Source organism: Streptomyces sp. H51 (genome assembly GCF_035656535.1).
Lineage (GTDB): Bacteria > Actinomycetota > Actinomycetes > Streptomycetales > Streptomycetaceae > Streptomyces.
Genome location: NZ_JAYMHD010000061.1, coordinates 1 through 57187, shown reverse-complemented (window position 1 = coordinate 57187; position 57187 = coordinate 1). Strand labels below are relative to the sequence as shown.

The window sequence follows — 57187 nt, the reverse complement described above, 5'->3', positions numbered from 1 at the left end:
TGCTGTTCGGCGTGAGCGCGCTGTACCACCGGGGCAACTGGAGCCCCCGCATGGACGGCGTCCTGCGCCGGCTGGATCACGCCAACATCTTCCTGATCATCGCCGGCACCTACACCCCGCTGACCCTGCTGCTCCTGCCCGGCGCGAAGGGGCAGTGGCTGCTGTGGGGCATCTGGGGCGCGGCGGCCGCCGGCATCATCTTCCGGGTCTTCTGGGTCGGCGCCCCGCGCTGGCTGTACACGCCGTGCTACATCGCGATGGGCTGGGCGGCCGTCTTCTTCCTGCCCGACTTCATGCGCACCGGCGGCATCGCCGTGCTGGTCCTGGTGGTCGTCGGCGGCCTCCTCTACAGCGCGGGCGGCGTGATCTACGGCATCAAGCGGCCGAACCCCTCACCGCGCTGGTTCGGCTTCCACGAGGTGTTCCACACCCTGACGCTGGCCGCGTTCATCGTGCACTACGTCGGCATCTCGCTGGTGGCGTACACCCACATCTGACCGCCCCTCCCCCACCGCACGGCCACGGCCTCCCAGCCGTGGCCGCTTCTCGTGCGCCCTCCGGGCCGGTCCGCTGGTGGGCGCGCCGGCCGGGGACGTGCGCTGGATGATCGCGGTCCGGGCGTTCATGGGCGTCGGCGGCGCGCTGGTCCCCCCGCCGAGCCGCAGGTCCCGGACGTGGCCGTGCCGCCCGCGGATGCCCGACAATGAGGGCCATGACGGCCGCACCCTCCCCCCTCTCCCCCTCCGACCGCCCCCGGCTGGGCCTGCGCGAGCGCAAGAAGATCAAGACCCGCGAGGCGATCCGCACCGCGACCTTCGAACTGATCGGGGAGCAGGGCTACGACTCCACGACGATCGACCAGATCGCCGAGCGGGCCGAGGTGTCGCCGTCGACCGTCTTCCGGTACTTCCCGGCCAAGGAGGACATCGTCCTCACCGACGAGCACGCCCCGGTGATGCTGGAGGAGCTGCGCGCGCGGCCCGTCGACGAGCCGTGGATCGAGTCGGTGCGGCACATCATGGGCAAGGTGCTGGACCTGCTCGTGCAGGAGAGTCCCGAGGTGGTCCGGATGCGGGCGCACCTCGGGGCGCAGGTCCCCGCCGTCCGCTCCCGGATCTTCGAGAGCATGTCGCAGACCGCGCGCCTGATGCGCGGGGCCATGGCCGAGCGCTTCGGCCTGGACCCGGACAGCCTCGAGGTGCGCGTCTACGCGATGTCCCTCATCGGCGGCCTCATGGAGGTCAACATGTACTGGGCGGAGCACGACTTCACGGGCGACCTCGGGGACCTCGTGCAGCGCGCCCTGGACGTCCTGGAGCACGGCCTGCCCACCGAAAAGCCCTGAGACCGGGCCCCTCTCCCATGACATCCTGACCGGGTGAACGGTCCCGAGATCCACGTCGAGTTCGCCCCCGGCCTGGCCCTGTTCGTCCCGCACGGGCGCCGCGGCGCCGCCACCGCCCTGACCACCGACGGCGTCTCCTCCCTCGGTCACGTCGTGGAGTCGGCCGGCGTCCCGCTGACCGAGGTCGGGTCGCTGTGGGTGAACGGCCGCGAGGTGCCGTCCTCGTACGTACCCGCGGCCGGCGACCAGGTCTCGGTCCGGCCCGTCGAGCGCCCCCAGCAGGTCCCCGGCGCGCCCCTGCGCTTCCTGCTCGACGTCCACCTCGGCACCCTCGCCCGCCGTCTGCGCCTGCTCGGCGTGGACACCGCCTACGAGTCGACGGACATCGGCGACCCCGCCCTCGCCGCCCGCTCGGCCGCCGAACAGCGGGTCATGCTCAGCCGCGACCGGGGCCTGCTGCGCCGCCGCGAACTGTGGGCCGGCGCGTACGTCTACAGCACCCGGCCCGAGGACCAGCTCCGGGACGTCCTGGACCGGTTCCGGCCCGAACTGCGGCCCTGGACCCGGTGCACCGCCTGCAACGGGCTGCTGCGGGAGGCTGGCAAGGAGGAGGTGGCGCATCAGCTTCAGGGCGGCACGCAGCGGTCGTACGACGTCTTCGCGCGGTGCCTGGACTGCGGGCGCGTGTACTGGAAGGGCGCGCACCACGACCAGCTGGTGGCCATCGTGGAGCGCGCCCTCGCCGAATTCGCGGGCTGACCCGGGACCGGCCCGGGCGAGTAGGGTCGGCCCGGGACCGGTCCGGGGGTCAGCGCAGGACCGGTCCAGGGTCAGCCCGGGGCCGGTCCGGGGTCAGCCCGGGGCCGGTCCAGGGTCAGCGCGGGGCCGGTCCAGGGTCAGCGCGGGGCCGGTCCGGGATCAGTGCGGGGCCGGTCCGGGTCAGCCCGGGGCCGGTCCGGGTCACCTCTTCTTCACGTCGCCCTTTCCGCAGGCCGTCCCGTCCTTGTTCCGGTCCAGGCCGAGCGGGTCGTCGCGGCCGTTGAGCTTCAGCCGGCCGTAGTCGTTCCTCTTCAGCCAGTCGCACCGCGCGGCCGCCGACTTCTTCACCCCGGGCGGGAAGGCGGTCGGCACGCACACGTTGACCGAGCCGTAGTGCCGGTCGCAGCCCGCGACGAAGGCGCCGACCTTCTGCGAGGCGCGCCTCGTGCCGGGCCCGGCGACCTTGCCCGACAGGGAGTCGGCGAAGGAGTGGACGTGCGCGGAGGCGTCGGTCGCGCTGAGCGCCCGCGGGCCTTGCAGGTGCACCCACTTGGCCACCGACGGCACCCCGCCCGCGTCGACCGCGAAGAGCATGTACCAGCCGGGCGGGGCCAGGTCGGGGTTGCTCGTGACATTCAGGTCGACGGTGTTTCCGTCGTTTCCGCCCACCGACAGCGGCAGGTCCACGAACCGCTGGTTGGGGTCGGCGGAGTGGGTCACGGCGGCCGGGCGGATCAACTCGGCCTTGGCGATGGGCCGGTCGACGGTGATCCGCTGGGTGTCGCCGTAGTTCCACTCGGTGTCGATCACCGAGGTGATCGTCGGCCGGGTGCCCTTGAGCAGGTAGGGCGGCGTGTAGATCGACACGTTGTGGTTCCAGGTGCCGTTGCCCGGGTTGTCGCCGGTGGTCATCACGCGGCCGTCGGGCAGCAGGAACGCGGACGAGTGGTAGCCGCGGGCCTCCGGGTCGGCGGTCACCGGGTCGAAGGTGCCGGTCGCGGGATCGTAGATCGAGGACTCGTAGACCGGGTCGGCGCGGTTGTGCAGCGCGCCGCCGGTCTCCAGCACCTTGCCGTCGGGCAGCAGCACGGCGGAGACGTACATCTTGCCCTGGCCGCCGGTCTCGGCGACCTTGCCGGCGCCCAGGTCGACCGTGCCCTGCGGGATCGGTGGGCCGGCGACGTAGGACGGGTCGGCCTGCTTGAGATCGATGACGTCGGTGAGCCGGTTCGCGTCCGGGTTGGAGTCGATGTTGCCGCCGCCCAGGGTGAGGACCCGCTGGTCCTGCGCGGGCGGCAGCAGCACGCTCGCCGACTGGTCGCGTTGGTCCTTGTTCTGCAGGCCGGGGACCTGCGTGACGGTGTTGGCGGCGTAGTCGTAGATCGCGCTGCCGGTGCCCGGGATGTTGTTGCCGAAGACGTGGCTGCCCGAGTAGAACAGGCGGCCGTCCTGCATGAGGATCATCGACGGGTACAGACCCCAGTACGACCAGGTCTGGTTGACCTGCCACAGCGGCAGCCACTTCTGCTGCCCGTCGGACCAGTACTCGGCGGTCACCGAACCGGTCGAGTCCTCGCGCAGGCCGCCGAAGGAGATGACGTCACCGTTGCCCAGTTCGGTCGCCGACGGGTACCAGTGGCCGTCGTTGAGGTCGTTCGTCCTGCTGTACGTCTCGGTGGCCGGGTCGAAGACGTAGGAGTCCTTGAAGCCCTCGTAGCCGTGCGAGCCGTCCGCCGCCGGGAACGCCTTGTTGCCGCTCATCACCAGCACCCGGCCGTCCTGCAACTGGACGTGCCCGGCGCAGAACATGTCCTTCGGCGTGGGGATGATCTTGTAGCTGCCGTCGGCCGGGTTGTAGACCGCCGAGGTGAAGCTGCCCGCGTCGAAGTTCTCCTCGCTGTTGCCGGAGCCCGCGATCAGCAGCACCTTGCCGTTGCTGAGCACGACGGAGTGCATGGAGCGCACCGGGTTCCGCGTCGGCAGCACGTCCCAGCGGCCGTCGGCGCACTCGTCGGCGGTGGCGGTGCAGGTGGCCGGCGGGAGCGTGTCGGGGACCTGCTCCATGGTGTAGTCGTCGGTGGTCGCCGAGCCGGTGCCGTAGACCGACACGCCCCAGGTGATGCGGTCGGTGCCGGCCGGGACCTCGGGCGTGCGGACGGTGGCCTGCGTCCAGGCCGACTGCATCTCCAGGGTCTTGAGGTCGGTCCAGTACTGCCAGCCCGCGGTGGTGTCGTGCCGGAAGAGGGTGACGTTGGCGTCGGGCGTGGTCGTCCGGTACCAGAGCCCGAGGTCGTACTGCTTGCCCGCGGTCACCACCGGCGCGCACTCCGCCGACTCGGTGATCAGCGCCTTGCGGTCGCCGTCGGCCCGGCGGGTCAGCGACACCTTCATCGCCGCCGAGCCGCTGTGCGCGTCCGTCGTCGTCTCGAACGTGAAGTCGTTGTCGCCCCAGCCGGACTTCTCCCAGCAGTACGGCATCCCGTCGGTGCCGGCCGTCTCGAAGCCGGGGTTCTTCACCAGGTTGGCGGCCTGGGCGGACTGGGGCGAGGTGAGGAGCAGACCGGCGGTCAGGGCCCCCACCCCGACCAGTGCGGTCCTTCTTCGGCGCTTGTTCACACGGCTCTCCTTGCTGCGGTGCGGCTGCTGTCCTTCCCGGACCGCGGTGTCCGGCGCGGGAGGTAGACCAGCGCTTCGGTGCCCATGAAGCGCAGGACGAACGTCGTCACCAGCGCGAGCGCGGTGGCGGGCAGCGCGCCGAGACCGAACCGGTGGACGAGCACCGCGATCAGCGGGATGCGCAAGCCCAGGTCGGCGTTGGCGAGCAGCGCGAACCGGCCGACGCGGTCCCACCCGCCGCGGTGCCGGCGGCGGTCGCGGAACAGCAGGTGCTCGATGAGCAGGAAGTTCCAGACGACACCGAACTGGTTGGCGAGGATCTCCGCCGGCACGTAGTGCATCCCGGCCCGGTTCAGGGCCCACAGGCCGAGCAGGTTCGGCACGAAGCCGCTCGCGCCGATCAGGCCGAACACCAGCATCCGGGCGAGAGGCGAGGCGGTGCGCAGGCCGACCAGGTGGCGCAGGAAGCGCAGGCCCTCGCGCGCCGTCGACTTCGACTCCCCGGCGAACCGGTCCTGGAAGACGAACGGCACCTCGGTGACCTCGCGCGGACGGGTGCGGACCGCCAGCTCGAGGAGGATCTTGTAGCCGAGGGGCTCGAGGGCGCCCGCGGCGATGTCGCCGCGACGGATGGCGAAGAAGCCGCTCATCGGGTCGCTGATGCCGCGCAGCCTGCGCGGGAAGAGGGCCTTGGTCAGCCAGGTGGCGCCGCGCGAGACGGCCACCCGGTAGCTGCCGGCCAGCCCGGCCCGGCTGCCGCCCTTCAGGTAGCGGGAGGCGACCACCAGGCCGGCGTTCGCCCGCTCACCGGTGGCCACCAGCTCCGGCACCAGGGACGGCGGGTGCTGGCAGTCGCCGTCCATGACGACGATCCAGTCCGACCCGGCGGCCTTCATGCCCTCGACGACCGCGCCGCCGAGCCCGCCGACCGGTTCCTCCCGGTGCAGGACGGTCACCGGGAACGGGCAGTCCTCGGCCGCCTCGCGGATGACCCGCGGGGTGTCGTCGGTGGAGTCGTCGACGAAGACGACCTCGCAGGGCAGCCGGGACGGCACCGACTCGGTGATCAGGTGCAGCAGCCGGCGGACGTTCGCCGACTCGTTGAACGTCGGTACGACGATGGTGACGGCGCCGGGTTCGGGGACCTCGACGGCCCGCGCGGCGGGGTCGTGGAGTTCTCCGGCGGCGGTGTGCTCGTGGGTCATCGGACGCCTCCGGGGGTCGTCTCGATCCGCCGGATCTCGATGCGGTCGGGCCCGGTGCCGAAGGTGGCGACCGGTGTCGAGTGCTCGATGGCGGCCCTGACGTTGGGCAGGTCGACCGCGTCGCGCCGCACGGTCGGGGAGGCGACGACGTAGTCGAGGTCCCGCCAGCCGCGCGGCATCGTCTTCGCCACGGCCGGGTCGAGGTCGGCCTTGTAGAACCAGATGACGCCGAGCCCGGGCCGGTAGCCCTGGTGCACGAGGTCCAGCCAGAGGGCGTCGTCGACGAGGACGCGGGTGCTCCGCGGGTCCTCGACCTCGGTGGCCAGCCAGTGCGAGGCGGCCCGGTAGGGGGCGTTGGCGTCGGTGGTGACGGCGGTGCGGTCGCCGTCGTACCAGCGCGGCACGACGTAGGCGCCGGCGGCGACGGCGAGGACGGCGGCGAGCGCGTACCGGCCGCCGGTGACGTACCGGCTCTCGCCCGCCGAACGGCGCCTGCGCAGCACGGCGTGGGCGACGGAGGCGGCGCCCCCGGCGAGCACCAGGGCGAGGAAGGGCAGGGCCTGGATGACGTACATCGCGGGCAGGTAGCCGGTCGGGCGCATGGCGACCAGGGCCAGGACCGCCACCGCGAGCGACGGTCCGGCCAGCGCGCGGGCGGTGACCGACCACCGCCAGGTGACCAGGAGCAGCAGGGCTCCCGCGAGGCCGCCGACGATCAGCACGTGGTCGTAGTACAGCCATGACCGCAGCACCCCGTGCGAACCGGAGCCCGCATCCAGGATGAAGCCCGAACCGGGCCTGGTCATCTGGTACTTGAGCCCTTCGAGAAGCGAGACGTGCCCGTCGCCGGGGATCAGCTCGCCCTTCAGCAGGGCGAAGAGGGGGTAGGAGAAGCCGATCAGCACGCAGGCCGTGACGGCGCCGGTGAGGGCGAACTTGCGGGTGTCGCGGTGGCTGTGCCGCCACATGGTCAGCAGCAGGGCCGGCAGGACGACGAGCATCGTCTCCTTGGTGAGGACGGCCGTGGCGGCCGCCAGTCCCGCGCCGAAGTGGTGCCACAGGTGGCGGCTCGGGGAGGCGGCGAGGGCGAACGCCAGCAGCGTCCACACCACCGCGATGTTGTCGAGGAAGATCTCCCGCTGAAGGACCACCGACAGCGGCGAGAGCCCGAACAGCACCATGGCGAGCCCGGCGGCCCAGCGCGGCAGCGACAGGCGGCGGGCGACGACGTAGACGAGGACGGCGCCGGCCGCGCTGATCACCAGCATCGCGCCGCGCATGCCGGCGACGGTCATCGCGCCGGGGCTGACCAGCGACGGGATCCAGGTCAGCAGCGCGATCTGGATCCAGCCCAGCGGCGGGTGGTCGTACCAGTAGGTGTAGTGGCCGAGGCCGCGGCCCTGCTGGACCGCCCAGGCCTGGGCGAGGTAGGTGCCCTCGTCGTCGCTGAGGGCCGGGTACGCGGCGATGTTCCAGCCCTGCACGACGAGGATCGCGGTGAGCAGCACGCCGCACAGCAGGAGGTCGGGCCGGGAGGAACGCAGCCGCGGCGGGCTCGTCCGGCCGGCCGGACCGGTTTCCGGCGCAGGCCGGCGCTGCGCGGTGACCTGGACGGCGGTCACCGCGGGAAGGGCCGAGGTCACGCGGGGACGTCCTCTCTCAGGTCGCGGTTCGCCGCGGCTTCGGCGAGGTGCGCGCCGACATGGGTGGTCAGCTCCCAGTCGTTGCGGCCGCGCTGCTCACGCCAGACGGCGCGGATCGCGGCCCCGGCGAGGAGGACCTGGTAGAACGGGCCGCCCACGATGAGCTTGAGGTAGTGGACGAAGCGGATGCGCAGCCCGTACTGCCTGCCGAAGTCGTGCAGTCCGACGACCTCGAAGACGAACGTGACCGCGGCGGTGACCAGGGGCAGGAAGGTCAGGAACGCGATCCCGACGGGCACGTCGAGGAACAGCGCGACGGCCGCGTTGAGCGGGATGACGACGCCGGAGAACGCCTGCAGGAACGGCGTCATGAGCGTGTACCGGGCGAGCAGCCGCTGCCCGAAGCCGGGCAGCTGCTTCCAGTCCCCCTTCCGGTACACCTGGAGGAAGCCCTGGTTCCAGCGGGTGCGCTGCTTCAGCAGCGACATCAGGGTGCCCGGGGTCTCCTCCCGGGTGACCATGTCGGAGTCGTAGGCGACGACGACCTTCTTGCCGACGCTGGACAGCCGCACGCCCAGGTCGCAGTCCTCGGCGAGGCAGTCGGGGTCCCAGCCGTCGGCCTCCCGGAGCACGCCGGTCCGCACGAAGACGGTGTTGCCGCCGAGCGGGATGAACCCCTTCTGGGCGTGCAGGTGGAGGCGGGAGCGGAACCAGAAGAAGTACTCCAGGCAGTTGCGCAGGCTGTACCAGCTGGAGTGGAAGTTGATCAGCTGGACGCCGCCCTGGACGACGTCCGCTCCGGTGGTGCGGAAGGCGTGGTCGACGTGCGCGAGCAGCTCCGGATGGACCTGGTCCTCGGCGTCGAAGACCCCGACGACGTCGCCGCGGCAGTGCGGCAGCGCCGTGTTCATGGCCTTCGGCTTGTTCTTCTTCTCGTGGGTGTCCACGACGACCCGCACCCGCGGATCGCGCTCGGCCGCCCGCTCGGCGACGGCCGTGGTCTCCGGATCGTCGTGCCCGACGATCACGATGATCTCGAAGTCGGTGTGCGTGGACTCCAGCAGCCGCTGGACGGTGTGGTCCAGCACGGCCTGCTCGTGCCGCGCCGGAAGCAGGAGCGAGAAGGAGACGTGCTCGTCCCCGTCGGGTCTGCTGAACCGGGTGGAGGCGAGCACCTCGGGCGTGCGCCACGCGTGCATCTGCCACCACAGGGTGAACGCCGCCATCCAGAACAGGGCGAGCGAAACGGCAGCGATGAGTAACGACGTCAGCAAAAGATCCCCCCAGATCCCCGAAGCCCCCCGGCGTGAAAGGGAGTTGTCCCTCTCGCGCCACTGTGCAGAGATTAGGGGGGAACCGTGAAGCGCGCAGGGCCTTTCAGTGAAGAGCGCGTTTCGCCACAACGGGTCCCCAGAGTGAACAATTCGAACATCGGCCGCGCCGCGGCACCGCGTTCTGGCTCTTTCAGCTGCTCAGCGCGGTGCGCAGCCGCTCCGGGTCGGTCGTCGGGGCGTCGCAGGTGAAGTTACGGCAGACGTAGGCGGCGGCCCCTCCGTCGATCAGCGGACGCCCTTCGAGCAGCGGGAACTCGTCACCGTCCACCGCCCCGACCGCGACGACCGCTCCCGGGGCGGTGCCCAGCAGCGCCGTACGGTGCAGGGTCCGCGTCGCCTCGTCGTCCAGGGACGGACCGACGACCGCGACCTCGCGCGGCCCGTCGAGCCACGCCTCGGCGACGGCCAGCCCCCAGCCGATGAACCGGGGCACCCGCGGCCCGAGCGCCTTCACCACCCCGAGCGCCCGCTCCGCGGCCGTCCGGTGGGGCTCGGAACCGGTGTGGGCGGCATAGCTCAGCAGGGCACCCGCGGCCGCGCTCCAGCCGGACGGCGTGGCGTTGTCGGTCGGGTCCTGCGGACGGCGGATCAGCTGCTCCGCGTCGTCCGCGGTGTCGTACAGCGCGCCCGAACCGGCGTCCACGAAGCGGGCGAGGACGTGGTCGAGCAGCAGCCCGGCGAATTCCAGCCACACGCCCTCGCCGGTGACGGACGCCAGCGCGAGGAAGCCCTCGGCGACGTCGGCGTAGTCCTCCAGCACCCCCGCGTTGGCGCCTGCCCGCCCGTCCTTGCTGGTACGGGTGAGCCGGGCGTGCTCGTCCAGGTGCAGCCGTACGAGGAGATCGGCGGCGCCGGCCGCGGCCTCGACCAGGTCCGGACGGTCGAAGCAGGCACCGGTCTCGGCGAGCGCGGCGACGGCGAGACCGTTCCAGGCGGCGACGACCTTGTCGTCCCGGCCCGGGGCGGGCCGCCCGGCGCGCGCGGCGAACAGCCGCCCGCGGACCGACTCCAGCCGCTCCGCGTCGAACACGCCCTCCTGCTGCGGCAGTCGCAGCACCGAACGGCCGTGCTCGAAGGTGCCCTCCTCGGTCACGCCGAAGTACCGGGCGGCGAGTTCGGCGTCGTCGTCGCCGAGCACCTCCCGCAACTGCGCCGGATCCCACACGTAGTACGCGCCCTCGACGTGCCGGCCGCTGCCGTCGTCGCTGTCGGCGTCCAGCGCGGAGGCGAACCCGCCCTCGGCCGTGCGCAGTTCGCGCACCATGAAGTCGGCCGTCTCCAGGGCGACCCGGCGGGCCGTCTCCGAGCCGGTGACGCGCCACAGGTGGGTGTAGACCCGGCACAGCAGCGCGTTGTCGTACAGCATCTTCTCGAAGTGCGGGACCACCCAGCCGCGGTCCACGGCATAGCGCGCGAAGCCGCCCCCGAGCTGGTCGTAGATCCCGCCGCGCGCCATCCGCTCGCAGGTGTCCTGGGCCATCTGCAGGGCGCCCTCGGCACCGGTGCGGGCGTGGTGGCGCAGCAGGAACTCCAGCACCATGGACGGCGGGAACTTCGGCGCGCCGCCGAACCCGCCGCGCTGCGCGTCGTACTCCCGGGTCAGGCCGAGCAGCGCCTGGGCGATCTCCGCCTCGCCGGGCGCCTGGGTGGAGCCGAAGCCGATCTCCCGGCCGGCCAGGTCGCGCACGATCTTCCCGGCGACCTCCGCCACCTCCCCCGGCCGGTCCGCCCAGGCGGCCCGCACCCCCTCCAGCACCTGCCGGAACGACGGCGTGCCGTGGCGGGGCTCGGGCGGGAAGTAGGTGCCGAAGTAGAAGGGCTCGGCGTCCGGCGTGAGGAACACCGTCATGGGCCAGCCCCCCTGCCCGGTGGCGGCCTGCACGGCCTCCATGTAGACGGCGTCCACGTCGGGCCGCTCCTCACGGTCCACCTTGACGCTGACGAAGTGCTCGTTGAGGAACTCGGCGGTGGCCCGGTCCTCGAACGACTCGTGAGCCATGACGTGGCACCAGTGGCACGCAGAGTATCCGACTGACAGCAGAACGGGCACATCGCGCCGTTTCGCCTCCTCGAACGCCTCAGGTCCCCACGGCCACCAGTCGACTGGATTGTCAGCGTGCTGAAGCAGATAAGGCGAGGTCGTACGAGCCAACCGGTTCATACGACCCAGCCTCTCACAGCGGCTGGCACGGCCGGCGAAACCCTCACGGACCCGCCTCGCGCTGGGCAACTCCTGGCCTTGACAGTCGGCGCCGGACTTCCTCCGAGCCGGGCGTCCCGACACCTCGGAACAGTAAGCTGGGCGCAGCAGTGCCAGCCCTGCCGAGGCTCCTCGAAGGAGGTACACATGACCGCCGAGATGGTGGCGCCCGCGTGGATGCATTCACAGATCAGCGCGGAGCAGTACGACTCCTGGTCCGAGGAGCAGTGCGCCGGCATCGAGATCGTAGACGGGATGGTCGTCGTGAGCCCGAGCGCCTCCAAGCGGCACAACCGACTGGCTCGGATCCTGGCCAATGCCCTGGACGCCGCCGCGGGCCCGGACTGGAGCGCAGACACGGACTTCGACGTCCGCCTGCAGGACGTTCCACTCACCAACCGCCGCCCGGACGTCACCGTCTACCGGGCGGAAACCATCGACCTCACACCCACCCGCCCCGAGCACGTACTCCTGGTTGTCGAGGTCGTGTCGCCCGGCTCGGAAACAACTGACCGGATCGTGAAGGTGGACCAGTACGCCAAAGCTGGCATCCCCTTCTACTGGCGTGTCGAGCAGGCCGCCACGGGTGTCCCGATCGTCTACACCTACGTCCTCGACCCCGCCACCAAGGCTTACAGGGACGGCGAGATGTTCACCGGCACGGTGAAAGCCACCGCACCTTTCTCCATCACGGTCGATCTTGGGCTCTTGTAAGGTACTGAGAAGGCCACCCCGCCATCGACGCTTGACCGTCAGCGCCCGCATCACGGTGCTTCGCGGACCGATTAGGGCATTCTCCGACTACGAACCAGATGCACCACGTGCGGATGCCACTCCAGCCCGTACACGATCGTTCAGCCGTGCCCGGTCAAGAACTACTCAAGGGCCCGTTGGCTGACGGTCGCACCGACAGGGCAGCCGTCCAAAAGGGCGACCCAAGTCCTGGTATCCAGTTGCGGTTCATCGACGCTGACGGGCTACGACTGTCCCGCTTTGCCATCGCCGCCGAGTGACGCTCCACTCTCAAACTCGAACCATGGCGCTGCAGGCAACATGTTCGGCCACTAGCTGACCATCCATGCGGACGTCACTGTCGGCGGCGATACAGGAGGACACGGGAAGGTAGGCCGATCCTCACGAGTCGAGCGTAGAAGCTCGTGTGATGATCCTGGCCGTGCTGGACAGTGCAGAGGCATCCCTCACGGCCAGGTCGGTTCAGACAGGGCTCAAGTAGGTGATGATCGCCATGCCGACTGCGGCTCCAGGGCAGGAAAGCCGCGTTGCGCTTTCAAGGCTTCACAAGCCTGAAATCGCTCCCCCTCACTCGGTGTCGATGTCGGCCTCGCCGACCTCCTTGTCGGCCGACTTGATGCCCAGGCTCTCGATGAACTGCCGCTCCCGCGCCGCCAGTTCGTGCTGCCGGGCGAGGATGAACTCAGTGAACTCGTCGGCCTTGAGGTGCTCGATGGACGCGAGGCTGACTCCGTGCGAGTCCAGGATGTCGGTCCGCCCGTCCTCCGCGAGCCTGATGAGCGCCTGCCGGATCGACACACCCGGCGGCGTCGTCATGACGATCCGGTTGGCGGGACTGGAAGCCCCGGGGACCCCGCTCTGCGTGATGACGTGTCGATAGGTCTCGCTGTGCGCCGTCGCCAGCTGTTCCAGCACGTTGGCGGTGCCGCCGTCGAGGTTCTTCCGATCCGGGAACGTCTGCAGGTCCCAGAGGAGGTAGGCGCGCACGCGCGCGCTGCGCAGGTCGAAGCGTTCGGGGAAGGAACGGGCCCGCTCAGCGGCATAGCTGAGGCCGCCCTTGCCCCGGGCGAAGGCCTTCATCTCCGTGATGAAGTTCCGGACCTGGGTGGTGGTGGACCCGGCGAAGGTGCCCGCCAGGGATGTGGTCCAGAACCAGTGCCGGAGCTTGACCCGCTGCTCCGCTTCGACCTTGTCGGAGAAGTGGAAGAAGACGGCGAGCAGCATGATCTGGATGTTGTAGGGAACCAGGCGAGCCAGCGGGACCCGGACCTCCTCCCGCAGGAACTCGACCACCTTCTGGAGGATCAGGTCGGTGTCCTTCACCGCGGTCATGAGCTGGCCCTGGACCTTGCGGGCCATCGTCTCCCAGGAGGTGTCCCGCTGCACGTCCTCCTCGCCGGACAGCGCGAGGACGGTCTGGAAGATCGTCATGATCGGGATCTCCCCGAAGCCCGAAGCGGCGATCCGTCCCTTGATCTCCTCCATCTTGTCGCTGAGCGTCTCCGAGCCGATGGTCCCGTAGGTCAGTGCGGAGACCATCTGGTCGGGACGCATCTTCTGGCCGCTGCTGTTGATTCTGGAGAAGACCTCGATGGCCTGCTGGAGAGTGCCGCCCTCCATGCGCACCACGGAGACCTTGTAGTTCTTCACCCGCTTCGCGATGCGCTCACTCTCCTTGGTGAGGCGGTCGGCTTCCTCACGGGAGTGGGCGACGTCGGACAGCGTCCGTGCGTATTCGAGGAAGTCCAGGGTCCCCAGTACGGACCGCATGGGCAGGAAGTGGCTGGGCACCGGCTCGCCGCTCTTCCAGTGGCGATAGCGCACGCCGTCGTGCTCCGACCGGACGAGAGGCCGGTAGACCCACCACATCCAGTCCTCCTGACGGGCGGACCGCGGGGCGTCGGCCGAGCGGTGGAGGACGCCGAAGAGCGTTGAGAGCCGCTGGTGACCGTCCAAGACGTAGGCGACCTTCGCCCCTTCCGGTGCTGGCGGAATCCTGCGCCCACCGATGGTGTCGAGGCTTTCGAGCGGCATGGTGGTCTCCCAGATGAGCAGGCTGCCCATCGGGTAGCCGCGCTCCATGCTGTCGAAGAGCTGGAGCATCTGCTCGGGGCGCCACAGGAACGGGCGCTGGAACTTCGGCACCCGCAGCTCGCCCTGCGCGATCCGCTCCAGGACCTGCTCCAGGAAGTGGACCTCCGGCACTACGGAGATATCCTTGACCACCTCGATGTCTCCCATGCTCAGATCACGCCCCGAATCGTTTCGAACATCGATCGCAATTCCTGTTTCGCTCCGGGGCCCAGGCCGTCCAGGTCCCGCTCCGATATGCCGCCGCGCTTCACCTCTTGCAGGAACAGATCCGGTAAGTCCGTTCCGAATCCCTCCTGGAGGGTGATGAGATCCTGCTCCGCCACTTCGTCGTACAGATCACCGTGGCGCGACGGGATGACGTAGGTGGTCCCCGCCTTCCCGGAGTGGCGCCCCTTCTGGTCGGCACCCTTCTGCGGCTTCCCCTTGAACCCGTGCTTCATGTCGAAGTGGGCACGCTGCTCGGGCGAGAAGGTCTTGAGGGACTCCAGGCGCTTGGCCATGGAGGACATTCCCACCGTCTTCTTCGGCTGCCGGGCCAGGACCCGGTTGGGAATGTAGTTCTCCATCTCCCGGAAGCTGAGGACGTGCGCCCTCACACCTTCGCGGGCCGCGGCTTCGGCCTTCTCGTGATTGACGGTCCGGTCCGTGGGGTGGAAGCTGTCGCTGTCGATGACGAGGACCACACGCTTGGTACGGGAGAACTGCGCGGCATGGTCGACGGCGTGGCGGGTCGCCCCGTCCTTGCCGCCTCCGTTGTACACGCCGAGGCGGCTGTCCTCCTTGGCGTCGATGACGTCCTCGCAGCCGAGCAGGCGTGCCAGCGCCTCGATCATCTGCCAGTCGTAGATCGCGTTCTCCACGACCAGCACGGCTGGCCGCTCCAGGTCGCGGATGTCCGCCGCGAGCGTCTCGCCGGCAACCCTGACCACGCCCGTGGTCCCCCCTTGCGGCGCCCAGGCCTGCGCCATGCTCGCCTTCTGCGCGAGCAGCAGGTAGCTCTCCGCCAGGACCGGGAGGTGACGCTCCAGGAAGGTATGGACGGCGTCCACATCACGCGGGGAGATCGCCCACTCGTGCCGCGCCTCCCTGAAGAACGCGATCAGCTTCAATATGAGTTCTGCGTTCTCATCGCCCTGACGGTCCTTCAACAGGTCGACGGGAATCTCAACGCGCATCATCGATCCGATTCGCCTGCGCGTCCGCGAGGGCGCGTACCTCCTCGAAGTCCTCCGCGAAGACCCCCCGCGGCCAGTAGTCGAGGTTGCCGAGGGCGTCCACCTCGATCTTCCGCAGGGTGGCGGCCCCCTCGGCCTGCTCGACGAAGTAGATCCTCACGTCCTCCGGCGCCAGCTTCCGCTCCGCGACCCGTCGGCGCAGCCTGAGGAGGAAGTTCTCGCTGTGCGTCTCCACCAGGAAGCGCACCTGCGACTCCTGCACGGCGTCGACGTAGAGATCGGCAACCGCGGCGTGCGCCGAAGGATGGAGATGGAGTTCGGGCTCCTCCACGATCTCGATCACCGGCCCGGCGGGCGGTTCCACGCGGTCCGCGGCCCGCTGGACCACTATCGGCAGGAACTGGACCACACCGGTACCGACGTCGTCGATGTGGACGACGAGATCGGGGTCGCGCAGGGAACGCAGCTTGGGGATGTACATCCCGGAGCCGACGTCGGTGACTTCGAGGCGCCACCCGGGCAGGATGCTTTCCAGCAGGGTGTTCACCTCACGGCCAATCAGACCGCGCCCGTACACCTCGTCCGCGGCGAGCATGCCGAGCGCCCTCTCGCCCCGATAACCGACGCTGCCCAGGCTTCTGGCCGGAGACCGGAAGAAGCGCTCCGGGCTCTTCCTAAACGGACCCAGATAACGGATCTCGTCGAGGCCCTCCCGAATGAGCCCAGTGACGCCGCTGACACCGCCGACGGAGTCCGGCCAGTCGGCCGGATCGGGCAACAGCCCGCGAAATCCGACTTTGGCCTCCTGGCCGTCGACAAGATACGCGCGCTTCTCCGGGGAGTAGGCGTCGATGCCAGGGATCCAGGAGAGGTTCGCGACCTCCGTCCCGCAGGAGATCTGCACCGAGGAGACCAGCTGCATTCCCTGGTTGGCGATGTTCTGAACCTCGGCGGTGGCACTGACGGTCTCGCCGTCCTCGCGCCCGATCGACACTCCCAGGCGAATGTGCCCATGGGGCGACGAGCCGTGGATCAGATCGGCGAACGAAGGAGTGAAGCCCTGGATCAGGTCCAGGTCCAGAGGGTACGGGGAGTCGCCGCGGATACCGAGGGAAAGGAGCGGGAGCGCTCGCACGACCGCACTCTTGCCGGAATTGTTCCGGCCCAGCACCACGGTGATCCTTCCAAGCTCCACCTCCTGTCTCTCCCTGAAGCAGCGATAGTTCTCCAGTGAGAACCGTTCCAACGACACCTGGGCTCCCGTTCGGTCAAACCATGTCTGGCGAGGCCGTGCCGACCTCAGCGAACGCCGCTCCAGCGGCGCGCCGCTTAGCCGCGGCAATACTCTCAGACGGTGGAAGCCGGCACCCGAGCTTCGCTCTTCCAGCTCCGGAGATGCCCGACATCTGCCTCGGAGTTCCAGCTATCTGGCGAGACAGCCTCCACACAACAATCCTCCCCTGGGCGGCAGAGGTGCTCCGCGCGGCTGTGGGCCTGAGCGCCAGGAAGTGCAGCCAGCCGATCAGCTTTCCCCGGGCCGCGGCCTGGCTCGCCCCTTGGACCTCCTGGAAAGGGCACGGTCGACATCACCTGCGGCCAGCAACAGCTCCGCCCCCCTTGATGCCTCTGGTGTCGGATGCCTTGCACATCCGTCAACTTGCGGTCCGCTTGGGCTCAGTATTTCCACCTCCAGGTAGCCACCGCCTCCTGAGTGTGCCGCACCGCGCCCCAGACAGACGCGAGGGCCGCGGACTACTGGGTCTGTGAACTCACTGGCACCAGTGGCAGCTCGAATACCCGACGCTGAGCAGCACCGGTCTGCCGGTCCTGCGGGCTTCCTCGAAGGCCTCCTGCGACCAGGGCCACCAGTCGACGGGGTTGTCGGCGTGCTGAAGCAGGTACGGGGACGTCTCATGGGCCAGTCGGTTCACCGTTCCACTCTCCCACGGGCCCGGGCGCCGCGTGGCAGCGCGCGGGGCGCGCCGCTCGCCGGTGAGCTCCCTCCGGTGAGTGATCGCCGCCCTCTCGCGCTGCCGCGCGGCCCGAAGGACACTCGTACGCAAAGGAGTTGCCGCCGGAGGGGGACGTGGCATGCGGGAGAGTCATCGGGCGGAGGCCGAGCGGCTGCTGGCCCGGGCCGTCGAGGAGGAGGTGCGGCGGTCGGGCGGACGCGTCGACGCAGGTGTGCTGCTGTCGCGGGCGCGCGGGGCGCTGGACGGGATGGCGCGGACGGCCGCCGAGGAGTACGAGATGTACACCCGCGCGCTGGACGAGGCCGAGGCCGGCCGGCTCACCTTCGCGCAGAGGTACGCCAGAGAGGCTTCGGGGACCCCGCTGCTGGTGGCCGCCGTCGCCGCGCTGGCCGCCTGTGCGGCCGACCTGGCCCTCGGCACCGGCGCCGGGACGGCCCTCGGCGCGGGCGCCACCGTGGGCGTGGCGGGCGCGGCGGCGACCGTCGTGAAGGTGGCCGGTTCCCATCTGCCCGCCGCGCACCACCGGGCCGGCGCCGTGGGTCAGCCGGGCGGGCCGGAGCAGCTGCGGCTGCAGTGGCTGACCGCTCTGGAGGTGCGTGGCATCCGTCCCTTCCTCGACCAGCAGCGCGTGCTCGCCGCCTCCACGGGCCCGAAGAAGGCGGGTCCGCAGCTGCGGGGCGCGGACAAGAGCGCGGCGGCCCGCGGCCGCAGCGTGCTCGCCCAGTCCTTCGGCCAGCTCCCGGAGGCGGCCGGCCCGTTCGCCGGACGCCGGCCGGAGACGGCGCGGATCCGGCAGTGGGTGCAGGCCTCGCGTGCCAGTACCGAGACCCGGCCGACGGTCGTGGTGCTGCACGGCGAGCCCGGCAGCGGCCGTACGGCGCTCGCGGTGCGTGCCGCGCACGACCTGAAGGACTACTTCCGCGGCGCGTGCGTGGTGGACCTGCGCGGCGGCAGCCCCGAGGAGCCGCCGCTGCCGACCCGCGACGCTCTGCTGCACCTGCTCAACCGGCTCGGCGCGCCCCGCGAGCAGTTGCTGTTCCGTGAGCGTTCATCGCCCGACCAGCAGGTCAAGCGGCTGAGCGAGCTGTACCAGCAGCATCTGACGGGCGTGCCGGTCACGGTCGTCCTGGACGACGCCGCCGACCCCGGGCAGGTCGGCCTGCTCGTCCCCGAGCGTTCCGACAGCCTCGTCCTGGTCACCGCCCGGCACCCGCTGGACCTGCCCGCCGGTCTGCACGCCCGGGTGCACCAGCTGCCGGTGCGGGCGCTGGACGCGGCCGGCGCCGAGGAACTGCTGGGCGCGGCGGCGCAGGACAGCTCCGGGCCGTACGACGCCGAGTCCGCCGACCGGATCCGGGAGTTGTGCGGCGGGCTGCCGCTGGCACTGCGCGTCGCCGGCTCGACACTGGGCCCGCGCTCACCGCGCCGGCTCGCTGCGGACCTGGGGGCGTACGGTCCGGTCGCGCCGGTCGAGCGGGTGCTGTGGCTGAGTTACACCGACCAGTCCGAGCCGGCGCGCCGACTGCTGCGCCGGCTCGCCCTGGCGGGCCGCGCCTCACTGGGCGCGGCCGCGGCGGCCGCCCTGCTCGCGACGGACGAGGCGGAGGCGACCCGCCGGCTGACCGCGCTGTCCCGCGCGGGCCTGATCGACCACGTGCGCGGCAACCGCTACCGCCTGCACGACCTGGTGCGCGCCTTCGCCCAGGCCCGCCTCATGGACGAGGAGGACCCGGCCGAGCGCACGGCGGCCCAGGAGCGCCTGATCGTGAACTACGCCGAGCTCGCGGACTCGGTGCTGCGCCTGGTCGACGGCAACATGTCCACCCGCTCCGACCGTTTCAGCCCGCACGGCTTCACGTCCCTGGACGAGGCGCTGCGCTGGCTGGACGACGAGTCGAGCTTCATCACGGCCACTCTGCGGCACACGGAGGGCGTGAACCAGGGGGCGGTGCTGAACCTGCTCGGGGCGCTGTGCGACTACTGCCTGCTGCGCGGAGACCTGTACCGCCTGGGCGAGATCAGCGAACTGGCGCAGGAGGTGGACCAGGGTCTGCTGGTCCGCTCGGTGCAGTGGCGCACCGGCATCGCGGCCCGCCAGCTGGGCGAGCTGGACAAGGCGCGCGCGACGCTGGCGTCGGTCGTCGACCTGTACCGGGACGCCCATCACGACGCGGGTGCCGCCCGCGCCCTGTGCTCGCTCGGCATCACGTTCCACCACCAGGGCAACCTCACCGAGGCCGCGGCGAAGCTGCGTGAGGCGCTGGAGCTGCAGGCGCCGCCGGAGCTGGCGACGGACCGCGCGTGGACGATGCACGCGCTCGCGGCGGTGGAGCGCGACCGCGGCCGGCTGGCGGAGGCGCTGGAGCTGCTCACCGAGTCCCTGGTCCTGCACGGCGCGGGCGAGTCCGTGCACGGCCAGGCGTGGGCGCACTTCCAGCTCGGCCAGCTCTCCCTGCGCCGGGGCGACGTGCCGCGCGCGGAGTCGGAGCTGCGAGCGGCCCTCGACCGGTACGGCCGCACCCGCGACGCCCGCGGCGAGGCCTGGGCGATGACCCAGCTGGCCCGCGCCCGGCTGGTGGCCGGCGACCCGTCCCCCGCGGTGGACGGGCTGCGCGGGGCGGCGGCCCGCCACCGGGAGAACGAGGACGCGCGCGGCGAGGCCTGGACGGTGTACTACCTGGGCCAGGCGCTGGAGGAGACGGGGAACCTGGACCTGGCCGTGCGCGAGCTGGAGCGGTCACGCACGATGTTCTCGCGGATGCGGGACGTGTACGGGCTGGCCTGTGCCCGGCACCACTCGGCGCGGGTGACCCGTGACCTGCGCGCGGCGCAGACCGGGTCGTTGCGCAACTCGGGGTTCGCCCGCCAGCTCCTGGTGGACGCGCGGGCCGACTTCCAGCGCATCGGGGTGGCGCACGGCGAGGCGTGGACGTGTCTGGAGCTGGCGGTGGTGGACGCGGGCAACGCGCGGACGCAGCAGGCGCTGGCCCTGTGCGACGAGGCGGCCGGGCTGTTCGCCTCGTACGGTGACCGGCGCGGGGAGGACTGGGCCCGCTTCCTGCGCTGCACGCTGCTTCCGTACGCGGCCCCGGGCGGGGTGGAGGTCGGTACGGCGGTCGCGCAGGAGGAACTCGCCGAGCTGTCCCGCACGGGCCACCGGCTGCGCGACGAGAAGCTCGACGAGTACGTCGACGCCTATCAGCTCCTGCTGGAGCGGGGCGTGAACCTGGACGCGGGCTGGCAGGCGTGGCGGCTGGGCATGGTGCCGAGCCGCCATGCCCGGGAGGTGATGGGGGTGGCGGTACCCCCACCCCCGCACTGACCAGCGTCGCGGCCCCCGGGCCGGTCAGCCCTCGGGCCCGTCGTCCCCGGGCCGATCAGTTCCCGGGCCGATCAGTTCCCGGGCAGGTCAGCCCTCGGGCCCGTCAGTCCCCGGGCCGATCAGTTCCCGGGCCGATCAGTTCCCGGGCAGGTCAGCCCTCGGGCCCGTCAGTCCCCAGGCCCGATCAGTCGCCGGGCCCGGCGGGCCTGGGCCGGTCCGACGCCGGCCCCTCGGGACAGGGCGGGGCGAGGCGGGCGGGCCCTCCCCGCCTGCGGGGCAGGCAGGCCCGGCCCGGTCCGACGCGGCCGGCGGGCCTGGCCCATCCGACGCGGCCGGCGGGCCGCCGGGCACTCCGCCCTCCCGGGGCGGGTGGCCCGGCCGCGGCCCGCGCCCGGCCGTCAGCTCCGGTGCGCCTTCCGGTCGGCGGCGTCGGTGCCCGCCTCGGCGTCCGGGTCGGCCGGCTCCTTGAACTTCACCTTGCCCATGTGGCGGTTCATGGACTTCATCAGGCCCCACACCGCCAGCGCCATCGCCGCGAAGACGATGAAGCCGAGGACGCCGGGGGTGACCTTGTTCTCGTCCACCTCCTTGGCGAGGGGGACGAGGTGCGTCATTGCCAGGCTCACGCTTGCGCTCATATCAGGCATTGTCGCGGATGCCCGCGAACAGGTCGGCCTCGGGGAGGGAGGTGTCGACGAGCGACTTCGCCAGCTCGTACTCCTCCGTCGGCCAGACCTCCTTCTGGAGTTCCATCGGCACCCGGAACCAGCCGCCGTCGGGGTCGATCTGCGTGGCGTGCGCGATCAGTGCCTTGTCGCGGATCTCGAAGAAGTCGGCGCACGGGACGTGCGTGGTCAGCGTGCGCTCCTTGCGCTCGAACTCGTTCCAGCGCTTGAGCCACTCTCCGTAGGGCGACTCCAGGCCGCGTTCGAGCATCGCGTTGTGCAGCGCCTCGGTGCGGGGGCGGTTGAAGCCCTGGTTGTAGTAGAGCTTCAGCGGCTGGTGGGCCTCGCCGTACTCCGCCTCCGGGTACTTCTCACGGTCCGCCGCGCCCTCGAACGCCACCATCGAGATCTTGTGGGTCATGATGTGGTCGGGGTGCGGGTAGCCGCCGTTCTCGTCATAGGTGGTGATGACCTGGGGGCGGAAGGCGCGGATCTGCTTCACCAGCTCGCCGGCCGCCTTGTCGACGTCCTCCAGGGCGAAGCAGCCGTCCGGCAGCGGCGGCAGCGGGTCGCCCTCGGGCAGGCCGGAGTCGACGAAGCCGAGCCATTCCTGCCGCACGCCGAGGATCTCCCGGGCTTCGTCCATCTCCTTCCTGCGCACCTCGTGGATGTTCTCCTCGACGTACTTGTCGCCCTGGAGCTTCGGATTGAGGATGGAGCCGCGTTCCCCGCCCGTGCAGGTCACCACCAGCACGTCCACCCCCTCGGACACGTACTTCGCCATGGTGGCCGCGCCCTTGCTCGACTCGTCGTCGGGGTGGGCGTGGACGGCCATCAGTCGCAGTTGGTCAGTCAAGACTCAATCCTCGGTAAGTCGGCGCCCGGTGAGGCGCGGTCCAACAGTGCCGTCCCCGAGGGACGTCGTAGAGGGGCGGCGGTCGGCTGGCGTGCGAAGGCTTCTATAGTGACCGAATCGGGGGGCGGATAATTCCGGGGTACGGCTTCGGGAGCCCCTTTCGGGACATCAGTCCCGACCCTGCCGAGAGGACGATCATGAGTACGGCGAGCACGCGACTGCCGGAGGGCCGCTACGGCCGTTCCTCGGACGAGCGTGCCGACCGAAAGCTCAAGATCGCCGGTGTGGTGTTCGGCGCCCTGCTGCTCGCGCTGGTCGGCTACTTCGCCTATCACTACGTCGGCCAGAGCAGGATCAGCGCCGAGGTGATCGCCTTCGACACCCGGCAGAACGCGGTGCAGGTGCACCTGGAGGTCCGCAAGGACGCCGGCGCGAGCGGCTACTGCACCCTCAGGTCTCAGTCCGCGGACGGCGCCGAGGTGGGCCGGGCCGACTTCCGCTTCGACGGGCACGCCACGCGGATCGACAAGGTCGTCACGCTGCGTACCACGTCCCGGGGCTCGACGGCCGAGCTGCTCGGCTGTCACACCGACTGAAACCACCGGGCCTCTCACCGAATACCAGCGGGCTGACCTGCACCGACGTGATTCTGGTGGCTTATGTCCTCCCCCTTCGGTCCGTGAATTGTTAGGCTCGTGGTTTCGCCCATCTGTGAAGGAACATTCTTCTGGGTAGGGCGATGCTTTGTCTTCCCAGTACCTACGAGGAGCACCTGTGACCCAGACCAGCGAGAACGTCACCTGGCTGACTCAGGAGGCGTACAACAAGCTCAAGGACGAGCTTGAGTACCTTACTGGTCCCGCGCGCACGGAGATCGCCGCCAAGATCGCAGCCGCGCGCGAAGAGGGCGACCTGCGTGAGAACGGCGGGTACCACGCGGCCAAGGAGGAGCAGGGCAAGCAGGAGCTCCGTGTGCGCCAGCTGACCCAGCTCCTGGAGAACGCCAAGGTCGGCGAGGCCCCGGCCTCGGCGGACGGCGCCGTCGCGCCGGGCATGGTCGTGACGATCGCCTTCGACGGCGACGAGGACGACACGCTGACCTTCCTGCTCGCTTCCCGTGAGTACGCGAGCTCGGACATCGAGACCTACTCGCCGCAGTCCCCGCTGGGCTCCGGCGTGATCGGCCACAAGGTCGGCGAGGACGCGGAGTACGAGCTGCCCAACGGCAAGAAGGCCTCGGTGACGATCCTGAAGGCCGAGCCCTACAACGGCTGACCCGGCTCCACCTGTGCTGTGACGGCCCCCGGCGTCGCGCGGATCGCGCTGACGCCGGGGGCGTCTGTCATGCCGTGGCCGACCGGTACTTGCGCACGGCGAGCGTGCGGAAGACCAGGATGATCACGACCGACCAGATCAGCGAGGCCAGCGCGGGGTGCTGCATGGGCCACGCGTCGGGCGTCTTGAAGCCCGGCGGAAGGTTGCCGAACAGTTCACGGCACGCCTGCACGGTGGCGCTGAACGGGTTCCATTCCGCGATGTGCCGCAGGAAGGTCGGCATCTGGTTGGCGTCCACGAACGCGTTCGAGATGAACGTCAGCGGGAACAGCCAGATGAGACCGCCCGAGGTCGCCGCTTCGGGAGTGCGCACGGACAGGCCGATCAGCGCGCCGATCCACGAGAACGCGTACCCGAGCAGCAGGAGCAGCCCGAATCCGGCGAGCACCTTGCCGAAGTTCTCGTGGGTGCGCCAGCCGACGAGCAGGGCGACGACCGCCAGGACGACGAGGGTCAGCGCCGTCTGTACCGAGTCCGCGATGGTGCGGCCGGTGAGCACGGCACCCCGGGTCATGGGCAGCGAGCGGAAGCGGTCGATGAGGCCCTTGTGCATGTCGTCGGCGATGCCCGCACCGGCGCCCGCCGTGGCGAAGGTCACGGTCTGGGCGAAGATGCCGGCCATCAGGAACTCGCGGTAGGCCTGGGTGGAGGTGGACGAGCCGACCTGGATCGAGCCGCCGAACACATAGGTGAACAGCACCACGAACATGATGGGCTGGACCAGCCCGAAGATGACCATCTCGGGAATCCGGCTCATGCGGATCAGATTCCGGCGCGTGATCACCAGGGAATCGCTCACGGCGCTCACTTGGCGGCCTCCTTCTGGGGTCGGCGGTCCTTGGCCGCGGCGTCGGCCGTCTCGCCGTTCCCCTCGTCCTCGGCCTCGGCCACGTGGCCGGTGAGGGAGAGGAAGACGTCGTCCAGAGTGGGGCGGCGCAGGCCGATGTCGTCTATCTCGATGCCGAGGACGTCCAGCTCGCGGATGACCTCGGCCAGCAGCTTGGCGCCGCCGACGACGGGCACGGTGAGTTTGCGGGTGTGCTCCTCGACGGTGACCTCGCCCTTGCCGAATCCGCCCAGGACCGTACGGGCGGAGGGGATGCGTTCGCGCTCGTGCACCACGACCTCGACGCGCTCACCGCCGGTGCGTGCCTTGAGTTCGTCGGAGGTGCCGCGGGCGATGACGCGGCCGTGGTCGACGACCGCTATGTCGTGCGCGAGCTGATCGGCCTCTTCCAGGTACTGGGTGGTCAGCAGCAGGGTCGTGCCGCCGGAGACGAGCTGCTTGATGACGTCCCACAGCAGCTGGCGGTTGCGCGGGTCCAGACCGGTCGTGGGCTCGTCCATGAACATCACGGGCGGTGAGACCACCAGGGCGGCCGCGAGGTCGAGCCGGCGGCGCATGCCTCCGGAGTAGGTCTTCGCGGGGCGGTCGGCGGCGTCCGCGAGGTCGAACTGGTCGAGCAGTTCGACGGCCCTGGCCTTCGCGGCCCTGGCGTTCATCTGGTAGAGCCGCCCGACCATCTGGAGGTTCTCCCGGCCGGTCAGGTACTCGTCGACGGCGGCGAACTGGCCGGACAGGCCGATCGAGCGCCGCACCTCATTGGGCTGCTTGAGCACGTCGAGGCCCGCGACGACGGCTCTGCCGCTGTCGGGACGCAGCAGCGTGGTCAGACAGCGGACGGTCGTCGTCTTGCCCGCGCCGTTGGGCCCGAGCAGGCCCAGGACGGTGCCCTCGGGGACATCGAGGTCGACGCCGTCCAGTGCTCTTACGTCGCCGAAGGTCTTCTTCAGACCTTCGGCATAGATGGCGCCTGGCATAACAGTCTCCACGTCGTCGGGAATGCTCCGGAAAGCCTGGATTCGTGCTTTTTGCTCCGCCCGGCGGGCGGCGAAGGTGGCGATGGCACGAGACACACAGTAACGCGATGTATCGCGTCGCTCAACGCATTTACTCGAACGAGCGACGAAGAAGCTTCTGAGCTGGGCCTTCAGCCCCGGAACCGGTGTCTCCCGGAGCTGGAGCCGGGCCGCCACCGCATGCCCGGCGGCTCACTCGATGACCGTGTAACCCGCCTCGCGCAGGGCCCTGCCGACCTCGGCGCAGTGCTCCGGCCCCTTCGTCTCCAGGTGCAGCTCGACCTCCGCCTCCGTGAGCCCGAGCCGTGGGTCGGTCCGGATATGGCTCACGTCGAGCACGTTAGCGTCCACCACTGACAACGCCCCGAGAAGCGTCGCGAGCGCGCCCGGCCGGTCCGTCAGGCGCAGCCGGACCGCCAGGTAGCGGCCCTGCGCGGCCATGCCGTGCCGCAGCACGCGCTGCATGAGCAGCGGGTCGACGTTCCCGCCGGACAGCACCGCCACGACCGGCGGCTCGAAGGTCCTCGGAGCGCTCAGCAGCGCCGCGACCGGGCTCGCCCCGGCCGGTTCGACGACCAGCTTGGCCCGCTCCAGGCACAGCAGCAGCGCGGTGGACAGCTCGTCCTCGCTGACCGTGCGGACCTCGTCGACCAGGTCGCGGACGATCCCGAACGGCACGTCGCCGGGCCGCCCGACCCTGATGCCGTCGGCCATGGTGACCGGGTTCCCTATCGACACCGGACGGCCGGACGCGAGTGAGGGCGGGTAGGCCGCCGCGCCCTCCGCCTGCACGCCCACGATCCGCACGTCCGGCCTGAGCGCCTTCACCGCGACCGCTATGCCGGCCACGAGGCCTCCCCCGCCGATGCCGACGACGATCGTGCGCACCTCCGGGCACTGCTCCAGGATCTCCAGGCCCACGGTGCCCTGCCCCGCGATGACGTCGGGGTGGTCGAACGGATGGATGAACACCGCGCCCGTCTCGGCCGCGTACGCCTGCGCGGCCGCCAGCGTCTCGTCGACCACCTGCCCGTGCAGCCGCACCTCGGCGCCGTACTCCCGGGTCGCGCTGATCTTCGGCAGCGGGGCGCCCTTCGGCATGAACACCGTCGCGCGCACCCCGAGCAGCGACGACGCCAGGGCGACCCCCTGCGCGTGGTTGCCCGCGCTCGCGGCGACCACCCCGGCGGCCCGCTCCTCGGGCAGCAGCCCGGCGATGCGGACGTAGGCGCCCCGCAGTTTGAAGGACCCCGTCCGCTGGAGGTTCTCGCACTTGAGGTGGACCGGCCCGCCCACCAGCTGGGACAGGTGCCGGCTGCCTTCCATCGCCGTCACCCGCGCGACGCCCGAGAGCATCTTCTGGGCACCGCGCACGTCGTCGAGGGTCACGGGACGATAGAAGTCAGCCGTGCTGTAGCTCATGACTCAAGCATCGCAGTTCACGGGCGGGCGGCACGGCAATGACCACGCTCCGAGACTGGTTTGCGCAGCGCCGGTACGGCCCGCGCCCCGGCCGCGTACTCTGTCCCCCATTCCAGCCCCCCTTCATGAAGTGAGCCCCCGGCCATGCCCACAACACCCGAAATGTCGATGGACATGACGACCGTCGGTGACACCGGTCTCCTCGAAACGCTGCAGCACGAGGTGGCGGTCTTCGCCCGCCGCGCCGAACAGACCCGGCTCGGCGGGGTCGGGCAGGTGCGCAACTCCATGGACCGCGCCGCCTACCTGCTGCTCAACCGCCTCGACAAGGAAGGCCCGATGGGCGTCAAGGCGCTCGCCGCGAGCATGGGCATCGACTCCTCGACGGTCACCCGGCAGGTGGCGCCGCTCGTGGACACCGGGCTCGTCAAGCGGACCTCGCACCCCGACGACGGGCGGGCCGTGGTCCTCCAGCTGTCCCCGCGCGGACAGTCCCGCCTGGCGGAAGTCCGCTCCTCCCGGCGGCAGTTGATGGCCGAGCTGACGCAGGACTGGACGCCGGAGGAACGCGAGGCGTTCTGCGCGCTCCTCACCCGCTTCAACGGCGCGCTGTCCGCCCGAATGGCGGCGCAGGGGGTGTCCGGCCCGGAGGAGGCCCCGCCGGCCTCGTAGACCGGCCGGAAGTGCCCCCTCCGCCTCCGGCCCGGCCGCCGCGCACGCGTGTCGCGGCCGAACACCGGCGTGGCGGAGTTCGCAGGTGCTCGGGGGCGGACGAGGGCGCGAGGCGCCGCCGAGGCGGGTGGCGCGGCGGAGTCCCGCCGCTCGGCCGGCGTACCCGTGTGCCCCTTACTCTTGACCGAAAGGCCACGCCTGGCCTCATATGAGACCGGGCCCCCGTCGCACGCGGTTCCGCCGGGCCGTGGCGGCCGGGCCCGGGTCCCTCAGGGCGTTCGGGCGGGAGGAGCGGTGCGACGACGGCATGCGTCCCGGGGCGAGCGCCGAGAGCGGGAGTTCGAGGCGTTCGTCGCGGGTGCGGCAGGACGGCTGCTGCACGCCGCCACGCTGCTCACCGCGGAGGCGCCGGAAGACAACCCGCGCGCGCGGCGGCTGCTGACCCACGCCCTCGCGCACACGTACGCGAGCTGGGAACGGCTGCGTGGCGAGGATCCGTACGACCGCGCCCGCCAGTACCTGGCCACCCGCTTCGCCCACACGGCCTGGCACCAGTACGGAGCGCTGGGCCGGGGCCGCCCGGCCCCGGGAAGCACGCTGGCCCTGCTCGCACCGCAGGAGCGCCTGATCATCGTCCTCAGGCTGTACGAGGGGGTCGGCGAGGAACAGACGGCGGCACTGCTCGGCCTGCCGGCGGAACGCGTGCGGACCATCTGCGACCGGGCGACGGCGACCCTGCTGCATCCGCCGCGCCGGCCGGCCGCGCCGGCGGTGCGGGGCGGCGCGAAGGCGGTGCCGTCATGAGGGACGCCGACAGGGGGTGGCGGGAATGAACCGGGCCCAGCGGGAGGCCGCCGTACGGCAGATCATGGAACGGGTGCCGCCGCCCGTCCCGCCGGACCTGCACGCGGAGGTGGTGCGCCGCGGCTCGCGCCTGCTGCGCCGCAAGGCGGCCGCCCGCCGCCTGCTGTACCTGCTGCTGCTCGCCGCGAGCGTGGCCTTCCTGGTGTGGGCGCTGACCGCGCGCCCGTGGGTGGAGCCGCCCTCGCAGACGACCCCACCGCTCACCGACTGGTGATCCCCGTGCCCCGCCAGGCCCTGCCGGCCCGTGCCGGGCCGGGCGTCGCCTAGGCGAGCGCCTGCTGCAGGTCCTCCAGGAGGTCGTCGACGTTCTCGATGCCGACGGACAGGCGGACCAGATCGGCGGGCACCTCGAGGGCCGAGCCGACCACGGACGCGTGCGTCATCCGCCCCGGGTGCTCGATCAGGGACTCGACGCCGCCGAGGGACTCCCCGAGCGTGAACACCTCGGCCCGGTTGCACACCTCGACGGCCGCCTCCTCGCCGCCCTCGACCTGGAAGGACACCATGCCGCCGAACGCCCGCATCTGCTTGGCGGCGACCTCGTGTCCGGGGTGGTCGGGCAGCCCCGGGTACAGCACGCGCGTCACGCGCGCGTGACGGCTGAGCATGTCGGCGACCTTCGCGGCGTTCTCACTGTGCCGGTCCATGCGCACCGCCAGCGTCTTGGTGCCGCGCAGCACCAGCCAGGAGTCGAACGGCCCGGCGACCGCGCCCATCGCGTTCTGGTGGAACGCCAGTTCCTCGCCCAGCTCGGGGTCGCTGACGATCAGGGCACCGCCGACGACGTCGGAGTGGCCGCCCATGTACTTGGTCAGGGAGTGCACGACGACGTCCGCGCCGTGCGCCAGCGGCTGCTGGAGGTACGGCGTGGCGAAGGTGTTGTCGACGACCAGCCTGGCACCCGCGTCCTGGGCGACCTGGGCGACGGCGGCGATGTCGGTGATACCGAGCAGCGGGTTGGAGGGCGTCTCCACCCACACCGCCTTGGTCTTCGGGGTGATGGCGGCCCGGACGGCGGACGGGTCGGAGCTGTCGGCGACCGACCACTCCACGCCCCACCGGGAGACCACCTTGGCGAACAGCCGGAACGTGCCGCCGTACGCGTCGTTGGGGATGACCACGTGGTCCCCGGGGCTGAGCAGCGTACGCAGCAGGCAGTCCTCGGCCGCCAGTCCGGACGCGAACGCGAGACCGCGGCGGCCGCCCTCCAGGGCCGCGAGGTTCTCTTCCAGGGCGGTCCTGGTCGGGTTGGCGCTGCGGCTGTACTCGTAGCCGCCGCGCAGACCGCCGACGCCGTCCTGCTTGTAGGTCGAGACCTGGTAGATCGGCGGGACGACCGCGCCGGTGAGGGGATCGGCGGTGTTACCCGCATGGATCGCGAGGGTCTCGAAGTGCTGACTCATATGCCTGTCACTCATGCGCACCGAGACTAGTGCGCTCGCGGCCCGCGCGACGGGTGACGGCCGGTGCGCTCTCGGACGGGACGACATCCGGCGGAAAACGGACGGCGGCGCGGCCTCCCGTCACCCGAACCACGCGCGGAGGTTTTCCACAGGCCCGCGGACCGGGTTGGCCAATTGTCGGCGGTGTCTGGAACGCTTGAGGCATGGAGATTCTGTGGGTCCTCATGGCGCTGATCATGATCAGCTTCGTGCTGCTTCCCGTGCTGCGGCGGCGGCGCGGCATGATCGAGCAGGTTCCGGCCGGCCACCCGGACGCCGCCGACCCGGAGAACTACGGGTTCGTGCGGGAAGAGGAGCTGGACGTCCGCATGCCCGGATCCGACCAGGACCTGCTGGACGTCCTGGACCTGGTGCAGCGCACCCAGGACTACCACGCGGCGGCGCAGTTGCTGGCCGGCACGGAGACGGAGGGCGAGGCGCGCTGGCAGCGGGTGCAGGCCTTCGCGGGCGCCGCGTCGCTGGAGCTGCAGCAGCGGCCGGGCGGGGTCGGCGAGACGCCCGGCGGGCAGTGGCTGCGGGTGTGGCGCGCCGAGCAGCCCAAGGACGCGGGCGGGGCCGCCGTGCACGCGGAGTTCCTGGTGCAGCAGGCGTGGCGGACGTCGACGCCGGGCACCGACGAGTTCCGCATCATCATGGAGGAGGCGAGGTCGGCGTGCGCCGACGCGGCGCTCCTCGCGCCCGGTGATCCGATCCCGTACATCGTCGAGCTGTCGGTGGCACGCGGTCTGGCCTACCCGCGGCCCGAGTTCGAGCAGCTCTGGCTGAAGATCCTGGACCGCGCGCCGGCGCACATGGGCGCGCACCTGGCGGCACTTCACTACTGGTGCGAGAAGTGGCACGGCTCGCGGGAGCTGGCGTACTCCTTCGCGGAGGCCGCCGCCGCCCGCGCCCCGCGGGGTTCCCTCCTCGCGGCGATGCCCCTCTTCGCGGTCTTCGAGCACCTCCCCGAGGTGAACCTGGTCAGCAGCTTCTACCAGAGCGAGGTCGTCACCAAGGCGATCCACGGCGCGCTGCACGCCGTCCACTCGGCCCGCCCGGACGACCCGATGCTGGCGCACGTACGCCACCTGCTGGTGTTCTTCCTGGTGCGCGCCGAACGCTGGTCCGAGGCCATGAACCAGCTCATACACATCGACGGTCACGTCGGCGCCCTGCCCTGGACCCTGTCGGCCGACCCGGCAGCGGAGTTCGCGCTGTACCGCGCCATGGCGGTGGCGGGCTACGAGGCGAACGGCGGCAGCCCGGCAACCCTGCCGCACTGACCGCGCGGAACCGGGGCGGCCGGAACCGCCCGGCGGCCCCGGCACACCGGCACACCGGCGACGGCAGTGCGCACGGCACCGGTGGCGCTCTCCCGCAGCGAACGGCAGCGAACGGCAGCGAAATTCAGTGGCCGCCCGAACCTGTCGGCTCCACGCTGTACGCCATGGAACAACCGCAACGCGGGATCCGTGCCGCCCACTCGGACTCCACGATCACCGTCTACCAGGCCTACCCCCCGCACATCGGCCTGCCCGCCGTCCGCGACGGCCGTTTCCCCGCGGCGTGGAAGCGGGACAGGATGACGTGGATCAAGCCGTCGTTCCTGTGGATGATGTACCGCTGCGGCTGGGGGACCAAGGAGGGGCAGGAGACCGTCCTGGCTGTCGAGATCAGCCGTGACGGCTTCGAGTGGGCGCTGGGTCGCGCGTGCCTGTCGAGCTACGTCCACGGGGTACACCCCGACCGGGCCGCGTGGCAGCGCCAGTTGAAACGCGCGCCCGCGCGTGTGCAGTGGGACCCCGAGAGGGATCTGCGTCTGCAGCCCCTGCCGTACCGCTCACTGCAACTCGGCCTCCGCGGTGAGGCCGCACGACGCTACGCGGACGAGTGGACGGTCTCCATCCGCGACGTGACGCCACTGGCCCACGAGATCCATGCCCTGGTGAACGGTGGCGATCTGGACTCCGCCGCCCGACTGCTGCCCGAAGAACGTCCCTGTCCCGTCCAGAACGGACTCCTTGCCCACCTGAGCGAATGACGGACCGGCCCACCCGACGGCCGGCTCCGACCCAAGGGGCGGAGGGCATCCGTGCCCTCACGCGTCCACGACTCCATCGCCACCCCCGCCAGCCGAAGGGCTGACGAACACCGCCACGTACCGGAATTCCCCGCCGGGTCCGTCCTGCCGGGAGTACCGCTCCCACGCCAAGGGGTAGCTGCCCGTCAGTCTGCATGTGTTGGGCTTGTACCTCCCCTCGGCCCAGAGCAGCGTCCCGGCGAGCTCACGCCCCTCGTGAATCCTGAACTCCTGGTCTCGGGTGGGCCGACGGCCCGGGCCGGGCGGCGTCCACAGGGAAGGCTCGTTGGTCAGCATGAGCGCGATGCCGTTCAGCGCGGACTCGCCGCAGAAGCGCTCGAGCCTGGCTATGTCCCGGACGAAACCCAGGCGGGCAAGGTCGCCGGCACCGTGCGTCTTCAGGACATAGTCCTCTCCTGGGGTACCGGACGTGCCCGTCCAGCCACGGGTGAAGTACTTGAACTCGATCGCGGTACGGGCTTGCGGGCCGATGCAGAGCAGATCCAGGTACTCGGCCCTGGCCGACAACCGCTGCGGAACCTCGAGCCTGGACTCGACCTCCGGCGCCACCTCCCACAGAACACGAGCGAAACTGTGCTGAAGATCGGCCTCGGAGTGGAAGACCGGCCTGTGCCGACGCAACCGCGCCATGACCTCGCGTAGCGATGTACGTCCGGCAATGTTCTCTGAGCCGTGCACTGGTTCCATGGTCACAGCGGCATTGAAGGAGCCCTCTGCATGAACCACAAGGCCTGGCGCGAGTGTCGGGAGCCCTGAGACTGATCACAGACGATCACCTGGGGGGTCTGAGCCCTGCTCCCGGACCCATGGCCCGTCATCCAGGGTCGGCCTCTGCTCGTCGGCCCGACCGCGGCAGGGACCGGTGCCGCTTACCCGGCCTTCGCGAACACACGGCTGTTGACCAGCCAAGCTCTGGCAGACCTGCAACGGCATGTGAGTGCCGGCCCACTCATCACATGGCTTGGTTCCAACATGTCCGAGCGGCATCGGGATGCCGGCGAGAGAATCCTCCTGCGCAATGTTCTCGATGAACTGCGCCAGTTGGGCACACGCCTGCATGCGAAAAGCTCCGCTCTGTACGCTGACCACGATCGCCTGATGGCGGAGGCGGATCTCCGCGTCAATGTCGGCGCAGGAATCGCAGTCCTGGCGATCACGCTCTCCGCCCGAGTCTCGGGTTGGGTTCTGTTCTTTTTGACCATGTCAGCCGTCTTGATCATCATGGGCATGACCCGGGCTCGTCAGGCGAATGATGTCATCGTTCAGGCACTGGTCATCGGCGAAGTCACGTCCACGGTTCTGGCAGAAGCAGATGGCGCGTTGCGGACGCTCAGTGCTGCGACTGACGGCGGTGCGCAGTCCTGAACACGGCGTGCGGGGCGGGAAGTGCCGGCGCTTGGACAGGGGCGCGTTATTTGGGTGTCCGGTGGGCGAGGGGGTCGCCTTCGTCCCGTGCGGGAGAAGGCGTCGCCCTCGCTGACCGTCACCCGGCCTTCCGCCGGGCCGTCTCTCGTGGTCAGTCCTTCGTGCGGGGCGGGAGCCGCCATCCCGGGCGGGGGAAGTGGCAGGTGTAGCCGTTCGGGTAGTGCTGCAGGTAGTCCTGGTGCTCGGGCTCGGCCTCCCAGAAGGGGCCGACCGGCTCCACCTCGGTGACGACCTTGCCCGGCCACAGGCCGGAGGCGTCCACGTCGGCGATCGTGTCCTCGGCGATCCGCTTCTGCTCGTCGTCGACGTAGTAGATCGCCGAGCGGTAACTGAGGCCGATGTCGTTGCCCTGGCGGTTCTCGGTGCTCGGGTCGTGGATCTGGAAGAAGAACTCCAGGATCGCGCGGTAGTCGGTCTGCGCCGGGTCGAAGAGGATCTCGATGGCCTCCGCGTGCGTGCCGTGGTTGCGGTACGTCGCGTTCGGCACGTCACCGCCGGTGTAGCCGACCCGGGTCGCCGTCACGCCCGGAAGCCGGCGGATCAACTCCTGCATCCCCCAGAAACATCCGCCCGCCAGCACGGCCCTCTGCGTCTGCGCAGCCATCGCGGCCCTCCCATTACTTGTCGGCTTGGTCACCAGCGCTGCCCGGCTCGCACGTTGCCGGCATCCGGTACGCATTCGTCTCAACGCACGAGGCCGCCGGGCGATTCCGTGCCCGCTCGGCCGACCTCGCGGTCGCTGTTCCGGCGGGTCCGGCGGGGCCCTCGGCAGAGCACGCGGGGCGGGCCCGGACATCACCGGGACAGGACGAGAATCACCGTGGAAGGATCCACTGCCAGGCTTCCGAGAGGCGGAAACGAAATACAGATGACCGGCCGGAGCGTGCTGGGTAGGTTCGGCGTTCATGGCCTACGATCCCGCCGCCCTGCGCTGTGTGCCGGGTGACACCCGGTCACTTGTGCGCATCGTGCGGAGCTACCGGCAGATGCATGACGCGCAGGACCTCGCTGCTCGAATGGCCGACGCACGGAAGTCCCATCACCTCCTGCCCCTCTTCGAGCAGGTGCCGGAGAGGCGTGACTCCTGGGCGGAATTTCTCGCATGCCTGGCTCAGGAGCTGCTCCTCCGCGGGGTCCGCTGGAGTGACCGTCCGGTCGTCATGGAATGCATACGGTCATTGCGGCAGCTGAGACATCCATTGGCGTTCCTGCCGACGAAGCTCACCAGGACCGAACGCCGGGCCACTCCACCCGCGCTTTCCTGCACGTCATCGACAATGTGGCGGTCCTGCCCGCCGCCCGGCGGGTTCATTCCGAAATCCCCGCCCGAGGCGGGCAGGCATCTCATCAAGAGCCCCATACCCTGTCGTGACACAGCCACCGCTGAGCAGGTCGCGGCAATCGGAGCCGTCGTGAAGCACTGGAATGGATCCCCCCAGGTGCTCCTCCTGCAGGCGGCCGAGCCATTGACCGTGGACGAACTCGTCCCGGTCGGCGCGAACCGCTGTCTGCCCGACGGCTGCGGAACGGCCAGGGGGGCACTGCGCGACAGCGGCCGCGAACTCGGCGCGGGTGTGCGGACCGAACTGCACCGCGTGTTCGAGATTCTGCTGGACGCGACCTACCGAGAGGGCTCCTACGATCGGGGAATCGGTGGAGCATATGGGCGGGCGGCCGTCTGGCGGTCCGTCGCGGGCATGATTCGCGCACCCCTGGACACTCCGATCGAACGGGTGAACGAACTTGCCGCCCGATGGAATTGGTTCTGTTTCGACCGCCCTGAAAGGTCTCAGGACTTCGACGACCTGCACCTGGCCGTCGGCGCGCTCAGCCCGCGCGGCCGCCACCTGAGCCTCCTCATCAGCCACGACACAGACTGAAGGGCATCGCCGCCGACGAGGTCGCACATGATTGCCGACGGCATGTCGGGCTACCCGAGAGCAGGCCGTGTGACCCATACCTGCGGTTCTTCTTCGAGGCAGGCGTGGACACCCCCCTGTGGCCGGAGGACCTGGCCAGCCCGTACGGCTGTCCCGTCGAGCTGGAGCGGCTGCCGATCGGCGCGGCGCCGGCAGCGGGCGCACCCGGCCCTGGGCGCTTTGCGCCGAGCGTCGGGGAGAGGCCCCGGCCTACTTCCCCGGCTGGGTGAACGTCAGGATCCTCGGCGCCAGGAGTTCCGCGGAGTACGGTCCGCGGGCGGTTCCCGGCTTGATGTAGTCCCGCAGCGAGGGCATGAACTTGCCGTGCAGGGCGGGGTCGCCCTGCGCTGCCGTGTCCGAGCGCGTCGGCAGCATCCGAGGGGTGATCTCGGTGCAGTTCTTCGGCCAGCCGGGCACGCCCCGCAGCACCTGGCAGTCCCTGGTGAAGTAGTGCACGAAGAACTTTCCGCTGTTCCGGACCGTCTTCGCGTAGCCGTCCGCGGAGCCCTTGAGACCGGTGTCCAGGATGTTCGCGACCCCCGCCAGCAGCGAGGCGTCGTTGACGGACAGGGCGGAGTAGGTGGCGTTGCCGGTCTCGGTGGCGAGGGTGTCGACCACCGCGTACACCTGTCCGGAGTCGAGCGGGAGCGGCCGTCCCAGGTAGTAGATCGCGTCCTGCTCGTCGCCCAGGCAGTTCATGTCGATGGAACGGCAGTACGGTCCTGCCCACCCGTGCTCCCGCACCGGGTCGACCATCCGGGAGGACGCCGAGGGCTGTTTGCAGCCGTCGGCGCGGAGGTGGGCCGCGGTGGTGGTGCGGTCGCAGACCGCGTTGATCAGTTTCTGCAGGTCGCCCGCCAGGCCGGTTTCGCTGTTCGCGGTCCGCTTCTCGAAGGTCAGCGGCCCGTAGCGCCGTACCGGCCCCGCGGACTCGGGGGCGCGCACGCGCATCACCGTCAGCGGGGGGTTCTTCCGCCACTTGTCGGCGGCCTGTGCCTGGCCGGGATCGGGGACGGCGTACCGGAACGGGGTGGTGAAGTCGATGGCGTCCTTGCCCATGCCCAGCGGTCCGACCGGGCCGTAGGCGTCGCTGGCGGGGATCTGCTCGGTGAAGATGTCCTCGCCGGGAACGCCCTGCGCCTTCAGCGCCCGGCGCACGGCCTGGTCGGTGGTGGCGCTGGGGGTGACGATGAAGTACCGGTTCTTCCCGAAGGGATAGCCGGACCGGCGCTGCATGACGACGTTGTTGACGGTGTCGCCGAGCGCGGACACGCTCTGGGTCCGCTCCGACCGCCGGTCGCCGGGCGGGATCGTGTCGAACAGGTACTGCTCGGGCACGACGGTGTGCTGCCACTTCCGGTAGTCCTCGGCCGTCCAGTGCCCGCGCCGGCTGAACTCCCAGGTCTGCAGGGCCATGTAGCGGGCCGGGGGAGGCATCTTCCCGTAGATCACGACGGCGTCCCGCGGATCGAGCCGGTAGGCCGTCGTGTAGCCGGGGCGCGGCCGGCCGAAGACGTTCACCGCCGCCGGATCCACGTACTCGTTCGGCCATTTCTTCACGACGGGCAGCACGTACGGGGCCGCGGGGTTGTTCGCCAGGCAGTTCTTCAGCAGCGGGTAGGTGTACTCCTTGCAGTCCTGCTGGGTGTAGAGCCGCGCGTATCCCGGACCGACGTGGAACCCGCTCTTCTTCAGGTCGCCGACCAGCCCCTCGGTGATCTCGTCACCGGCCGCGCCCGACCCGGCGCCGGCCCGGTACTGACCGCATCCGGCTACGGCGAGAAGCATCACGCACGTCAGCGAATACCGGACTCTCGGCGCGATGTGGCCCATGGCCGTCCCTCCTGACCAGTACGACAACCATCCGTGGTCGAAATGTCACCATGGGTGCACATCATGCGCAAACGCGGTGGGCGGCCGGGCGGGGATGCGCCCCGGACCGGTTCCGCCGGGGCCGGTTCGACGATCCGCTCGACGATCAGCACGTCAAGCCCGTAAAGTTCCGGTTCGATCAATCGGGGGAGCACATGAGCTTTCGTACGTTTCTCATCGGGGGCGGCTGGGACGCGGCCGCCGCGACAGCGGTCTACGGGCCCTTCCTGCGCGCCGCCGCGGACACCGCCGGGGACGGTGTGCCCAGGATCGGGTGCGTGATCGTCGACGAGGGCGACGGCGCGGGGCAGTTCGCCCGCTACGAGCCCGTCCTGCGCAAGGTCGCCGACTGCGTCCCGGTCCCGCTGCTCGTGCCGCTCGGCGAGCGGTTCGACGTCGGTCTCCTGCGGGACGTGCAGGGACTGCTGGTCTGCGGTGGGCTCACGCCCGCGTACCAGGAGGTGTTCAGCGACTGTCTCGACCGGCTGCCGGGCCTGCTCGCCGAGTACGGCATCCCGTACGCGGGCTTCTCCGCGGGCGCCGCGGTGGCGGCGCGGGACGCCGTCGTCGGCGGCTGGCTCGACGACGGCGTCGCGGTGTGTCCGGAGGACAGCGCGGAGGACCTGGAGGAGGTGGAGGTGCGGGCCGGGCTCGGGATCGTGCCCTTCGCCGTCGACGTGCACGCCGCGCAGTGGGGGAACCTGCCGCGGCTGATCGCGGCGGCCGCCCGGCACGGGCTCGCCCACGGCGTCGCGCTGGACGAGAACACCATGGCGGAGGTCACGGCCGACGGACGGGTCCGGGTCGCCGGGCTCGGGCGCGCGCACTCGGTGCGGCCGGGAGCCGACGGGGGCGCGCTGGTACGGGCCTACGGCGACGGCGAGGAGTTCGCCGCCGCCGGCTGATCGCACCCGGCCGGCCGGCGGTGGCCGGCCGGCGTCGAGGGCTCCGGCGTGACGCCGCCGGAGCCCCGGAGCGCGGCGGGTCAGATCGTCGACGCGTCGATCACGAACCGGTACCGGACGTCGCTCGCCAGCACCCGCTCGTACGCCTCGTTGACCTGCTCGGCGCGGATCAGTTCGATCTCGGCGCCGATGCCGTGCTCCGCGCAGAAGTCGAGCATCTCCTGGGTCTCCTGGATGCCGCCGATGCCGGACCCGGCGAGGGTCTTGCGGCCGCCGATCACCGAGAACAGGTTGAGCGAGACCGGCTCCTCGGGGGCGCCCACGTTCACCAGCGCGCCGTCCGTCCGGAGCAGGGACAGCAGCGCGCCGAAGTCCATCGGGGCCGACACCGTCGAGATGATCAGGTCGAACGTGCCGCGCAGCGCCTTGAAGGTCTTCGGGTCGCTGGTGGCGTGGTAGTGATCGGCGCCCAGCTTCAGCCCGTCGTCCTTCTTGCGCAGCGACTGGGACAGGACAGTCACCTCGGCGCCCATCGCGTGCGCGAGCTTGACGCCCATGTGGCCGAGCCCGCCGAGGCCGACGATCGCGACCTTCTTGCCGGGGCCCGCGTTCCAGTGCCGCAGCGGGGAGTAGGTGGTGATGCCGGCGCACAGCAGGGGCGCGGCGACGTCCAGCGCCAGGCCGTCGGGGATGCGGACGACGTAGTTCTCGTCGACGACGATCTTCTCCGAGTAGCCGCCGTAGGTCGGCTCGCCGTCCCTGCCGATGGCGTTGTACGTGCCGACGTTGCCGGCCAGGCAGTACTGCTCCAGCCCCTTGAGGCAGTTCTCGCACTCGCGGCAGGAGTCGACCATGCAGCCGACACCCACGCGGTCGCCGACGGCGAACCTGGTGACGCCGGGGCCGACCTCGGAGACGACGCCCGCGATCTCGTGGCCCGGGACCATGGGGAACATCGCCTCGCCCCAGCCCTCGCGCGCCTGGTGGATGTCCGAGTGGCAGATGCCGGCGAACTTGATGTCGATCAGGACGTCGTGCTCGCGGACCGCTCGGCGCTCGATGGTGGTGCGCTCCAGGGGCGCCTTGGCGGCGGGTGCGGCGTACGCAGCAACAGTGGTCATGCCGGGGGTTCTCCTAGCAAGGTCGTGTGCGCCCGGCTGCCTTCGCGCCGGGCACGACGTCCAGTGTGCCCAGCGGATCGCGGCTCACCCAGGCCACGCCTGTGCCTACGTCCGGTGTGCCTACCACTGGCGGGGTCAGGCTGCTGTGCGTACGACCGTGAATACTGGAAGGCATGGAGGAACAGCCCGAAACCGTGCGGGAGCCCGCGTCGGCCCTGGACCCGCGCGCCGAGCTCAGCGAGTTCCTGCGCACCCGGCGAGCCCGGCTGAAGCCGGAGGACGTGGGGCTGCCGGACTTCGGCCGGCACCGCCGGGTGCCGGGGCTGCGCCGCGAGGAGCTGGCGCAGCTCGCCGGGGTGTCCGTGGCGTACTACACGCGTCTGGAGCAGGGCAACGGGCAGAACGTGTCCGCGGAGGTGCTCGACTCGATCGCGCGGGCGCTGCGGCTGAACGACGCCGAGCACGCGCATCTGGTGCACCTGGCGAAGCCGAAGCAGCACAAGAAGAAGCCGGCCGGGCGGACGCAGCAGGTGCGCGGCGCGCTGCGGCAGCTGCTGGACACGATGGACACGGTGCCGGCCTATGTGACGGGGCGGCGTTCGGACATCCTCGCCTGGAACCGGATGGCCGCCGCGGTCTTCGGCGACTGGGCGGAGCTGCCGGCGCAGGAGCGGAACTGGGCGCGGCTGGTGTTCCTGCGGCCCGACTACCGTGACCTGTTCGTGCGGTGGGAGCAGAAGGCGAGCGACGTCGTCAGCTTCCTGCGCATGGATGCGGGCCGCAGTCCCGACGATCCGCGTCTGTCCTCCCTGGTGGGCGAACTCTCCGTGAAGAGCGAGGAGTTCCGGCGCCTGTGGGCCATGCACGACGTCAAGGAGAAGGGTTACGGCGTCAAGAACCTGCGCCATCCGCTGGTGGGCGACCTGACGCTGTCGTACGAGTCCTTCCGCCTGGCCGACGACGCGGAGCAGGTCCTGGTCACCTACCACGCGGAGCCGGGGTCGCCGTCGGCGGAGGCGCTGCGGCTGCTCGGCAGCTGGGCGGCGGACGCACCCCGGCCGGCCTCCTCCGCCCGGCCCTGATCCACCCGCCTCTGCCCGATCGGGACCAGGGGTGTTCTCGCGAGCACGGAAACGGCGGCACTCGCCGTCGCGGCGCCCGCCGTCGCGGCACTCGCCGTCGCGGCGCTGTCCGGGTTCGGCGGCGAACGGGCCGGGGGAAAGCGGCAGCTCGCGCTCTCCGCCGCCACGCGAGGCACGGAGTCGGCGAAGGCCCGCCGGAAGACTCTTCCGGCGGGCCTCGTCGGCCTTTCAGGCCGCTGGGTTCCTTGTCAGGACCCTCGGACTACTTGCCGTAGTAGGCGTTGTAGATCGAGAGCGTCGACTTGTTGTTCTTCTTGTCGGTGATCTTGGCGTGGAAGGAGATGGCCTTCCCCTTCGCCGGGTTCTTCACGGTGATCTTGCCGTGGACCACGCTGACCTTCTTCCAGGTCTGACCGTAGTCGTACGACACCCACACGCCCAGCGACTTGAGGTTGCTGCCCTTGGCGGAGCCCTCGACGACGACCGGGATGCTCACCGTCTTGCCGGCCTCGACCTTGCTGTCCAGTCCCGTGGCCGCGTTGAAACGGACCGTGGAGGCGGGCAGCTTGGTGAAGTCGGAGGTCTTCTTGGAGCGGAACGTCCAGCTCGCGTCGATGCGGGTGGAGGCCGCCGCGACCTTGACGGTGCGCTTGACCGACGTCGTCAGCTTGTACTCCGCCTCAGCGGAGGGCACCTTGAACTCGCCTTCGCCGAACAGCGGGTCGTTGTTGGAGCCGACCTTGGTGCCGTTGCGGTAGAGCGTGGTGGTGACCGAGGTGAAGAGCGAGGAGCCCGCGTGCGCCTTGCCGTCGGCGAACAGCGGCACGAGACCGGAGATGCTGTTGCCGTCGCGGTACAGACCGTAGTCGTAGTTCAGGTGCGGTCCGAACACGGCCGTGTTGAAGGTCTTCGAGTAGGTCTGGCCCGCCTTGAAGGTCTGCGGGGCGCCGATGACGTAGCCGGCCTCGGAGATCGGGAAGCCCTCGGAGTCGGTGCCGCCGTACTGCGTGAACTCCAGGTTCCACTGCACGCCGCCCGAGGTGGACAGGTGCAGCTTGCGGGTGCCGGGCAGGGTCTGCGGCATGCCGATCGAGGAGGCGCCGCTGCTGTTGGGCAGCCAGCCCACCGCGGTGACCGCGCCCTTCTTGCCGCTCGCCGCTGCGCCCATGCCGACCTTGACCGTGGCGAGTTCGCTCGCCTTGTAGTGCTTGGTGTAGCCGGTGGCGAGCTGCTTGACCACCGCGCCGACCGTGGTGTCGTACTCCTCGTCGTCACCCTTGGTCCAGTGGCCGTCCCACTGCTGGGTCAGCGAACCGTCGGTGACCTCCGGGCCGAGGCCCTTGGTGCGGAAGTTGTCGTAGGAGTCCAGCCACCAGCCGAAGGAGATGCCGAAGCCGCCGGACTGGACCGCGTAACCGGGCGACGCGAACTCCGACTTGGCGGCGGCGTCCGGAACGGTGATGTCGACCGGCTTCGCGGTCCGCGCGTCCAGCGTGATCGTCGTGTTCTTGGTGACGTTCAGCTTCGGCTGGGCCAGCGCGTCAAGGCCCTTGGTGACGTCCTCGGGGTCCACCAAGACGCCGGTGTCGAGGACGTAGTTGCCCTTGGGCACGCGCGTGGTGACGGTGCCGGAGGCGTCGTAGGGCGAGTAGAACCTGCCGTCGCCGAGGCCGGAGACGCCGACCAGGGTCGCGAGGTAGTTCTTGGCCGGGTTGCCGTCACGGTCGATGAACTTCAGCGTGACGTCGTACGACTGGACCTCGCGCTGGACCGCGGCCGCGGTGCGCACGGTCTGCCCGCCGCCGGTGGCGGTCACGTACGCGGAGTACATGCCGTCGACCGTGCCGCCCAGCCTGGTGTCGACGGTGAGGTCGACGGTGGTCTTGCCGCCCGCGGGGACGGTGACCGTGCTGGCGCCGAGCTTGAAGAAGCCGGCCGGAGCCGCCTGGCCCTTGGGGTCGGTGGCGGTGGACGTCAGCTTCAGGGTGACGTCCTTGGTGCCGAGGTTGCGGTACGTCAGCTGCTTGGTGACCGGCTTGTCGTCGGTGTGCGGCCACTGCTGGACGCCGAAGCTCTCCGACACCGGGTCGGCGATCACCGTCTGCTTGATGGCCTTGTCGACCTGGATGCGGCCCGAGCCCTGCTGGAACGGCGTGTACCCGCCGTCCTTGGCGGAGCCGGTCAGCGCGCCCTTGAGCTCGGCGAACGACCAGTCCGGGTGCTGCTGCTTGAGGATCGCCGCCGCGCCCGCCACGTGCGGGGTCGCCATCGACGTGCCCGAGATCGTCAGGTAGCCGGCCGGCTTCTCGCCGACCTCCTGGTCGATGACGCTGCCGGGGGCCGCCGCGGCGGTGATGTCCACACCGGGGGCGGTCACGTCGGGCTTGATCTGCCCGTCGAGTCCGGGGCCGCGGCTGGAGAAGGAGGCCAGCTTGTCCTTGTCGTCGACGGCGCCGACGGTCAGGGCGTCGGCGGCGCTGCCCGGGGAGCCGACGGTCTGGTCGCCGAAGTCGCCGTCGTTGCCGGCGGCGATCGCGAACAGGATGCCCTTCTGCTCCGACAGCTTGTTGACCTCGGCCTCGAGCGGGTCGATCTCCGGGGTGTCGCCGCCGCCCAGGCTGAGGTTGACCACGTCGGCGCCCTGTTCGGCGGCCCACTCCATGCCCGCGAGGATCTGCGAGTCGTCGCCGTAGCCGTCGTCGCTGAGGACCTTGCCGTTGAGCAGCTTGGCGCCCGGGGCGACGCCCTTGTACTTGCCGCCGGACTTGGCGCCCGTGCCGGCCGCGATGGAGGCGACGTGCGTGCCGTGGCCGTACTTGTCGGTGGCGTCGGGCGAGGTGGAGAAGTTCTTGGCCGCGATCACCTGGTCCTTGAGGTCCGGGTGCGTGGCGTCGACGCCGGTGTCCAGAACGGCGATCTTCACGCCCTTGCCGTCGTAGCCGGCCGCCCACGCCGTGGGGGCGCCGATCTGCGGCACGGACGTGTCGAGGCTGGCCTTGCGGACGCCGTCGAGCCAGACGTGGGCGATGCCGGAGGCGGTGCGGTCGCCGTCGGTGACGGCGTCCCACAGCTCGGGCGCGTCCTGCTTCGGCGTCTGCACCGCGTCCGCGTTCAGGGTCTTCAGGCTCTCGCGGAGCCTGCCCGCGTCCCGTACGTCGGCCCGGGCGGCCGTCGCGGCGCCCCGGTAGCCGACGATGACCTTCAGACCGCGCTTCTGCGACGTGCGGGTGGCGGCCTTGTTCAGCTCGGTGACGTCGAAGAGGCGCTGGTCCACCTTGCCGGTGGCGATCATGCGGGCGACATCGGCCGGCACGACCAGCGTGTGGCCCTCGGCCCTGCGGATCTGGACGGGTATGTGCTCGCGGCCCTTGGCCGGCTCCAGGCCGACGACACGGCCCTTGGCGTCCACGGCGACGCGGTCACCGGTGATCAGGGTGATGTGGTGCTTGGCGGTGAGGGCCGCCTTCGAGGCGCTGCTCGCCCGCTCGGGCTTGGCCGACGCCGGGCTGGTCATTCCCGCCGCCAGGGCCACGGCGGCCGCGGTGGCGATCGTGGCCGCGCATGCTCTCTTCACTTGTTGACGCAAGTCTCCCCCTGGAGATGAAGTACCGGGCATCGTCCCCCGTCACCCGGCCGGGGGTGGTCTCGTACACGCGCGCGTACGCCCCCCGGGAACACGCAGTATGCCGGGGGATGATCAGGCGTCTCAAGGGCGGAGAGAGGGGCGTCAGATGTATGCGGCAACTGTTACGCCGCCGCACGAACACTGTTACAGCTTCGTCGAATTGGGCCTCCGCGGGCCGCTTGACAGGCGGCGCCCGCGAGCGGTGGCGGAACTTCGCGACAGGCCCTACGCGCCCGCGTTCTCCTTGACGGTGATGCGTCCCTTGCGGATCGTCGCCAGGCGCGGGGCACGCCGGGCGATCGAGGAGTCGTGGGTGACCATGACGAAGGTCAGCCCGAGCTCCTTCCACATCCGCTCCAGCACCTCCATGATCTCGTCGCGCGTCGACTCGTCGAGGTTGCCGGTGGGTTCGTCGGCGAGCAGCACCTTCGGCTGCTTGACCAGGGCGCGGGCGATGGCGACGCGCTGCTGCTGACCGCCGGACATCTCGGACGGCAGGTGCCCGAGCCGCTCGCCGAGACCGACCGACTCCAGTGCCTCGGCGGCCCGTTCGCGCCGCTCCCCGACCTTCACGCCGAGGGGTACGAGGGCGGTCTCGACGTTCTCCTGGGCGGTGAGCGTCGGGATGAGGTTGAAGGACTGGAAGACGAAGCCGATGTTCTCGCTGCGCACCTCGGTGAGCCTGGCCTCGGACAGTCTCGCCAGGTCGACGCCGTCGAGGACGACCTCGCCGGCGGTGGGCCGGTCCAGTCCGCCGAGCATCTGCAGCAGGGTGGACTTGCCGCCGCCGGTGGGGCCCTGGATGACGAGCCGGTCGCCGTCGCCGATGGTGAGGTCGATGCCGTCGAGGGCGTCGACGGTCTCCTTGCCGCGGGTGTAGCGCTTGGTGACGCCTCTGAGTTCGTACATGGTCGGCTCCTGCCTGACGTTGACGTATGGGGATCGGGGCTCGCGCCGGCCGGGCGGGCCCCGGGGCGTGCGGAGGGGCTTGTGGAAGGGGCAAAGCGGGGGCGTGCGGAAGGGGCGCGGAAGCGGGGCGTGCGGAAGGGGCGCCGCGGGGTGCGCTACTCCACGCGCCGCAGTGCGTCCGCCGGTCGCAGCCGCGAGGCCCGCCAGCCGCCGAACGCGCCCGCTATCAGGCCGCCGGCCACCGCGAGGGCGACCGCGAGGGCGATCGTCGTGGCGCTCACCGGCGCGGTGAGCGCGACCTCCAGGGTCTTCGCGGGCGGGCGGCCGGGGCCGCCGCCGAAGCCGCCGCCCCCGGGGCCGCCCATCCCTCCGCCGCCCCCACCGGACCCCAGTCGGGCCCGCAGCGTCGGGCTGATCGCGGTGACGGCGTACGCGCCCGCCAGGCCGAGCGCGATACCGAGGGCGCCGCCGACCAGTCCGTTGACGATCGCCTCGCCGACGACCTGCCCGGTCACCCGGCCCGACTTCCACCCGAGCGCCTTGAGCGTGCCGAACTCGCGCACCCGGCGCGAGACCGCGGAGGAGGTGAGCAGGCCCGCGACCAGGAAGGCGGCCACCAGCACGGCGATCGACAGCCACGTGCCGACGCTGGTGGCGAGGGAGGAGGCCGTGGACAGGGAGCCGGAGACGGTGTCGGCGAGGTCGGCGGAGGTGGTGACCGTCGTACCCGAAAGGTTCTTCCGGATCGCCGACTTGACGGAGCCGATCTTCTGCGAGTCGGTCGCCTTGACGTAGATCGTGGTGACCTTGTTCTTCGAGTCGCTGAGCGTCTGGGCCTGCTTCAGCGGGATGTAGAGGTCGGCGGCCGGGTCGCCGCTGTCGGCGGTGGCGACACCGATGATCCTGAACTCGGTGCCCTTGACGGTGACGGTCGAACCGACCTCGTACTTCTTCTCCTTGGCGTACGCGGAGTCCACGACGGCGACCTCGGCGTCGGTCTCCGAGGTCTTGAACGTGCGCCCGCTGGTGATCTTCGACGAGGTCAGCGGGCCGAGGGCCGGCTCGGTGACGTCGGTGCCGTAGACGGAGTAGCTGTTGACGTCGAAGTTCGCACCGCCGCCGCGCACTTCGCCCTGCGGCCGGCCGGTGCCGCCGCCGGGGCCGCCCTGCGTGCCGCCCTCGCCGTTCTGCCGGCCACCGTCGTCGTTCTGCTGGAACTGACCCCGCGTGAACCGGCCGCTGACCTTGATGACCTGGAGGCTGAGACCGCCGACGGCGTCCGAGACGCCGCGCTGGCCGGCGACCTTCGTCACCGTCGACGCCGACAGCGTCTGGAAGCCCTGCACCATGACGCGGTCGCTGCTCTGCTCCTCGTCGGAGCCGGCGTCCTGCGCGTCGAAGTCGAAGCGGGGGCGGCCCGAGCCGCTCGTCGGGGGCGCGGCCGCCTTGGTGACCGTCATGTCGGTACCGAGGCCGTACAGCGACTGGAGGACCCTGTCCTGGGCCTTGCCCATGCCGGAGGCCACGGAGTTGACCACGATGACGAGGGCGATGCCCAGCGCGAGGCCGGAGGCGACGACGAGCGCCGCCTTTCTACGGCGCCGCAGTTCGCGCCTCAGGTAGGTGAAGAACATGGCCGCAAGGTAGGTACGCGCCGTGATGACTCGATAAGGCGGCCATAAGAGCTGCATGAGAAGGCCGGACCGGGGCCCGGCAACACCGGTGCCGCCCCTGGGGGCGGCACCGGTCGGTCGTGGAGCAGCCGTCAGACGGCCGATCCGGCCTTCCACTCGGCCCAGTTCATGTTCCAGCCGTTGAGGCCGTTGTCGGGGGCCACCGTCTTGTCGCCGGTGTTCGACACGACCACGACGTCACCGAGGATCGAGTTGTTGTAGAACCACGCGGCCGGCGTGTTCGGGTCGTTGGCGCCCTTGGTGTCGGACAGGCCCACGCAGCCGTGGCTGGTGTTCACGCTGCCGAAGATGGACTTCGCGCCCCAGTAGTTGCCGTGCACGAAGGTGCCGGAGTTGGTCAGCCGGATGGCGTGCGGCACGTCCTTGATGTCGTACTCGGCCTTGCCGTCGTTGTCGGTGAAGCCGACCGTCGTGCCGTTCATCCGGGTCTCTTTGAACTTCTCCGACATCACCATGATGCCCTCGTACGTCGTGTTCTCGGGCGAACCGGCGGAGATCGGGATGGTCTTGACGACCTTGCCGTCCTGCGTGACCTTCATCTGCTTGGTCTTCGCGTCGACGTAGGAGACCTGGTTGCGGCCGATGCGGAAGGTGACCGTCTTCTGCTGGACGCCGTAGACGCCGTCGGCGCCCTCGACTCCGTCGAGCGCCAGCTTCAGCGTGACGGTGGAGTTCCCCTGCCAGTAGTCCTCGGGCCGGCAGTCCATGCGGTTGGCGTTGAACCAGTGGCAGACGACCTCCTGGCCGCTGCTGGAGGTGACCGTGATGCCCTTCTGGACGGCGGCCTTGTCGCTGATCGCCTTGTCGAAGTTGATCGACACCGGCATGCCGACGCCGACGGTGGAGCCGTCCTCCGGCGTGAAGTTCGCTATGAAGCTGTTGGACGGGGAGACCGTGGTGAACGAGGCGTTCTCGTGGGCCACGCGGCCCTCGGAGTCCTTCGCGGCCGCGGCGACCTTGTAGCTGGTCGAGCGCTCCAGCTGGACGCTCGGCTTCCAGCTCGTCCTGTCGGCCGACAACTGCCCGGAGACGGCTTTGCCGTCGGCGGACGTCATCGTCACGCTGGTCAGCGTGCCCTTGCTGACGGTGACGGCCGCGGAGTTGTTGATCGAGGCGTTGTCGGAGCCGTCCTTTGGCGTGATCTTGATGACGGCCTCGGACGCCTTCTCGGCGGCCGCCTCGTCGGCCTTGGCCTGGGAGGTGTCGCCGCCCCCGCTGCTTCCGGAGGCGCTGTCGCCGCCACCGGAACACGCCGAGAGCACCAGTACGCCACCGAGCAGTGCGGACGCGACCACGAAGCCCCTGCGCCGCTTACTGTTCGTCATCACACGCTTCTCCATCGTTGCCGTATCCCCAAACCCCAAGAGTCCCCGTTAACGAACTCCAACGCTCCGACCGGTGCGCCCCGTTCCACATCTACCGCATCTGTGGGGCACGCCACGTCCGCCGCGACGGTGGTGCGGATGGCGGTCCGTGCGCCAGGCGGGACGAAGAGCCCCGGGAGACGGTTGCCGGCCGGGGCTCACGATTCCCCCGGACGGAGGTCAGGCGCCGCCGCCCGCCCGTTCGCTCTCGTCGTCCTCCTCGACATCATCCTCGTCCAGGTACCCGTCCGGCGAATCGGGGTCGTAGTCGATCCCCTCGGCCGACCAGGAAGCCTGCGCGAGCTCGGCCCCGGGCACCTCACTGACCAGGTCGAACGGATCCACGAGGTAGGCCAGGGCTTCCGCGGTGTCTTCCGTCACAGCACTCTCGGCTTGTACCCGCTCACCGGCCGGCATATCGGGATCGTCCACGATCCGCTCCAGGGCGGCCCGGGTCAGGGCGTCCGAGTCCTCGATTTCGAGGACGAGTTCGACGCGAAGGCGGACAAAACGTGACGTGTCTTCAGTGCTCATGCCCAGGAGCGTACGACTCATTCCTCCCGTGACTTTCCTGTGACCCTCCACTTTCACTACCATCGACCCACACGGCCAATTCGCCAGCGCCACAAGGGGATCGATATTCCGTGTCATCCGCTCGCCGTCCATTGCTGACCGCCACCGCCGCGGGGACGCTGCTGTGCGCCCTGTGGTTCGTCCCGTCCGCCAACGCGACTCAGGACACCCCTGCCGGACAGCAGCCCTCGGCGGCCACGACGACGCAGGCCAGGGCAGCTTCGGGGGCGGACACGACGGCGTCCGCGGCGGACTCCCGGCTCGCCGACACCGGCAGCTTCGACACGACCCCGTACGTCGTCGGCGGCTCGCTCCTCCTCACCCTCGGCGCGGGGTTCGTCGCCTACTCGGTACGCCGGGAACGTCTGGGTTTTTGAACTCGTTTGACGTCCCCTTGACGAGGACTTCATAGTCCGCTCATGAAGAGATCATCGGGCGCGCGCATGGGCGCCGCGGTTGCCGTGAGCGTGCTGTCGCTCGCCCTCACCACGGGATGCGGCGGGGACTCCGGCGCCAAGGACGCCAAGGGACCGGCCGGCGAGGACTCCTCGTCCACCGCGGCCGGCTCGGCCGGCGCGAAGGCGCTCGGCGCGGGCGAGCTGGAGAGACTCGTCGTCACGAAGGCGGACCTGGACGGGTACGACGTCCGGCCCGCCGACACCGGCGACCGCTTCGCCGCCTCGAAGGACCAGGTGACGGTGACGGACGCGAAGTGCGCGCCCGTCGCCTACGTGCTGACCGGTTTCGCGCCGGGCGACGAGAGCGCCTACGTCAACCGCATGGTGACCGAGAAGAGCACGAAGCCCACCGCCTCGGGCACCTCGGACGAGGACCTCGAGAACGCGATGGACGGCCTCCAGGACGTGCTGGACTCCACGATGACCATCGTCTCGCTCTCCTCCTACGACGGCGCGGGCGCCGAGGAGACGATGAAGTCGGTCACGGACGCGGTCGGCGGCTGCGCGGGCGGGTTCACGGTCTCGGCCAAGGGCCAGGACACCCAGACGTTCACCAAGGTCGCCGAGGAGAAGTCCTCCGGGACCGGTGACCGGTCGGTGGCGTTCGCGGTGACCAGCAAGGTCGAGGGCGGCACGACGACCGTGCACGCCGAGGTCGTGCGGCACGGCTCCACGGTCGCCACGTACTACGCGCTCAGCCTGGCCGCGCTGGCCGGCGAGAAGAACACGTACGGCATCCCCGCCGACGTCGTCCGGGCCCAGGCGGCCAAGCTCGGGTGAGCCTCCGGGGCCCCGCCGCGCGGCGGGGCCCCGGCCCGTTCACCGCAGTGGCCCGGTGACCTTCTCCACCGCGGCCACCAGCCGTCCGTCCCGCACGAACGCGTCCGCGGCGGCCAGGTCGGGCGCCAGGAACCGGTCCGGGCCCGGCCCCTGCACACCGGCGGCCCGCACGGCCTCGATCACGGCGCGCGAGGCGGGCGCGGGTGTCAGGCCCTCGCGCAGTTCGACGGCACGGGTGGCGGCGTACAGCTCGATCGCGAGCACCCGGGTGAGGTTGTCGACGGCGGTGCGCAGCTTGCGCGCCGCCGACCAGCCCATCGAGACGTGGTCCTCCTGCATGGCGGACGACGGGATCGAGTCCGCCGACGCCGGTACGGCGAGCCGCTTCAGCTCGCTCACCAGCGCGGCCTGCGTGTACTGGGCGATCATCAGGCCGGAGTCGACGCCGGGGTCGTCCGCGAGGAACGGCGGCAGGCCGTGGCTGCGGTTCTTGTCGAGCAGGCGGTCGGTGCGGCGCTCGGCGATGGAGGCGAGGTCGGCGGCGGCGATGGCGAGGAAGTCGAGGACGTAGGCGACCGGGGCGCCGTGGAAGTTGCCGTTGGACTCCACCCGTCCGTCGGGAAGCACCACCGGGTTGTCGACCGCCGACGCCAGTTCGCGTTCGGCGACCAGGCGGGCGTGGGCGAGGGTGTCGCGCCCGGCGCCGGCGACCTGCGGGGCGCAGCGCACCGAGTAGGCGTCCTGCACCCGCGGGGCGTCGTCCTGGTGGTGGCCGGTGAGCCCGGAACCCGTGAGCACCGCCAGCATGTTGGCGGCGGAGGCGGCCTGCCCGGGGTGCGGGCGGATGGCGTGCAGCTCGGGGGCGAGCACCCGGTCGGTGCCGAGCAGGGCCTCCAGGGTCAGGGCGGCGGTGACGTCGGCGGACTTGTAGAGGGTGTCCAGGTCGGCCAGGGCCATGACCAGCATGCCGAGCATGCCGTCGGTGCCGTTGAGGAGGGCGAGGCCCTCCTTCTCGCGCAGTTCGACGGGGGCGATCCCGTGCTCGGCGAGCAGTTCCCCGGCCGGCCTCACGGCGCCGTCCGGCCCCTCGGCCTCCCCCTCCCCCATGAGCGTGAGGGCGCAGTGCGACAGCGGCGCGAGGTCGCCGGAGCAGCCGAGGGAGCCGTACTCGTGCACGACCGGGGTGATGCCGGCGTTCAGGACGTCCGCCATGGTCTGCGCGACCTCGGGGCGGACGCCGGTGTGCCCGGAGCAGACGGTCTTCAGCCGCAGGAACATCAGGGCCCGCACGACCTCGCGCTCCACCCGCGGACCCATGCCGGCCGCGTGCGAGCGGACGATGTTGCGCTGCAACTGGCTGCGCAGGTCCTGGCTGATGTGCCGGGTCGCCAGGGCGCCGAAGCCGGTGCTGACGCCGTAGACGGGGTCGGGCTTGGCCGCCAGCGCGTCCACGATCCCGCGGGCGGCAGCGAGGGCCGCCACGGCCTCCGCGGAGAGATCGACCCGGGCGCCGTCGCGCGCCACGGCGAGAACGTCGGACGCGGTGACCCCGGAAGTCCCCACCACCACAGTGTGCATATCCATATTCAGGAGCGTACGCAGTGAATTCCGCAATGTCACCAGTGGGTGGTCGGTGCACCCCTCACCCGTGCGGCGTCCGGCATCCGGCAACCCGGGGCAGGTCCGTCACGCGCGGCGGCCGCGGAACCGGCGGCGCTCGGCCGTCCGCTCCCCCGAGGGCTCGTCGGCCATCCGCACGACGGGGTCGTCGGGGCCCTCCCGGCCGGCGACCACCGGCTCCGCGGCGCGTACCGCCTTGGCCCGGTACTGGGCGGCGTCGGCGAGCCGGAACAGGCGGCGGGCCGAGCCGACCGGCCCGATCGGGTCGTCGGTCGAGGCGACCCCGCAGGCGACCCCCTCGCCCAGCTCCAGCTCGGCGGCCCGGCGGCAGAGTTCGCGGGCCGCCTTGACGACCTCGTCGGCGGACGGGCCGACCGCGAGCAGACAAAACTCGTCGCCGCCGAGGCGGGCGGCCAGGGCGCCGGGGAGCATGGCACCGCACAGGGAGAGGACCGAGCCGAAGCGTTCCAGCAGGCGGTCGCCGACGGCGTGGCCGCGGGTGTCGTTGACGTGCTTGAGCCCGTTCAGGTCGCACACGACCAGACTGACGACGGTGCCGTCCGCGCGGTGGCGCTCGATCGCCTCGTCCAGCCGCGCGTCGACGGCGCGGCGGTTGGCGAGACCGGTGAGCGCGTCGGTGTAGGCGAGGCGCCTGACCTCCTCCAGGCGCTCGGCCTGGGCGATACCGGCGGCGACGACCGCGGCCAGCACGGTGGCGAAGTCGGCGTCGCCCGGCCCGAAGACGGGATCGCCGGCCCGGCGGGCGACGTACAGCTCGCCCCAGGCCCGCCCGTTCAGCACGATCGGCGCGACCACGCAGCAGCCGCGGCGCCGGCGCCGCAGGGCGGCGACGCGCTGGTGGACGTAGCCGGGGCGGCCCCCGGCGGCCGGGCCCTCGGCGGTCTCCACCCAGGCGTTGGGACCACCGCCGCCGGCCCAGCGCTCGTGCAGGAACTCGGTGATCTCGGGGAACTGGTGCACCGGATAGGACTCGTCGTCCGGGAACTCCTGCTCGCCCGCGGCCCGCTCTCCGACGTTGACGAGAACCCTGAGCCTGCCGAGGTCGCGCTCCCACACGGACAGCGCGGCGAAGCTCCCGCCCAGCGCGCGGCACGCGCCGGCCGCCGCGGCACGCCACGCCTCGCGCGTGCCGTGGGCCGCCGCCATGCCCTGCGCCAGCGCGACGACAGCCGCGAGCCGCTTGTCCTCACCCATCACCCCAGGCTAGGGACATCCAGGGCGATTGGGGACATTCAATTCGCCCAGCCGCGCCCCACCCCGGCAACCGCCCCTCGAACCCGACCCCCCGGCGCCCCGCCCCCGCGGCGACACCGGGCCGCTCCCGCAGACGCGGGACCGGCCCGGCACCCCGCCCGTCACACCGGCACAAGCCCCGACACCGGGCGGCACAAGCCCCGACGCCGGGAGACGCCCCGGCAACCGACCGTCACAGCTGCGGCCGCGGCCGCAGCCGGGCACCCGACCCCCGCTGCCCGACGACCCGGCGGCCCGGCGACCCGGCGGCCCGGCGACCCGGCTGCTCGTCCCCGGGCGGCGGACGGCCTGGTCACCCCGTCCGGCGACCGCACCCGACCACGCGTCCGGCCACACAGCACCCGGCAACGACACCCTGACAGCCGACCGTCGCAGCCGCAGCCGGGCACCCACACCCGGGATCCACCGCGCGAAACTGGGGCCCGGCCGCCCGACGCCATGGCCACACCCGGCGATGCGCCTCTTACGCGGGACCGGTCCGGTATCCCGTCCCGCACGCCGGGCACCCGCAGGGGGAGCGGCGGCAGCGGGCCGGGAGACGCCCTGCAGCCGACCGCCGCAGCCGGGCGGCCGCTGCCCGGCGACCGGCAACCCGGCTGCTCGACACCGGTCGCCCGACGGCCCCGTCATCCCGTCCGGCGGCTGACGGCCTGCGGCCGGCGGCTCTCGACGCGTGGGCTGCGTGTGTTCACTCGCCCGGCCACTGAGGCTTCCGCTTCTCGTTGAAGGCCGCCACTCCTTCCGCCCGGTCTCCGGAGAAGGCCACCGAGCGCCAGGCCGCGTCCTCGACCTCCAGGCCGGCCCGCAGATCGAGGCCGTGACCGAGGCGCAGTGCGCGCTTGGCGGCCCGCAGGCCGACCGGCGAGTTCGCCGCGATACGGGAGGCCAGCGCGAGCGCCTCCTCACGGTCGCGCCCCGGCTCGACCAGTTCGTCGACGAGCCCCAGCTCGTGGGCCTCGGCGGCCTCCAGTCGCCGCGCGGTGAAGATCAGCTCGGCGGCCCTCGCGGCGCCCACCCGGCGCGGCAGCAACTGCGTACCGCCGCCGCCCGGGATCACGCCGACGGACACCTCCGGCAGCCCCACCACGGCCGTACGGTCGGCCACGATCAGGTCGCACGACAGCGCCAGCTCGAAGCCGCCGCCCAGGGCGAACCCGTGCACCGCCGCGATGGTCGGCACCGGCAGTTCCAGGACACCGGTGTACGCACCCCGGGCGACGGGCCGCTGGCGGACCAGTTCCGCGTCGGTGAAGGAGTTCCGCTCCTTCAGGTCCGCCCCGACGCAGAACGCCCGCTCGTGCGTCGAGGTCACCACGACCACCCGCACGTCACGGTCGGCGCCCAGCGCCGCGCACGCCGCGGCGATCGAGCGGGCCATCTCGGTGGAGACGGCGTTCATGGCCTTGGGCCGGTCCAGAGCCAGCTCCGCGACATGCCCGACGTCCCCGTCGCCGTGCCGCCGCACCAGCACGAACTCCCCGAACCGCTCCTCGCTCATGACGCCCTCCGGTTAACGCGGGTTAACAAGATACGCCTCGATCATCCCAGCCCCGGCCCGGCGGCGAAAGGCGCACCCGTCAACCCGTTCGAGTGACATACCGCCCGACTCGCACCCCAGCGGCCACGGCAGCGCATACCGTGCCTCCGCCACGGCGCACCGGGGGCGGGGCGCGATGCGGAGGGGCTGCCATGACGGACAGGACAGACGCGACAGGCACTGCGGACATAGCGGAGGCGGTCGATCCGACGGACGCCGCCGACATCCCTCACCCCGGCTTGCGCGAGCCCGGTCTCCGGGTCCGCGGCCGGCACCGCAGGCCTCGCCGGCGCCGGGCGCTGATCGCCGCCGGGGGCCTGGCGCTGGCCGCCGGCGCGCTGAGTCTCGCCCGCCTGACACCGGACGCCCCCGAGGCGGCCCGGGCCCCGAGCACCGTCACGGCGCCGTCGCCCGCCGCCACGACCGCGTCGGCACCGTCGAAGACGGCCGAGCCGTCGGCCGCCGCTCGGGGCGGTACGAGCACCCGGCGGGCCGCACATCCGGATGCCGTCCCGGTACCGGCCGCGGCCACCTCGTCCGCGTCCGTCCCCGCCGCCACGGCCCTCCCCGAAACCACCGGCGGCCCGCACCCCACGGCGACGCCCCGCCCACCGGCCACGACGAGCACCGCCCCGCCGGCGACCCCGGCACCCAGCGGCACCACCGCACCCCCCGCGCCGCCCGCGCCGGAGCCGAGCGCTCCCGGCCTGCCGGATGTGTGCGTCCCGGTGATCGGCCTGTGCGTGGACCTGCCCGGCGGCCACGGCGACTGACCTCGCCCGCCGCCCACCGCCCGTTGACCGCCGCCCGCCGACCGTGGCCCCGGGAGCCGGTCAGCCCGTGAGCCGTCGGCGGGTGAGCCGTCGGCCCGTCACTCGGACGCGCCGCTCCGCCGGGTCAGCAGCCAGGGTTCGACCACGCCGAGGCCGCGCACCGGGCGCTGCCACATCGGCTGGAGGGCGAAGCGGTACACCGGGGGCTCCTCGCCCTCCTTCTCCGCGGTCGCCGCCGCCTCGGCGGCGGCCGCCTCCGAGGCGGGCGCGTCACCGACCCGGATCAGTTCCTCGGCGAACGCGCTGTCGACGAGCACGGCGTCGCGGGGAGCTATCGACGTCAGGCGGGACGCCAGGTTCACCGTCGTGCCGAAGACGTCGCCCATCCGAGTGGTCACGGTGCCGAAGGCGATGCCGACGCGCAGCTCCGGCATCGTCTCGTCGTTGGCCATCGTCTCGATCAGGCGCAGCGCGATCTCCGCGGCGACCCCGGCGTCGTCGGCCGCGTAGAGCACCTCGTCGCCGAGCGTCTTGATGAGCCGTCCGCCGTGCGCGGCGACGAGATCGGCGGCGGTCGTCTCGAAGGCCTCGACGAGTTCGCCGAGCTCCTCCTCCTCCATCCGGCGGGTGAGGCGGGTGAAGCCGACCAGGTCGGCGAAGCCGACCGCGAGGCGCCGGTCGACCATCTCCTCGTCGTCGGCGGCCTGCACGACCCGGCCGGCGGACGCGGCGAGCTGGCGGCGCCAGACGTAGACGAGGAACTCCTCCAGCTCGGGCAGCAGCAGCTCGACGATCGGGTACGTCACCTCGGTGCGCGTCATCCCCGGCTCGGGCGGCTCGGTCAGGCCCTCCAGGAAGGAGTCGATCTGCCACTCGGCCAGACGCGCGGTGGTCTGCCCGGTGGACCGGGCGACCTGCACGGCCATCGCCTCGCTGAGCAGCCCGGCCTCCACCAGGCCGGCCAGCCGCCGCAGGGCCAGCACGTCGGCCTCGGTCAGCGCCTTGGCCTGGCCGATGTCCGCGAAGCCCATGGCCCGCCAGAACCGGGAGGCGAGCTCCATGGAGACGCCGGCGCTGCGGGCCGCCTGGAACGGGGTGTAGCGCCGTTCGGCGCCGAGGATGAGCTGTTCGAGGCGCAGGGCGAGCGGATCCTCGCCGGAGTCGGCGGCGTCGTGGTCCACCCGGTCGTGCGCGCCCGCGCCGGAGCCCGTGTCGTCGACGGTCACGCCTGCTGCCCTTCCGATCTGTCACGGTCAGGTATCGACCGGCCTCAACTGTACGGCAGGTGTGCGGTAGCTCACTCCCGGCCGGAACAGCGGGAGCCACGGCCACGGCCGCGGTCGGAGCCGTGGTCACAGCCCCGCACGGCGCATCCGCCGGCGCAGTGGACGGCATACCGATCGGCGCCGCTCGGCGCATCGGCCGCGCCACCGCCCGGCCGCTCACCCGGCCGCTCACCCGGCCGCGCCACCGCCCGGCCGCTCACCCGGCCGCGCCACCGCCCGGCCGCTCACCCGGCCGGGCCCCGCGCCGTCACGCAGGTCTGAGGTGCACGATGTCGCCCGCGCCCACCGGCTCCTGCACTCCGTCCGCCGTCGCCAGCACCAGCCTGCCGTCCCCGTCGACCGCCACCGCCTCCCCGATGACCGACCGGTCGCCGGGCAGTTCGGCCCGTACCGTCCGCCCGAGCGTCGCGCAGCCCGCCGCGTACGTCTCCTGCAGCCCGGAGGCCGCCGGGTCGCCGCCCACGGCACGCCAGCGCCCGTACCAGTCCTCCAGCGAGCGCAGCATCGCCCGCAGCAGCGGGTCGCGGTCCGTGCTCACCGCTCCGGCCAGCGCCAGCGAGCCCGCCTGCGGCACCGGCAGCTCGTCCTGGCGCAGGGTGACGTTGACGCCGACGCCGACGACCACCGCGTCGCCGGCGGCCCGCTCCGCGAGGATCCCGCCGGCCTTGCGTTCCTCGCCGCCGACGGTGACCAGGAGGTCGTTGGGCCACTTGAGTGCCGTGTCCACGCCCGCCGACCGGGACAGTCCCGTGGCCACCGCGACACCGGTGAGCAACGGCAGCCAGCTCCAGCGGGCCGCCGGCACGTCGCCCGGCGTGAGCAGCACCGAGAAGTAGAGGCCGGAGCGGGCCGGCGCCGTCCACCGGCGGTCCAGTCGCCCCCGGCCGGCCGTCTGCTCCTCGGCGACCAGGACGGTTCCCTCGGCCGCCTCCCCCGACTGCGCGAGAGCGGCGAGGTCGGAGTTGGTGGAACCGGTGCTCCGCACCACCCGTATCTCGCGCCACAGACTGCCCTCGTGCACCAGCCCGCGCCGCAGCGCGGCGGCGTTCAGGGGCGGGCGGTCGAGGTCGGACCAGCGGCTGTCGTCTGCTGCATCGGGCGGCGTCATGCGAACCACCCTAGGTGTGGTGCACGCCGCACTGCCGATCGAGGGGCACGCCACTACGCTACGGATGAGTAACCGTCCCCCCTTTTGAGCAGGCAGGGAGCCGCATCCCGATGTCCGAGCCGGAAGAGCGTCAAGAGATCGACATCCACACGACCGCGGGCAAGCTCGCGGATCTGCAGCGCCGTATCGACGAAGCGACGCACGCCGGCTCCGCACGCGCCGTGG

47 protein-coding genes and 1 pseudogene (1 of these 48 cut by a window edge) are annotated in these 57187 nt (G+C 71.2%); 19 read left to right on the top strand and 29 right to left on the bottom strand.

Annotation, left to right across the window (positions count from 1 at the left end; translation table 11 throughout):
• The 3 genes from trhA to VKA29_RS20720 form a co-directional block, all read left to right on the top strand.
• On the top strand, positions 1–497 hold the 3' portion of the coding sequence (gene trhA / locus VKA29_RS20730; RefSeq protein ID WP_324787375.1) for a PAQR family membrane homeostasis protein TrhA. The gene continues 250 nt to the left of window position 1, outside the view; only the last 497 of its 747 coding nucleotides appear in the window; the start codon falls outside the window, past its left edge; the stop codon is at positions 495–497.
• Positions 498–703: 206 nt separating this feature from the next.
• Positions 704–1345 (top strand): TetR/AcrR family transcriptional regulator, encoded by a 642-nt coding sequence (locus VKA29_RS20725; protein WP_324787374.1) that lies wholly within the window; start codon positions 704–706, stop codon positions 1343–1345.
• Between the two features lie 33 nt (positions 1346–1378).
• The gene (locus tag VKA29_RS20720) at positions 1379–2104 is read left to right on the top strand and encodes a Mut7-C RNAse domain-containing protein (RefSeq protein WP_324787373.1); all 726 of its coding nucleotides are present in this window, start codon (positions 1379–1381) and stop codon (positions 2102–2104) included.
• 201 nt (positions 2105–2305) lie between these two features.
• Here the strand turns inward: VKA29_RS20720 and VKA29_RS20715 are convergent, their stop codons facing one another.
• The 5 genes from VKA29_RS20715 to VKA29_RS20695 all read right to left on the bottom strand — a co-directional run bounded on the left by VKA29_RS20715 (position 2306) and on the right by VKA29_RS20695 (position 11063).
• On the bottom strand, positions 2306–4720 hold the full coding sequence (locus VKA29_RS20715; protein ID WP_324787372.1) for a galactose oxidase early set domain-containing protein: 2415 nt from the start codon (positions 4718–4720) through the stop codon (positions 2306–2308).
• Positions 4717–5925 carry a glycosyltransferase family 2 protein gene (locus VKA29_RS20710; protein WP_324787371.1) on the bottom strand — a complete coding sequence of 403 codons (1209 nt, stop codon included), beginning with the start codon at positions 5923–5925 and terminating at the stop codon, positions 4717–4719. The genes VKA29_RS20715 and VKA29_RS20710 overlap by 4 nt, the downstream gene beginning before the upstream one ends.
• Complete coding sequence (locus tag VKA29_RS20705; RefSeq protein ID WP_324787370.1) at positions 5922–7568, bottom strand: ArnT family glycosyltransferase; 1647 nt, start codon at positions 7566–7568, stop codon at positions 5922–5924. Before VKA29_RS20705 ends, VKA29_RS20710 begins: the two co-directional genes overlap by 4 nt.
• Entirely contained in the window at positions 7565–8842 is a 1278-nt protein-coding gene (locus VKA29_RS20700) for a glycosyltransferase (protein WP_324787369.1), read from the bottom strand. The genes VKA29_RS20705 and VKA29_RS20700 overlap by 4 nt, the downstream gene beginning before the upstream one ends.
• A gap of 190 nt (positions 8843–9032) precedes the next feature.
• Positions 9033–11063: a thioredoxin domain-containing protein gene (locus VKA29_RS20695; protein WP_324787368.1), complete on the bottom strand. Its 2031-nt coding sequence runs from the start codon at positions 11061–11063 to the stop codon at positions 9033–9035.
• 186 nt (positions 11064–11249) lie between these two features.
• Here VKA29_RS20695 and VKA29_RS20690 point away from each other — a divergent pair, with 186 nt between their 5' ends.
• A complete protein-coding gene (locus tag VKA29_RS20690) occupies positions 11250–11816 on the top strand; it encodes a Uma2 family endonuclease (protein ID WP_324787367.1) in 567 nt (188 codons plus the stop codon).
• A 606-nt stretch (positions 11817–12422) separates the two neighbouring features.
• Here VKA29_RS20690 and VKA29_RS20685 read toward each other — a convergent pair.
• The 4 genes and pseudogenes from VKA29_RS20685 to VKA29_RS20670 form a co-directional block, all read right to left on the bottom strand.
• Positions 12423–14096 (bottom strand): DUF262 domain-containing protein, encoded by a 1674-nt coding sequence (locus VKA29_RS20685; RefSeq protein ID WP_324787366.1) that lies wholly within the window; start codon positions 14094–14096, stop codon positions 12423–12425.
• A 2-nt stretch (positions 14097–14098) separates the two neighbouring features.
• The gene (locus tag VKA29_RS20680) at positions 14099–15127 is read right to left on the bottom strand and encodes a hypothetical protein (RefSeq protein ID WP_324787365.1); all 1029 of its coding nucleotides are present in this window, start codon (positions 15125–15127) and stop codon (positions 14099–14101) included.
• Positions 15114–16376 (bottom strand): AAA family ATPase, encoded by a 1263-nt coding sequence (locus tag VKA29_RS20675; protein ID WP_324787364.1) that lies wholly within the window; start codon positions 16374–16376, stop codon positions 15114–15116. The genes VKA29_RS20680 and VKA29_RS20675 overlap by 14 nt, the downstream gene beginning before the upstream one ends.
• Before the next feature lie 523 nt (positions 16377–16899).
• A pseudogene (locus tag VKA29_RS20670) lies at positions 16900–17055 on the bottom strand (DUF255 domain-containing protein); the annotation flags it as partial.
• Positions 17056–17215: 160 nt separating this feature from the next.
• Between VKA29_RS20670 and VKA29_RS20665 the strand changes: the two are divergent.
• Positions 17216–20419, top strand: coding sequence for a tetratricopeptide repeat protein (locus tag VKA29_RS20665; RefSeq protein WP_324787363.1), 3204 nt, complete (start codon positions 17216–17218; stop codon positions 20417–20419).
• 398 nt (positions 20420–20817) lie between these two features.
• Here VKA29_RS20665 and VKA29_RS20660 read toward each other — a convergent pair whose 3' ends face one another.
• The gene (locus VKA29_RS20660; protein WP_324787362.1) at positions 20818–21066 is read right to left on the bottom strand and encodes a hypothetical protein; all 249 of its coding nucleotides are present in this window, start codon (positions 21064–21066) and stop codon (positions 20818–20820) included.
• Positions 21059–21919, bottom strand: coding sequence for a mycothiol conjugate amidase Mca (gene mca, locus VKA29_RS20655; protein WP_324787552.1), 861 nt, complete (start codon positions 21917–21919; stop codon positions 21059–21061). The genes VKA29_RS20660 and mca overlap by 8 nt, the downstream gene beginning before the upstream one ends.
• A gap of 218 nt (positions 21920–22137) precedes the next feature.
• Between mca and VKA29_RS20650 the strand changes: the two genes are divergently transcribed.
• Together VKA29_RS20650 and greA are read left to right on the top strand one after the other, a co-directional pair.
• Positions 22138–22536, top strand: a complete 399-nt coding sequence (locus tag VKA29_RS20650) for a DUF4307 domain-containing protein (protein ID WP_324787361.1) — start codon at positions 22138–22140, stop codon at positions 22534–22536.
• Positions 22537–22714: 178 nt separating this feature from the next.
• Positions 22715–23215: a transcription elongation factor GreA gene (gene greA, locus VKA29_RS20645; protein WP_324787360.1), complete on the top strand. Its 501-nt coding sequence runs from the start codon at positions 22715–22717 to the stop codon at positions 23213–23215.
• Positions 23216–23282: 67 nt separating this feature from the next.
• Here greA and VKA29_RS20640 read toward each other — a convergent pair whose 3' ends face one another.
• From VKA29_RS20640 to ilvA, 3 genes are all read right to left on the bottom strand, one after another.
• Positions 23283–24083 carry an ABC transporter permease gene (locus VKA29_RS20640; protein WP_324787359.1) on the bottom strand — a complete coding sequence of 267 codons (801 nt, stop codon included), beginning with the start codon at positions 24081–24083 and terminating at the stop codon, positions 23283–23285.
• The gene (locus VKA29_RS20635; protein ID WP_324787358.1) at positions 24080–25096 is read right to left on the bottom strand and encodes an ATP-binding cassette domain-containing protein; all 1017 of its coding nucleotides are present in this window, start codon (positions 25094–25096) and stop codon (positions 24080–24082) included. Before VKA29_RS20635 ends, VKA29_RS20640 begins: the two co-directional genes overlap by 4 nt.
• 231 nt (positions 25097–25327) lie before the next feature.
• Complete coding sequence (gene ilvA, locus VKA29_RS20630; protein ID WP_324787357.1) at positions 25328–26557, bottom strand: threonine ammonia-lyase; 1230 nt, start codon at positions 26555–26557, stop codon at positions 25328–25330.
• 162 nt (positions 26558–26719) lie between these two features.
• On the opposite strand from ilvA, the gene VKA29_RS20625 reads away from it, so the two are divergent.
• From VKA29_RS20625 to VKA29_RS20615, 3 genes are all read left to right on the top strand, one after another.
• On the top strand, positions 26720–27229 hold the full coding sequence (locus tag VKA29_RS20625) for a MarR family transcriptional regulator (protein WP_324787551.1): 510 nt from the start codon (positions 26720–26722) through the stop codon (positions 27227–27229).
• Between the two features lie 294 nt (positions 27230–27523).
• Positions 27524–28033 (top strand): sigma factor-like helix-turn-helix DNA-binding protein, encoded by a 510-nt coding sequence (locus tag VKA29_RS20620; protein WP_324787356.1) that lies wholly within the window; start codon positions 27524–27526, stop codon positions 28031–28033.
• A 25-nt stretch (positions 28034–28058) separates the two neighbouring features.
• Positions 28059–28307, top strand: coding sequence for a hypothetical protein (locus tag VKA29_RS20615; RefSeq protein WP_324787355.1), 249 nt, complete (start codon positions 28059–28061; stop codon positions 28305–28307).
• A 49-nt stretch (positions 28308–28356) separates the two neighbouring features.
• Here VKA29_RS20615 and VKA29_RS20610 read toward each other — a convergent pair whose 3' ends face one another.
• Positions 28357–29511 (bottom strand): cystathionine gamma-synthase, encoded by a 1155-nt coding sequence (locus VKA29_RS20610; RefSeq protein WP_324787354.1) that lies wholly within the window; start codon positions 29509–29511, stop codon positions 28357–28359.
• Positions 29512–29699: 188 nt separating this feature from the next.
• Between VKA29_RS20610 and VKA29_RS20605 the strand changes: the two genes are divergently transcribed.
• Positions 29700–30818: a hypothetical protein gene (locus VKA29_RS20605; RefSeq protein WP_324787353.1), complete on the top strand. Its 1119-nt coding sequence runs from the start codon at positions 29700–29702 to the stop codon at positions 30816–30818.
• Between the two features lie 164 nt (positions 30819–30982).
• Positions 30983–31576: a DUF4291 domain-containing protein gene (locus VKA29_RS20600; protein WP_324787352.1), complete on the top strand. Its 594-nt coding sequence runs from the start codon at positions 30983–30985 to the stop codon at positions 31574–31576.
• Positions 31577–31633: 57 nt separating this feature from the next.
• Here the strand turns inward: VKA29_RS20600 and VKA29_RS20595 are convergent, their stop codons facing one another.
• Positions 31634–32323 carry a hypothetical protein gene (locus VKA29_RS20595; protein ID WP_324787550.1) on the bottom strand — a complete coding sequence of 230 codons (690 nt, stop codon included), beginning with the start codon at positions 32321–32323 and terminating at the stop codon, positions 31634–31636.
• Positions 32324–32533: 210 nt separating this feature from the next.
• On the opposite strand from VKA29_RS20595, the gene VKA29_RS20590 reads away from it, so the two are divergent.
• Positions 32534–33001, top strand: coding sequence for a hypothetical protein (locus VKA29_RS20590; RefSeq protein WP_324787351.1), 468 nt, complete (start codon positions 32534–32536; stop codon positions 32999–33001).
• Between the two features lie 151 nt (positions 33002–33152).
• On the opposite strand, the gene msrA is transcribed toward VKA29_RS20590, so the two are convergent.
• Positions 33153–33665, bottom strand: a complete 513-nt coding sequence (gene msrA, locus VKA29_RS20585; RefSeq protein ID WP_324787350.1) for a peptide-methionine (S)-S-oxide reductase MsrA — start codon at positions 33663–33665, stop codon at positions 33153–33155.
• A gap of 301 nt (positions 33666–33966) precedes the next feature.
• On the opposite strand from msrA, the gene VKA29_RS20580 reads away from it, so the two are divergent.
• Positions 33967–34941, top strand: a complete 975-nt coding sequence (locus tag VKA29_RS20580) for a DUF6183 family protein (protein WP_324787349.1) — start codon at positions 33967–33969, stop codon at positions 34939–34941.
• A 249-nt stretch (positions 34942–35190) separates the two neighbouring features.
• Here VKA29_RS20580 and VKA29_RS20575 read toward each other — a convergent pair whose 3' ends face one another.
• Positions 35191–36813 carry a hypothetical protein gene (locus VKA29_RS20575; RefSeq protein ID WP_324787348.1) on the bottom strand — a complete coding sequence of 541 codons (1623 nt, stop codon included), beginning with the start codon at positions 36811–36813 and terminating at the stop codon, positions 35191–35193.
• A 194-nt stretch (positions 36814–37007) separates the two neighbouring features.
• On the opposite strand from VKA29_RS20575, the gene VKA29_RS20570 reads away from it, so the two are divergent.
• Positions 37008–37757 carry a hypothetical protein gene (locus VKA29_RS20570; protein ID WP_324787347.1) on the top strand — a complete coding sequence of 250 codons (750 nt, stop codon included), beginning with the start codon at positions 37008–37010 and terminating at the stop codon, positions 37755–37757.
• A gap of 80 nt (positions 37758–37837) precedes the next feature.
• Here the strand turns inward: VKA29_RS20570 and VKA29_RS20565 are convergent, their stop codons facing one another.
• The gene (locus VKA29_RS20565; RefSeq protein WP_324787346.1) at positions 37838–38878 is read right to left on the bottom strand and encodes an NAD(P)-dependent alcohol dehydrogenase; all 1041 of its coding nucleotides are present in this window, start codon (positions 38876–38878) and stop codon (positions 37838–37840) included.
• A gap of 173 nt (positions 38879–39051) precedes the next feature.
• On the opposite strand from VKA29_RS20565, the gene VKA29_RS20560 reads away from it, so the two are divergent.
• Positions 39052–39960, top strand: coding sequence for a helix-turn-helix transcriptional regulator (locus VKA29_RS20560; protein WP_324787345.1), 909 nt, complete (start codon positions 39052–39054; stop codon positions 39958–39960).
• Between the two features lie 262 nt (positions 39961–40222).
• Here the strand turns inward: VKA29_RS20560 and VKA29_RS20555 are convergent, their stop codons facing one another.
• The 5 genes from VKA29_RS20555 to VKA29_RS20535 form a co-directional block, all read right to left on the bottom strand.
• Complete coding sequence (locus tag VKA29_RS20555) at positions 40223–43534, bottom strand: S8 family serine peptidase (RefSeq protein WP_324787344.1); 3312 nt, start codon at positions 43532–43534, stop codon at positions 40223–40225.
• 276 nt (positions 43535–43810) lie between these two features.
• Positions 43811–44494 (bottom strand): ABC transporter ATP-binding protein, encoded by a 684-nt coding sequence (locus VKA29_RS20550; protein WP_324787343.1) that lies wholly within the window; start codon positions 44492–44494, stop codon positions 43811–43813.
• Between the two features lie 155 nt (positions 44495–44649).
• Positions 44650–46128 (bottom strand): ABC transporter permease, encoded by a 1479-nt coding sequence (locus VKA29_RS20545; protein ID WP_324787342.1) that lies wholly within the window; start codon positions 46126–46128, stop codon positions 44650–44652.
• A gap of 131 nt (positions 46129–46259) precedes the next feature.
• Positions 46260–47528 (bottom strand): L,D-transpeptidase, encoded by a 1269-nt coding sequence (locus tag VKA29_RS20540; protein WP_324787341.1) that lies wholly within the window; start codon positions 47526–47528, stop codon positions 46260–46262.
• 204 nt (positions 47529–47732) lie between these two features.
• Complete coding sequence (locus tag VKA29_RS20535; protein WP_324787340.1) at positions 47733–48086, bottom strand: hypothetical protein; 354 nt, start codon at positions 48084–48086, stop codon at positions 47733–47735.
• Between the two features lie 110 nt (positions 48087–48196).
• Here VKA29_RS20535 and VKA29_RS20530 point away from each other — a divergent pair, with 110 nt between their 5' ends.
• A complete protein-coding gene (locus tag VKA29_RS20530; RefSeq protein WP_324787339.1) occupies positions 48197–48502 on the top strand; it encodes an LAETG motif-containing sortase-dependent surface protein in 306 nt (101 codons plus the stop codon).
• Positions 48503–48544: 42 nt separating this feature from the next.
• Positions 48545–49363 carry a hypothetical protein gene (locus VKA29_RS20525; protein WP_324787338.1) on the top strand — a complete coding sequence of 273 codons (819 nt, stop codon included), beginning with the start codon at positions 48545–48547 and terminating at the stop codon, positions 49361–49363.
• Positions 49364–49402: 39 nt separating this feature from the next.
• On the opposite strand, the gene hutH is transcribed toward VKA29_RS20525, so the two are convergent.
• From hutH to VKA29_RS20510, 3 genes are all read right to left on the bottom strand, one after another.
• A complete protein-coding gene (gene hutH, locus VKA29_RS20520; RefSeq protein WP_324787549.1) occupies positions 49403–50941 on the bottom strand; it encodes a histidine ammonia-lyase in 1539 nt (512 codons plus the stop codon).
• Between the two features lie 108 nt (positions 50942–51049).
• Positions 51050–52198 carry a GGDEF domain-containing protein gene (locus tag VKA29_RS20515; protein ID WP_324787337.1) on the bottom strand — a complete coding sequence of 383 codons (1149 nt, stop codon included), beginning with the start codon at positions 52196–52198 and terminating at the stop codon, positions 51050–51052.
• A gap of 748 nt (positions 52199–52946) precedes the next feature.
• Positions 52947–53756, bottom strand: coding sequence for an enoyl-CoA hydratase/isomerase family protein (locus VKA29_RS20510; RefSeq protein WP_324787336.1), 810 nt, complete (start codon positions 53754–53756; stop codon positions 52947–52949).
• A 191-nt stretch (positions 53757–53947) separates the two neighbouring features.
• On the opposite strand from VKA29_RS20510, the gene VKA29_RS20505 reads away from it, so the two are divergent.
• On the top strand, positions 53948–54568 hold the full coding sequence (locus VKA29_RS20505) for a hypothetical protein (protein ID WP_324787335.1): 621 nt from the start codon (positions 53948–53950) through the stop codon (positions 54566–54568).
• Positions 54569–54666: 98 nt separating this feature from the next.
• On the opposite strand, the gene VKA29_RS20500 is transcribed toward VKA29_RS20505, so the two are convergent.
• Both VKA29_RS20500 and VKA29_RS20495 read right to left on the bottom strand, forming a co-directional pair.
• Positions 54667–55794, bottom strand: coding sequence for an adenylate/guanylate cyclase domain-containing protein (locus VKA29_RS20500; RefSeq protein WP_324787334.1), 1128 nt, complete (start codon positions 55792–55794; stop codon positions 54667–54669).
• 307 nt (positions 55795–56101) lie between these two features.
• Complete coding sequence (locus tag VKA29_RS20495) at positions 56102–56962, bottom strand: biotin--[acetyl-CoA-carboxylase] ligase (protein WP_324787333.1); 861 nt, start codon at positions 56960–56962, stop codon at positions 56102–56104.
• Positions 56963–57187: the final 225 nt, after the last annotated feature.

Bases quoted from the DNA above. Each gene is read 5' to 3' on its own strand.
- VKA29_RS20580 (WP_324787349.1), top strand. From the start codon at position 33,967: ATGGCCTACGATCCCGCCGCCCTGCGCTGTGTGCCGGGTGACACCCGG.
- VKA29_RS20545 (WP_324787342.1), bottom strand. From the start codon at position 46,128: ATGTTCTTCACCTACCTGAGGCGCGAACTGCGGCGCCGTAGAAAGGCG.
- VKA29_RS20610 (WP_324787354.1), bottom strand. From the start codon at position 29,511: ATGAGTGACAGGCATATGAGTCAGCACTTCGAGACCCTCGCGATCCAT.
- VKA29_RS20495 (WP_324787333.1), bottom strand. From the start codon at position 56,962: ATGACGCCGCCCGATGCAGCAGACGACAGCCGCTGGTCCGACCTCGAC.
- VKA29_RS20660 (WP_324787362.1), bottom strand. From the start codon at position 21,066: ATGCCTGATATGAGCGCAAGCGTGAGCCTGGCAATGACGCACCTCGTC.
- VKA29_RS20570 (WP_324787347.1), top strand. From the start codon at position 37,008: ATGAGCTTTCGTACGTTTCTCATCGGGGGCGGCTGGGACGCGGCCGCC.
- VKA29_RS20725 (WP_324787374.1), top strand. From the start codon at position 704: ATGAGGGCCATGACGGCCGCACCCTCCCCCCTCTCCCCCTCCGACCGC.
- VKA29_RS20540 (WP_324787341.1), bottom strand. From the start codon at position 47,528: ATGGAGAAGCGTGTGATGACGAACAGTAAGCGGCGCAGGGGCTTCGTG.
- VKA29_RS20680 (WP_324787365.1), bottom strand. From the start codon at position 15,127: ATGATGCGCGTTGAGATTCCCGTCGACCTGTTGAAGGACCGTCAGGGC.
- VKA29_RS20635 (WP_324787358.1), bottom strand. From the start codon at position 25,096: ATGCCAGGCGCCATCTATGCCGAAGGTCTGAAGAAGACCTTCGGCGAC.
- VKA29_RS20615 (WP_324787355.1), top strand. From the start codon at position 28,059: ATGAACCGGGCCCAGCGGGAGGCCGCCGTACGGCAGATCATGGAACGG.
- VKA29_RS20505 (WP_324787335.1), top strand. From the start codon at position 53,948: ATGACGGACAGGACAGACGCGACAGGCACTGCGGACATAGCGGAGGCG.
- mca (WP_324787552.1), bottom strand. From the start codon at position 21,919: ATGGCCGTCCACGCCCACCCCGACGACGAGTCGAGCAAGGGCGCGGCC.
- VKA29_RS20695 (WP_324787368.1), bottom strand. From the start codon at position 11,063: ATGAACCGGTTGGCTCGTACGACCTCGCCTTATCTGCTTCAGCACGCT.
- VKA29_RS20550 (WP_324787343.1), bottom strand. From the start codon at position 44,494: ATGTACGAACTCAGAGGCGTCACCAAGCGCTACACCCGCGGCAAGGAG.
- hutH (WP_324787549.1), bottom strand. From the start codon at position 50,941: ATGCACACTGTGGTGGTGGGGACTTCCGGGGTCACCGCGTCCGACGTT.
- VKA29_RS20595 (WP_324787550.1), bottom strand. From the start codon at position 32,323: ATGGAACCAGTGCACGGCTCAGAGAACATTGCCGGACGTACATCGCTA.
- VKA29_RS20600 (WP_324787352.1), top strand. From the start codon at position 30,983: ATGGAACAACCGCAACGCGGGATCCGTGCCGCCCACTCGGACTCCACG.
- VKA29_RS20710 (WP_324787371.1), bottom strand. From the start codon at position 5,925: ATGACCCACGAGCACACCGCCGCCGGAGAACTCCACGACCCCGCCGCG.
- VKA29_RS20510 (WP_324787336.1), bottom strand. From the start codon at position 53,756: ATGAGCGAGGAGCGGTTCGGGGAGTTCGTGCTGGTGCGGCGGCACGGC.
- VKA29_RS20535 (WP_324787340.1), bottom strand. From the start codon at position 48,086: ATGAGCACTGAAGACACGTCACGTTTTGTCCGCCTTCGCGTCGAACTC.
- VKA29_RS20605 (WP_324787353.1), top strand. From the start codon at position 29,700: ATGGAGATTCTGTGGGTCCTCATGGCGCTGATCATGATCAGCTTCGTG.
- VKA29_RS20690 (WP_324787367.1), top strand. From the start codon at position 11,250: ATGACCGCCGAGATGGTGGCGCCCGCGTGGATGCATTCACAGATCAGC.
- VKA29_RS20685 (WP_324787366.1), bottom strand. From the start codon at position 14,096: ATGGGAGACATCGAGGTGGTCAAGGATATCTCCGTAGTGCCGGAGGTC.
- VKA29_RS20525 (WP_324787338.1), top strand. From the start codon at position 48,545: ATGAAGAGATCATCGGGCGCGCGCATGGGCGCCGCGGTTGCCGTGAGC.
- VKA29_RS20515 (WP_324787337.1), bottom strand. From the start codon at position 52,198: ATGGGTGAGGACAAGCGGCTCGCGGCTGTCGTCGCGCTGGCGCAGGGC.
- VKA29_RS20565 (WP_324787346.1), bottom strand. From the start codon at position 38,878: ATGACCACTGTTGCTGCGTACGCCGCACCCGCCGCCAAGGCGCCCCTG.
- msrA (WP_324787350.1), bottom strand. From the start codon at position 33,665: ATGGCTGCGCAGACGCAGAGGGCCGTGCTGGCGGGCGGATGTTTCTGG.
- VKA29_RS20650 (WP_324787361.1), top strand. From the start codon at position 22,138: ATGAGTACGGCGAGCACGCGACTGCCGGAGGGCCGCTACGGCCGTTCC.
- VKA29_RS20575 (WP_324787348.1), bottom strand. From the start codon at position 36,813: ATGGGCCACATCGCGCCGAGAGTCCGGTATTCGCTGACGTGCGTGATG.
- VKA29_RS20625 (WP_324787551.1), top strand. From the start codon at position 26,720: ATGTCGATGGACATGACGACCGTCGGTGACACCGGTCTCCTCGAAACG.
- VKA29_RS20665 (WP_324787363.1), top strand. From the start codon at position 17,216: ATGCGGGAGAGTCATCGGGCGGAGGCCGAGCGGCTGCTGGCCCGGGCC.
- ilvA (WP_324787357.1), bottom strand. From the start codon at position 26,557: ATGAGCTACAGCACGGCTGACTTCTATCGTCCCGTGACCCTCGACGAC.
- VKA29_RS20560 (WP_324787345.1), top strand. From the start codon at position 39,052: ATGGAGGAACAGCCCGAAACCGTGCGGGAGCCCGCGTCGGCCCTGGAC.